Annotated in this window: 57 protein-coding genes and 1 tRNA gene (2 of these 58 running past the window's edge); 27 read left to right on the top strand and 31 right to left on the bottom strand. The window is 60.2% G+C overall.

What is annotated here, in order from left to right; all coding sequences use genetic code 11:
• The 4 genes in view from phaeop14_RS06390 to phaeop14_RS06375 are tightly spaced (at most 28 nt apart) and all read right to left on the bottom strand, a layout consistent with a single transcriptional unit that may run on beyond the window.
• A protein-coding gene (locus phaeop14_RS06390) for an ABC transporter permease (protein WP_040168841.1) crosses the window boundary here: on the bottom strand, positions 1–500 show its 5' portion. It extends 703 nt beyond the left edge of the window; only the first 500 of its 1,203 coding nucleotides appear in the window; the start codon lies at positions 498–500; its stop codon lies beyond the left edge, outside the window.
• 4 nt (positions 501–504) lie between these two features.
• The gene (locus tag phaeop14_RS06385; RefSeq protein WP_040178312.1) at positions 505–1,647 is read right to left on the bottom strand and encodes an ABC transporter permease; all 1,143 of its coding nucleotides are present in this window, start codon (positions 1,645–1,647) and stop codon (positions 505–507) included.
• Positions 1,644–2,351, bottom strand: coding sequence for an ABC transporter ATP-binding protein (locus phaeop14_RS06380; RefSeq protein ID WP_040178310.1), 708 nt, complete (start codon positions 2,349–2,351; stop codon positions 1,644–1,646). The genes phaeop14_RS06385 and phaeop14_RS06380 overlap by 4 nt, the downstream gene beginning before the upstream one ends.
• A 28-nt stretch (positions 2,352–2,379) precedes the next feature.
• Complete coding sequence (locus phaeop14_RS06375; RefSeq protein WP_244905813.1) at positions 2,380–3,360, bottom strand: efflux RND transporter periplasmic adaptor subunit; 981 nt, start codon at positions 3,358–3,360, stop codon at positions 2,380–2,382.
• Positions 3,361–3,939: 579 nt separating this feature from the next.
• Here phaeop14_RS06375 and phaeop14_RS06370 point away from each other — a divergent pair.
• The 3 genes from phaeop14_RS06370 to phaeop14_RS06360 all read left to right on the top strand — a co-directional run bounded on the left by phaeop14_RS06370 (position 3,940) and on the right by phaeop14_RS06360 (position 6,427).
• Positions 3,940–4,380, top strand: a complete 441-nt coding sequence (locus tag phaeop14_RS06370; protein ID WP_040168833.1) for a nuclear transport factor 2 family protein — start codon at positions 3,940–3,942, stop codon at positions 4,378–4,380.
• A 136-nt stretch (positions 4,381–4,516) separates the two neighbouring features.
• Positions 4,517–5,815: a chromate efflux transporter gene (gene chrA, locus phaeop14_RS06365; RefSeq protein WP_096789059.1), complete on the top strand. Its 1,299-nt coding sequence runs from the start codon at positions 4,517–4,519 to the stop codon at positions 5,813–5,815.
• Positions 5,816–5,950: 135 nt separating this feature from the next.
• Positions 5,951–6,427, top strand: coding sequence for an SspB family protein (locus tag phaeop14_RS06360; protein ID WP_024097465.1), 477 nt, complete (start codon positions 5,951–5,953; stop codon positions 6,425–6,427).
• 153 nt (positions 6,428–6,580) lie between these two features.
• Here phaeop14_RS06360 and phaeop14_RS06355 read toward each other — a convergent pair whose 3' ends face one another.
• Positions 6,581–7,222: a hypothetical protein gene (locus tag phaeop14_RS06355; RefSeq protein WP_096789058.1), complete on the bottom strand. Its 642-nt coding sequence runs from the start codon at positions 7,220–7,222 to the stop codon at positions 6,581–6,583.
• Positions 7,223–7,437: 215 nt separating this feature from the next.
• On the opposite strand from phaeop14_RS06355, the gene fumC reads away from it, so the two are divergent.
• The 3 genes from fumC to phaeop14_RS06340 are packed head-to-tail and all read left to right on the top strand — an operon-like array spanning position 7,438 to position 9,249.
• Complete coding sequence (gene fumC / locus phaeop14_RS06350; RefSeq protein WP_040168824.1) at positions 7,438–8,832, top strand: class II fumarate hydratase; 1,395 nt, start codon at positions 7,438–7,440, stop codon at positions 8,830–8,832.
• Entirely contained in the window at positions 8,832–9,038 is a 207-nt protein-coding gene (locus phaeop14_RS06345) for a DUF4169 family protein (protein ID WP_040178306.1), read from the top strand. The genes fumC and phaeop14_RS06345 overlap by 1 nt, the downstream gene beginning before the upstream one ends.
• Positions 9,031–9,249: a ribbon-helix-helix domain-containing protein gene (locus tag phaeop14_RS06340; RefSeq protein WP_029601902.1), complete on the top strand. Its 219-nt coding sequence runs from the start codon at positions 9,031–9,033 to the stop codon at positions 9,247–9,249. The genes phaeop14_RS06345 and phaeop14_RS06340 overlap by 8 nt, the downstream gene beginning before the upstream one ends.
• Positions 9,250–9,391: 142 nt before the next feature.
• Here phaeop14_RS06340 and phaeop14_RS06335 read toward each other — a convergent pair whose 3' ends face one another.
• The 3 genes from phaeop14_RS06335 to phaeop14_RS06325 all read right to left on the bottom strand — a co-directional run bounded on the left by phaeop14_RS06335 (position 9,392) and on the right by phaeop14_RS06325 (position 13,034).
• Positions 9,392–10,822: a cytochrome P450 gene (locus phaeop14_RS06335; RefSeq protein WP_096789057.1), complete on the bottom strand. Its 1,431-nt coding sequence runs from the start codon at positions 10,820–10,822 to the stop codon at positions 9,392–9,394.
• The gene (locus tag phaeop14_RS06330; protein ID WP_416011396.1) at positions 10,822–12,030 is read right to left on the bottom strand and encodes a hypothetical protein; all 1,209 of its coding nucleotides are present in this window, start codon (positions 12,028–12,030) and stop codon (positions 10,822–10,824) included. Before phaeop14_RS06330 ends, phaeop14_RS06335 begins: the two co-directional genes overlap by 1 nt.
• A 251-nt stretch (positions 12,031–12,281) precedes the next feature.
• Positions 12,282–13,034, bottom strand: coding sequence for a cytochrome c biogenesis CcdA family protein (locus tag phaeop14_RS06325; RefSeq protein ID WP_096789055.1), 753 nt, complete (start codon positions 13,032–13,034; stop codon positions 12,282–12,284).
• A gap of 93 nt (positions 13,035–13,127) precedes the next feature.
• Here phaeop14_RS06325 and phaeop14_RS06320 point away from each other — a divergent pair, with 93 nt between their 5' ends.
• The gene (locus phaeop14_RS06320) at positions 13,128–13,361 is read left to right on the top strand and encodes a sulfurtransferase TusA family protein (protein WP_040169560.1); all 234 of its coding nucleotides are present in this window, start codon (positions 13,128–13,130) and stop codon (positions 13,359–13,361) included.
• Between the two features lie 2 nt (positions 13,362–13,363).
• Here phaeop14_RS06320 and phaeop14_RS06315 read toward each other — a convergent pair whose 3' ends face one another.
• The 7 genes from phaeop14_RS06315 to purC form a co-directional block, all read right to left on the bottom strand.
• Positions 13,364–13,789: a nuclear transport factor 2 family protein gene (locus tag phaeop14_RS06315; RefSeq protein WP_096789054.1), complete on the bottom strand. Its 426-nt coding sequence runs from the start codon at positions 13,787–13,789 to the stop codon at positions 13,364–13,366.
• 76 nt (positions 13,790–13,865) lie between these two features.
• Positions 13,866–16,811 carry an Rne/Rng family ribonuclease gene (locus phaeop14_RS06310; protein ID WP_096789053.1) on the bottom strand — a complete coding sequence of 982 codons (2,946 nt, stop codon included), beginning with the start codon at positions 16,809–16,811 and terminating at the stop codon, positions 13,866–13,868.
• 563 nt (positions 16,812–17,374) lie between these two features.
• The gene (locus phaeop14_RS06305; protein WP_014879832.1) at positions 17,375–18,712 is read right to left on the bottom strand and encodes a sigma-54-dependent transcriptional regulator; all 1,338 of its coding nucleotides are present in this window, start codon (positions 18,710–18,712) and stop codon (positions 17,375–17,377) included.
• 29 nt (positions 18,713–18,741) lie between these two features.
• Entirely contained in the window at positions 18,742–20,511 is a 1,770-nt protein-coding gene (locus tag phaeop14_RS06300; protein ID WP_014879831.1) for an ATP-binding protein, read from the bottom strand.
• A gap of 37 nt (positions 20,512–20,548) precedes the next feature.
• Entirely contained in the window at positions 20,549–21,217 is a 669-nt protein-coding gene (gene purQ, locus phaeop14_RS06295; RefSeq protein WP_040168807.1) for a phosphoribosylformylglycinamidine synthase subunit PurQ, read from the bottom strand.
• A complete protein-coding gene (gene purS, locus phaeop14_RS06290; RefSeq protein ID WP_014874461.1) occupies positions 21,214–21,447 on the bottom strand; it encodes a phosphoribosylformylglycinamidine synthase subunit PurS in 234 nt (77 codons plus the stop codon). The genes purQ and purS overlap by 4 nt, the downstream gene beginning before the upstream one ends.
• A gap of 103 nt (positions 21,448–21,550) precedes the next feature.
• Positions 21,551–22,312: a phosphoribosylaminoimidazolesuccinocarboxamide synthase gene (gene purC / locus phaeop14_RS06285; protein ID WP_040168803.1), complete on the bottom strand. Its 762-nt coding sequence runs from the start codon at positions 22,310–22,312 to the stop codon at positions 21,551–21,553.
• A gap of 340 nt (positions 22,313–22,652) precedes the next feature.
• Between purC and phaeop14_RS06280 the strand changes: the two genes are divergently transcribed.
• The 3 genes from phaeop14_RS06280 to bmt all read left to right on the top strand — a co-directional run bounded on the left by phaeop14_RS06280 (position 22,653) and on the right by bmt (position 26,308).
• Positions 22,653–22,970 carry a DUF1476 domain-containing protein gene (locus phaeop14_RS06280; RefSeq protein ID WP_040178300.1) on the top strand — a complete coding sequence of 106 codons (318 nt, stop codon included), beginning with the start codon at positions 22,653–22,655 and terminating at the stop codon, positions 22,968–22,970.
• A gap of 125 nt (positions 22,971–23,095) precedes the next feature.
• Positions 23,096–25,201, top strand: a complete 2,106-nt coding sequence (locus tag phaeop14_RS06275; protein WP_096789052.1) for a phosphatidylglycerol lysyltransferase domain-containing protein — start codon at positions 23,096–23,098, stop codon at positions 25,199–25,201.
• Between the two features lie 90 nt (positions 25,202–25,291).
• On the top strand, positions 25,292–26,308 hold the full coding sequence (gene bmt, locus phaeop14_RS06270) for a betaine--homocysteine S-methyltransferase (protein ID WP_096789051.1): 1,017 nt from the start codon (positions 25,292–25,294) through the stop codon (positions 26,306–26,308).
• A 76-nt stretch (positions 26,309–26,384) separates the two neighbouring features.
• Here bmt and phaeop14_RS06265 read toward each other — a convergent pair whose 3' ends face one another.
• Positions 26,385–27,491, bottom strand: a complete 1,107-nt coding sequence (locus phaeop14_RS06265; protein WP_096789050.1) for a PA0069 family radical SAM protein — start codon at positions 27,489–27,491, stop codon at positions 26,385–26,387.
• A 221-nt stretch (positions 27,492–27,712) separates the two neighbouring features.
• Between phaeop14_RS06265 and phaeop14_RS06260 the strand changes: the two genes are divergently transcribed.
• Together phaeop14_RS06260 and phaeop14_RS06255 are read left to right on the top strand one after the other, a co-directional pair.
• On the top strand, positions 27,713–28,414 hold the full coding sequence (locus phaeop14_RS06260; protein WP_040168794.1) for a corrinoid protein: 702 nt from the start codon (positions 27,713–27,715) through the stop codon (positions 28,412–28,414).
• A gap of 1 nt (position 28,415) precedes the next feature.
• A complete protein-coding gene (locus phaeop14_RS06255) occupies positions 28,416–29,138 on the top strand; it encodes a DUF1638 domain-containing protein (RefSeq protein ID WP_040178294.1) in 723 nt (240 codons plus the stop codon).
• A 30-nt stretch (positions 29,139–29,168) separates the two neighbouring features.
• On the opposite strand, the gene phaeop14_RS20025 is transcribed toward phaeop14_RS06255, so the two are convergent.
• On the bottom strand, positions 29,169–29,582 hold the full coding sequence (locus phaeop14_RS20025) for a glutathione binding-like protein (RefSeq protein ID WP_338090137.1): 414 nt from the start codon (positions 29,580–29,582) through the stop codon (positions 29,169–29,171).
• Positions 29,566–29,814 (bottom strand): glutathione S-transferase N-terminal domain-containing protein, encoded by a 249-nt coding sequence (locus tag phaeop14_RS20020; RefSeq protein WP_338090136.1) that lies wholly within the window; start codon positions 29,812–29,814, stop codon positions 29,566–29,568. Before phaeop14_RS20020 ends, phaeop14_RS20025 begins: the two co-directional genes overlap by 17 nt.
• 95 nt (positions 29,815–29,909) lie before the next feature.
• Here phaeop14_RS20020 and phaeop14_RS06245 point away from each other — a divergent pair, with 95 nt between their 5' ends.
• Entirely contained in the window at positions 29,910–30,620 is a 711-nt protein-coding gene (locus phaeop14_RS06245; protein ID WP_096789049.1) for a helix-turn-helix transcriptional regulator, read from the top strand.
• Between the two features lie 12 nt (positions 30,621–30,632).
• On the opposite strand, the gene phaeop14_RS06240 is transcribed toward phaeop14_RS06245, so the two are convergent.
• Positions 30,633–31,046 carry a SufE family protein gene (locus phaeop14_RS06240; protein ID WP_040168783.1) on the bottom strand — a complete coding sequence of 138 codons (414 nt, stop codon included), beginning with the start codon at positions 31,044–31,046 and terminating at the stop codon, positions 30,633–30,635.
• 136 nt (positions 31,047–31,182) lie between these two features.
• Between phaeop14_RS06240 and phaeop14_RS06235 the strand changes: the two genes are divergently transcribed.
• Positions 31,183–31,707 (top strand): hypothetical protein, encoded by a 525-nt coding sequence (locus phaeop14_RS06235; RefSeq protein WP_096789048.1) that lies wholly within the window; start codon positions 31,183–31,185, stop codon positions 31,705–31,707.
• 94 nt (positions 31,708–31,801) lie between these two features.
• On the opposite strand, the gene rnd is transcribed toward phaeop14_RS06235, so the two are convergent.
• Positions 31,802–32,959 (bottom strand): ribonuclease D, encoded by a 1,158-nt coding sequence (gene rnd / locus phaeop14_RS06230; RefSeq protein WP_040168780.1) that lies wholly within the window; start codon positions 32,957–32,959, stop codon positions 31,802–31,804.
• Between the two features lie 229 nt (positions 32,960–33,188).
• On the opposite strand from rnd, the gene phaeop14_RS06225 reads away from it, so the two are divergent.
• Positions 33,189–33,374, top strand: a complete 186-nt coding sequence (locus phaeop14_RS06225) for a hypothetical protein (RefSeq protein ID WP_096789047.1) — start codon at positions 33,189–33,191, stop codon at positions 33,372–33,374.
• A gap of 69 nt (positions 33,375–33,443) precedes the next feature.
• Here the strand turns inward: phaeop14_RS06225 and purN are convergent, their stop codons facing one another.
• The 3 genes from purN to phaeop14_RS06210 all read right to left on the bottom strand — a co-directional run bounded on the left by purN (position 33,444) and on the right by phaeop14_RS06210 (position 36,207).
• Positions 33,444–34,040 (bottom strand): phosphoribosylglycinamide formyltransferase, encoded by a 597-nt coding sequence (gene purN / locus phaeop14_RS06220; protein WP_096789046.1) that lies wholly within the window; start codon positions 34,038–34,040, stop codon positions 33,444–33,446.
• Positions 34,037–35,083: a phosphoribosylformylglycinamidine cyclo-ligase gene (gene purM / locus phaeop14_RS06215; protein ID WP_096789045.1), complete on the bottom strand. Its 1,047-nt coding sequence runs from the start codon at positions 35,081–35,083 to the stop codon at positions 34,037–34,039. The genes purN and purM overlap by 4 nt, the downstream gene beginning before the upstream one ends.
• A gap of 137 nt (positions 35,084–35,220) precedes the next feature.
• On the bottom strand, positions 35,221–36,207 hold the full coding sequence (locus tag phaeop14_RS06210; RefSeq protein WP_096789044.1) for an MBL fold metallo-hydrolase: 987 nt from the start codon (positions 36,205–36,207) through the stop codon (positions 35,221–35,223).
• 122 nt (positions 36,208–36,329) lie between these two features.
• Here phaeop14_RS06210 and phaeop14_RS06205 point away from each other — a divergent pair, with 122 nt between their 5' ends.
• The 9 genes from phaeop14_RS06205 to phaeop14_RS06165 all read left to right on the top strand — a co-directional run bounded on the left by phaeop14_RS06205 (position 36,330) and on the right by phaeop14_RS06165 (position 45,080).
• Positions 36,330–37,289 (top strand): LysR family transcriptional regulator, encoded by a 960-nt coding sequence (locus tag phaeop14_RS06205; RefSeq protein WP_096789043.1) that lies wholly within the window; start codon positions 36,330–36,332, stop codon positions 37,287–37,289.
• A gap of 12 nt (positions 37,290–37,301) precedes the next feature.
• Positions 37,302–37,377 (top strand) — tRNA-Ile (locus tag phaeop14_RS06200).
• Positions 37,378–37,524: 147 nt separating this feature from the next.
• Positions 37,525–38,556 (top strand): LacI family DNA-binding transcriptional regulator, encoded by a 1,032-nt coding sequence (locus phaeop14_RS06195; protein WP_040168768.1) that lies wholly within the window; start codon positions 37,525–37,527, stop codon positions 38,554–38,556.
• A 114-nt stretch (positions 38,557–38,670) separates the two neighbouring features.
• Positions 38,671–39,972 carry an ABC transporter substrate-binding protein gene (locus tag phaeop14_RS06190; protein WP_040168766.1) on the top strand — a complete coding sequence of 434 codons (1,302 nt, stop codon included), beginning with the start codon at positions 38,671–38,673 and terminating at the stop codon, positions 39,970–39,972.
• Positions 39,973–40,091: 119 nt separating this feature from the next.
• Positions 40,092–40,958, top strand: coding sequence for a carbohydrate ABC transporter permease (locus tag phaeop14_RS06185; RefSeq protein WP_040178281.1), 867 nt, complete (start codon positions 40,092–40,094; stop codon positions 40,956–40,958).
• A 9-nt stretch (positions 40,959–40,967) separates the two neighbouring features.
• Positions 40,968–41,798 carry a carbohydrate ABC transporter permease gene (locus tag phaeop14_RS06180; protein ID WP_040168761.1) on the top strand — a complete coding sequence of 277 codons (831 nt, stop codon included), beginning with the start codon at positions 40,968–40,970 and terminating at the stop codon, positions 41,796–41,798.
• A gap of 11 nt (positions 41,799–41,809) precedes the next feature.
• Complete coding sequence (locus phaeop14_RS06175; RefSeq protein WP_096789042.1) at positions 41,810–42,814, top strand: ABC transporter ATP-binding protein; 1,005 nt, start codon at positions 41,810–41,812, stop codon at positions 42,812–42,814.
• Positions 42,811–43,584, top strand: a complete 774-nt coding sequence (locus phaeop14_RS06170; RefSeq protein ID WP_096789041.1) for an L-iditol 2-dehydrogenase — start codon at positions 42,811–42,813, stop codon at positions 43,582–43,584. The genes phaeop14_RS06175 and phaeop14_RS06170 overlap by 4 nt, the downstream gene beginning before the upstream one ends.
• 29 nt (positions 43,585–43,613) lie before the next feature.
• Positions 43,614–45,080 carry a mannitol dehydrogenase family protein gene (locus tag phaeop14_RS06165; protein ID WP_096790245.1) on the top strand — a complete coding sequence of 489 codons (1,467 nt, stop codon included), beginning with the start codon at positions 43,614–43,616 and terminating at the stop codon, positions 45,078–45,080.
• A 53-nt stretch (positions 45,081–45,133) separates the two neighbouring features.
• Here phaeop14_RS06165 and phaeop14_RS06160 read toward each other — a convergent pair whose 3' ends face one another.
• Positions 45,134–46,375, bottom strand: a complete 1,242-nt coding sequence (locus phaeop14_RS06160; RefSeq protein ID WP_244905812.1) for a cytochrome-c peroxidase — start codon at positions 46,373–46,375, stop codon at positions 45,134–45,136.
• A 141-nt stretch (positions 46,376–46,516) separates the two neighbouring features.
• Between phaeop14_RS06160 and phaeop14_RS06155 the strand changes: the two genes are divergently transcribed.
• Positions 46,517–46,978, top strand: a complete 462-nt coding sequence (locus tag phaeop14_RS06155; RefSeq protein WP_040104133.1) for a tetratricopeptide repeat protein — start codon at positions 46,517–46,519, stop codon at positions 46,976–46,978.
• A gap of 58 nt (positions 46,979–47,036) precedes the next feature.
• Here phaeop14_RS06155 and phaeop14_RS06150 read toward each other — a convergent pair whose 3' ends face one another.
• The 6 genes from phaeop14_RS06150 to phaeop14_RS06125 are packed head-to-tail and all read right to left on the bottom strand — an operon-like array spanning position 47,037 to position 52,831.
• Complete coding sequence (locus tag phaeop14_RS06150; protein ID WP_040168756.1) at positions 47,037–48,095, bottom strand: TRAP transporter substrate-binding protein; 1,059 nt, start codon at positions 48,093–48,095, stop codon at positions 47,037–47,039.
• Positions 48,096–48,141: 46 nt separating this feature from the next.
• Positions 48,142–49,617: a TRAP transporter large permease gene (locus phaeop14_RS06145; RefSeq protein WP_040168754.1), complete on the bottom strand. Its 1,476-nt coding sequence runs from the start codon at positions 49,615–49,617 to the stop codon at positions 48,142–48,144.
• Positions 49,617–50,207, bottom strand: coding sequence for a TRAP transporter small permease (locus phaeop14_RS06140; RefSeq protein ID WP_040178275.1), 591 nt, complete (start codon positions 50,205–50,207; stop codon positions 49,617–49,619). The genes phaeop14_RS06145 and phaeop14_RS06140 overlap by 1 nt, the downstream gene beginning before the upstream one ends.
• 58 nt (positions 50,208–50,265) lie before the next feature.
• Complete coding sequence (locus phaeop14_RS06135; RefSeq protein ID WP_096789040.1) at positions 50,266–50,787, bottom strand: flavin reductase family protein; 522 nt, start codon at positions 50,785–50,787, stop codon at positions 50,266–50,268.
• Positions 50,787–51,677 carry an aldo/keto reductase gene (locus tag phaeop14_RS06130; protein WP_096789039.1) on the bottom strand — a complete coding sequence of 297 codons (891 nt, stop codon included), beginning with the start codon at positions 51,675–51,677 and terminating at the stop codon, positions 50,787–50,789. The genes phaeop14_RS06135 and phaeop14_RS06130 overlap by 1 nt, the downstream gene beginning before the upstream one ends.
• The gene (locus phaeop14_RS06125) at positions 51,677–52,831 is read right to left on the bottom strand and encodes an LLM class flavin-dependent oxidoreductase (protein ID WP_040178270.1); all 1,155 of its coding nucleotides are present in this window, start codon (positions 52,829–52,831) and stop codon (positions 51,677–51,679) included. The genes phaeop14_RS06130 and phaeop14_RS06125 overlap by 1 nt, the downstream gene beginning before the upstream one ends.
• Positions 52,832–52,932: 101 nt before the next feature.
• Between phaeop14_RS06125 and phaeop14_RS06120 the strand changes: the two genes are divergently transcribed.
• Both phaeop14_RS06120 and phaeop14_RS06115 read left to right on the top strand, forming a co-directional pair.
• Positions 52,933–53,643, top strand: coding sequence for a GntR family transcriptional regulator (locus phaeop14_RS06120; protein ID WP_040168747.1), 711 nt, complete (start codon positions 52,933–52,935; stop codon positions 53,641–53,643).
• 8 nt (positions 53,644–53,651) lie between these two features.
• The gene (locus phaeop14_RS06115; protein WP_096789038.1) at positions 53,652–54,758 is read left to right on the top strand and encodes a Gfo/Idh/MocA family protein; all 1,107 of its coding nucleotides are present in this window, start codon (positions 53,652–53,654) and stop codon (positions 54,756–54,758) included.
• Positions 54,759–54,779: 21 nt separating this feature from the next.
• Here the strand turns inward: phaeop14_RS06115 and phaeop14_RS06110 are convergent, their stop codons facing one another.
• Positions 54,780–54,862: the end of an ATP-binding protein gene (locus tag phaeop14_RS06110; RefSeq protein ID WP_096789037.1), read on the bottom strand. 1,237 nt of this gene lie beyond the right edge of the window; only the last 83 of its 1,320 coding nucleotides appear in the window; its start codon lies off the right edge, out of view; it ends in the stop codon at positions 54,780–54,782.

Here is a 54,862-nt window from a genome sequence, read left to right as displayed (position 1 = left end):
GCGCGCGCAGCAAGGTCGCGACCCACCACGATTTCCCGGGTTCCTTGTGAAAAACTGCGCCCGACCGCCACTTCCGCATTCGGTCTTAGCGCGACGCCCGTGGGATCCATACCGCGCAGTGCCAAGGTTTGCAGTGATCCATCCGTGGCTGTCTGAATTTCGACCGGTACGACAATCTCACGGGAGAAGACAACCGCCCCTGTCTCGTCACGTTTCAACCCCAGATCAGCCGATGTGGCCTGAAGGCTGCGGATTACGCCTGATGGCATGTCAGAGCTGGTTTCCTGGTTGGTGCCACCACCCAAAATCACGACAATTCCGGGTGAACCATTTCCAGCCAAAGCCGTCTCGAACCCCTTCGCCATCGCCAGGAACCCGGTCAGAACCGCTACCACCAGTGCAACTGAGAGCACCATGGAGAGCGAAATCCAGAGCCGCTGTGGCAGGCTGCGCAAATTGGCAGAGATCATCACCAAGGTTTGTTTTACTTGCAAAAACATCTGACTACCTCGCCCTGAACGCGTTGGAAACTGTGGTCCGCATTGCTAGACCCGCGGGCAGCAAACCGGTGAAAATCCCCAGGGACACCGTGATGATCGTCGCCTTGCCCACAACAGCCGGGGTCAAGACAAGACCAAGCGCCGGACTGGCAACCTGTGTTGCAAGTTTGGTCAGTGCCACGCCAATAAACCCGCCGAGAACGAAAATAAGCAGCGTTTCACAAAGGATTAGAACAGCGATGAACTGATTGGTGAATCCAAGCGTCTTAAGAACGCCGATTTCAAAGGTCCGTTCGCGCACCGCAAACAGCATCGTATTGATGACAATCATCAGGATGGTCACAAAGGCTGCGCCGACAACGAGCGATACGATCAGTTCAACATCCGCGAACTGGCGCAGAAAGGCCTCCAGAAATTGCTTTTCAGACTGCGTTTTTGTCGGCGCTCCAGTATTAGCAAAGAGCGCGTCAATACGTGCGGCGAGTGCACTGGCCGCGATATCCGGTGCTGGCTGCACCACGAAGCTGTCAACAGTGTCCACATTCCGTGCCCGCAACGCGTTCACGTATTCGTAGTTTGCCAGCATGAAATAAGTGTCGGTACTTGCGGTCGCCCCTTCAAACACGCCGCCGACTTCAAACCCCCAATTGCGACCACCTGCTTTCTGCAAGATATTGAACGAGGTGATGTCAATTCGCTGCCCGGCACGCCAACCTTGCGCATCGGCAAGCGCGCGCCCGACCAGAACACGATCACGGCCCTGTTTCAGCGCGGCCAGGAGATCCGGTGTCAGACCGAGGCTCTCGCTGTTGATCCGCGCAATGTCATCCGCAACTACCGCGTTGGCGACGACGACATTGCGCTCAACCTCGCTGTAGCCGCGCAGGCGGGACATATAGGCCACATCGGCCACGCCCTCCACTGAGGAAATGCGGCGCTGATAGGCGATCGGCAATGTATGACCCCGGCCCGATTTGTTCATGACGCCAAGCACATCATCATTTGCCCCAGCTGTGCCTTGGGTTCCCGACAGAAAACTGGCTGTCAGCCCGTAGATCAGGAACGCGACTGCAATACAGAAGACCAAAAGCAGGGTTCGCATGGGTTTGCGCCAAGCATTGCGTCTGGCCAATGTCAGAAAGGTCATGCGGCGACCTCTTGTGTCTCGATGAATTGCCCCTTGTTTAGGTGCAGTACACGGCTTGCATGGGTTGCAGCCTCAGGATCATGGGTGACCATCACAATAGTCTTCTTCAGTTCGCGATTGAGAAACCCCAGCACCTCCAACACCTCGTCAGCCGAGGCGCGGTCCAGATCACCCGTGGGTTCGTCGCACAGAAGCAGAGGCGGATCGCTGACGATGGCGCGGGCTATGCCCACCCGCTGCTGCTGTCCGCCGGACATGCTGGAGGGGAGTTGTTTGCCACGTCCTGAAAGGCCAACCAAATCAATGATCTTCTCGACCCGTGCACGGCGCTCGGCCCGCCCAATGGGTTTCAGTAGCAGTGGCAATTCGATATTTTCGGCCACATTCAGAGTTGGCAGCAGATTATAGAACTGAAAGACGATGCCCACGTTATGGGCACGCCAATTGGATTTCTTGGCTTCGCCCATCTGTTCAAGTTTTGAATTGCCGATCCTAATGCTGCCCTGGTCAGGTGCATCAATCCCGCTCAGCAGGTTGAGCATCGTCGATTTCCCGGATCCAGATGGCCCCATCACCGCGACAAATTCGCCGGCGCCGATCGAGAGACTGAGGCTCGAGAATATCTGGAGTTTGTCCTTGCCGAAGGTGAAACCCTTTGAGACACTATCAAACTGGATGAAGGGCATGGTCTGAGATGGGGGCATAAAAGCTACTCCTCTAAAGATTGGGCGATCAAGTATCACCCAAGGCGATACGGATGCGGGCCGCCATATTGGGGCGAATGCCATCTGGGGGGCTGTCGAGAGTGAGACGCAGTGTGATCGTGCCCCTTTCGGCTGACACGACTGGCGAAATACCCGCGACGCGAAATCCAAAGGGCTGGTCCGGGTAGCCATCCAAAACAGCCTCCCCAGTCAATCCCACCCGAAGACGCGACACTTTGGTTTCAGCAACCTCGGCATCCAGGTAGACTGACGCTGTGTCAGTGATGACCATGAGGTTGTCCGTGCTCCGGATGGTATCAACGCGCGCAAGGACGCTATTGCCGATACGGGCAGAGAGATCTGTCACCGTTCCAGACACCGGTGCCCTGATGATCAGCTCATCGACATGTTCCTGAGCGATCTGAACCTTCAGATCCGCCATAAGCACTTCTTGCTCCGCCTGCCTCAAAGCGGTTCGTGCCAACTCCAACGCCGTGGCAGCATCCTGTGTCGCGCGTGCCGTGACGGTTTCCTTAGCCAGCAGTGATGACAACCGGACATGGTCACGTATGGATTGCTCAACCTCAATACGTCGGGTATCTCGCTGAAGCACTGCAAGCGCCTGATCGATTTGTGCAGTCTGCAATGCAAATTGGGCGCCGGGATCGCTGACCTCAGCCAGCTTCTGTCCCGCGTGGACCTGATCCCCCAATTCGACAAACAGTTGCGTAATGGTTCCCTCGTACTTTGCAAAGACCGAAGCATAGTTTTGAACGGTAACGTACCCCGACCCCGTGATCTCGCCCGCCGGAGCAAGGATAGGTGCCGATTGGTGGTCGCTGATTGGACCGGAATCTGATGTGTCGACAGCAGCTGGTTCGCGCTGAATCGCCGGATCTCTTGGCTCCAGTTGGATTCCAGCCCACTCGCGCACACCCGCAACGACAGGCAACTCAGCCGACCAAAGGAAAAGCCCACCTACACCAAGAAAAGCTGCGAACAGCAGCATTCGCAGCGCCGCCAACGCACGACGCGGCTGGCCCTTAGAGGTGTGACCATCCGAAGCGGATCCAGCTGGAAGCGGGGTCAAGGCCTCGGCAAGATTTCGGTGGGTATCGGTGTGAATGTTCATGGCCCATGGATCGGCCATTTTCACTTCGGAGCGCGACCTATAAGCCGCGCATGACGTACCAAATCGTCATTTGACACTGTATTTCCCTAATGTTGAACGTCTAGATCCGAGCACGGATCGCTGCTTGCAGGTCACGGAGCACTGCCAGATTGGTCTAGCCGCATCCTCCATGGCTACCCTCTCTGCTGCCAAGACGGTCTCTCCCTTGGTCAATCCAAGTTAGGCTTGTGCACCAATCGCACAGCATGTGATGGCTTTTACGCTCTGTGGCTGATATCGTCGCGGGACGAGGCTGAATTCGATCATTGAGGTCTTGTTAACACCTGTGGTCCAGTCTGATGTGTGATCGCAATAATGGCGCTAGGTCGCGTCAGCAGTGGCACCGACCGCCAATGTCCCACACCAAGAAATTGGTGTGCATCAGTTCGGTCTCTTCCTGTAAACCCTCGAGGAAAAATGAAAAACAGCGAACGGCTCTTTCAGTGGTTTCATGATGTCTGGGTGGATCAGAACCTAGATCTGGTTGAGCCGATGTTTCATCCCGAACTAGAGGTCAATGGCCCACTCCATGGCACTGTTGCTATCGCCGAAGACTATAGAGAGGTGGTTGCGACCCTTAGCAATATCATTCACGATCTCAATCTGACGCTGACCCACGCGCTGGACGACGGCGATCTTGCAGCTATCCGGATTTGGGTGCGCGGTTATGGGCGAAACGCGGAGGAGCCGCTGGATTACTTCGGCCAATTGATTGTCCGGATGCAGGATGACCAGATCAGGGAGTTCCTGTCGAACTTCGACTATATGACCATGTTCGAGCAACTCGGCCAGTTGCCACAGGATTGTCTACCTGTCTGTATGACGGGCGAACGGTTGGCATGGACCGATGAGACATGACTGATCATCCCAGTCGGCCGCCACACCTATTTACGAGTCTGCATAAGTTACGGTTTTTCGCCTCATCAGGGCCGCAGGCTACTGGAACAGTGCACTGTTGATGGTAGAAGGTCGTCGACCAGTCGACGGGGCGCCTATGACCGAGATATTAGCAGATTCCAAAACCTCCCCAAAAGGCGACGCGATCGCTATGGCCGATCTGGTCCGGGTTTTTGGCCGTATCGGGTTGATGTCCTTTGGAGGACCGGCAGCTCAGATTGCGCTGATGCATAAGGAACTGGTCGAGGACCGCCCCTGGCTGAGTGAGGCCGGATTTCTGCGCGCGTTGTCGTTTTGCATGATGTTGCCGGGACCGGAGGCGATGCAATTGGCCACCTATGCGGGCTGGCGGTTGCGCGGCGGCCTTGGTGGTGTTCTGGCTGGGCTGCTGTTTGTGCTGCCGGGGGCATTGGTGATTGCCGCACTGGTTTATCTATACGTGAACTTTGGCACGCAACCGATTGTGCAGGCCGGATTTCTCGGCATCAAAGCCGCAGTTGTTGCTATCGTTTTGCAGGCCCTCCAACGGCTGGGTAAGAAGGCGTTGCATGGGGGGACGGATCTGGCACTGGCCGCGTTTGGATTCTTCGCGTTGTTTCTCTTTGATCTGCCGTTTCCGCTGGTCCTGCTGACCGCCGCGCTCCTCGGCAGTCTGCGTGGGGTTTCGGCGAAGGTTGAGCCTGCGGCGCGGACACCCGCGACCGCGGGGCCGCTCTGGGTAACGCTGTTGCTCTGGGGTGGTTTGTGGCTGCTGCCCCTTGGCGCGCTGAGCCTGTTTGGCCCGCAGCTGCTGGCGGATATTGGCTGGTTTTTTGCCAAGCTGGCCGTGGTCACCTTCGGCGGCGCCTATGCGGTGCTGGCCTATATGTCGCAGACCGTGGTCGCGCAGTACCAGTGGATCGAAACCGGTCAGATGATTGATGCACTGGGGCTGGCGGAGACAACACCGGGACCGCTGATCCTGGTGACGCAATTTGTGGCGATGCTGGCCGGCGCGCTGGCCTCTGGCATGTGGATGGCGCTGGCGGCTGGGTTGGTGGCGCTTTGGGCGACGTTTATGCCTTGTTTCCTCTGGATCTTTCTCGCCGCCCCTCATGTGGAGCGGATTGCCAGCCATCCCCGGCTGGGCGCCGCATTGCGGGCGATTACCGCCGTTGTGGTGGGCGTGATCCTCAACCTTTCGGTCTGGTTTTTGCTGCATGTGCTGTTTCGCGAGACTGTCACGCTGGAGCTGCCTGCGATCTCGCTTATGCTGCCGGTCATGGCCAGCCTTGATGTCTCTGCCGCCCTGCTGGTGCTGGCAGCGCCAGTTGTGGCGCTGGTCTGCGGCGGCCGACTGGCCTTGATTTTGCCCGTCATGGCCGGGCTTGGGATCGCGATATGGCAAGTCACCTAGGCTGGGCAACCGCTGTACAAACAAAGTTCATTGTCCTGCTAGTGTCAGAAATTATTTACGAATCTCTAACGAGCGACCCTTTAGTTTCCGTCAGAAATCCGTATTCTGATCCCAAAGAGATTTAAGGGTATCGGAATGTCCCGCGAAATTGACTATGGAAATCTGATGCATTCGGCCATGCGTGGCCTGATCCGCTCGGTTCTGGATGGGGTGGCGGAGCACGGGCTGCCCGGCAACCACCATTTCTTTATCACCTTTGATACCTCACACCCGGATGCGGAACTGGCGGATTGGCTGTCGGACCGCTACCCCGGCGAGATGACCGTGGTCATGCAGCACTGGTTCGACAATCTGGATGTCGGCGAGGACGGGTTTGCCATCACGCTGAATTTCGGCGATGCACCGGAGCCGCTGTATATTCCTTACGACGCGATCAAGACCTTTGTGGATCCGTCTGTGGAGTTTGGCCTGCGCTTTGAATCCCCGGAGGATGACGACGAGGTTGAGGAAATGGTCGCCGAACTCGACGATGATATCGAGATTGAGGTGGAGGAAGATCCGGCGGACAAGAAACCCGCTGACGTCGTCTCGCTCGACAGTTTCCGCAAGTAACAGAATTTCCAGCTTAGCTGGGCCGCTGCCCACTTAGACAGATGCGCTGCATAACCCATGCGGCGCATTTTTCACATCTGGGGTGATGGTGAGATGAGATTCACCCCTTAATATGCTGTTAATAAATATATTTACAGGCTTCAGACCAAGGCATTAACGGCGCTCAAGAAAGGTCTTCAATTCCTTGCGCGGGAAACCGTTGCGATGCGAGGAATAAACAAGATCCAGTCCGCCCTCCGCCAATGTGCGATCATACTGTTGCATTTCGTAGTCGCCATTGGGGCCAATAAACATCGAAAACACCGTCAGCGTGTCCCCGATAATCCGGCCCCAGACGTAAGGCTCCCCCTTCATCGGGTCGAGCTGCACAGTATGCCCGAAAACATTGCGCTTCATCGCGGCGGCGAAGATATCAGCCCGTTCGGTTGGCTGGAATTCTACATTGTAGGATTTGGTTTTGCGGCGTCCGTCCTTCTTCAGCGAGGTTGTGGTCCATTGAACATAAAACCCGTCGTCACTGTTGGCGAGGGGACCAATCCGGACGGTCGCATCGCGCTGTTCCTTGCTGCCATCGGGGTTGGGCACCTCTAGCGAGCCCTGATAACGCCCGAAGAACGGGCGCACATCGGCCGCAATCACCTGCCCCGCCAGCGCCATGATCATCAACAGCGTCAGAAAACCCGTCTGGACCTGCCACTGTAGCCGCGCCAGAGACAGCGTTTTGCCCCGCGCAGGACGCCGATGCCTGCCCTTGGTCGCGGCCTGCTGTGGCGGTTTGGCTTGATATGTCAGCACGGGCAGATCCTTTGGATTGTTGTCTGTCGCGGGTGTAACTGCGCTTAATCTAGCGGTCTTCTGATCTGGTGCAATAACTCATCCTGCAATGGCCCCTATACCTTGGGTTCGGAATGGCTATGCTGCGCGAAACTGCGCAATTGCCTCGTGGCCCGGACCGGGGTAGACGGCATACCGACGCATACATTTAGTCATCATCAGACGGAGAGAGACTTATGTCCGATACCCGCACCGAAACCGACAGCTTCGGTCCGCTTGAGGTCCCCGCCAACAAATACTGGGGCGCCCAGACCCAGCGGTCGATCATGAACTTCCCCATCGGCTGGGAAAAACAGCCCGTCGCCATCGTGCGTGCGTTGGGGGTGATCAAACAGGCCTGCGCCATGGCCAACAAGGCCTCGGGCAAGCTGGACGCCAAGATCGCCGATGCGGTCATTGAGGCGGCGGGCGAGGTGATCGAGGGCAAGTTTGACGACAACTTCCCACTGGTGGTCTGGCAGACCGGGTCCGGCACCCAGTCCAACATGAACTCCAACGAGGTGATCGCCAACCGCGCGATTGAGATCCTCGGCGGTGTGATCGGCTCCAAGGATCCGGTGCACCCGAATGATCACTGCAACATGGGCCAGTCTTCCAACGACACCTTCCCCACCGCCATGCATATCGCCACCGCGATGTCCGTGCGTGACGTGCTGGTGCCCGGGCTGACCAAACTGGCCGAAGGGCTGGAAACCAAAGCCGAGGCGTTCAAGGACATCATCAAGATCGGCCGTACCCATACCCAGGACGCCACCCCGCTGACGCTGGGGCAGGAATTTGGCGGCTATGCGCATCAGATCCGTCAAGGTCTGGCGCGGGTCGAGGCGGCGATGCCCGGCATCTATGAGCTGGCGCAGGGCGGCACCGCCGTGGGCACTGGCCTCAACACCCAAAAGGGCTGGGGCGAAGAAGTCGCTGCCAATATGGCCGAAATCACCGGCCTGCCCTTTGTCACCGCGCCGAACAAATTCGAGGCGCTGGCCGCCCATGACGCCATGGTGTTCCTGTCGGGCGCTTTGGCCACGATCGCAGGCAGCTGCTACAAGATCGCCAACGACATCCGCTTCCTCGGCTCTGGCCCGCGCTCCGGTCTGGGTGAGCTGATCCTGCCGGAAAACGAGCCGGGGTCCTCGATCATGCCGGGCAAGGTGAACCCGACACAGGCCGAGGCGCTGACGCAGGTCGCAGCCCACGTCATGGGCAATGACGCGGCGATCAAATTTGCAGGCTCGCAAGGGCATTTCGAGTTGAACGTCTACAACCCGATGATGTCCTACAATCTGCTGCAGTCGATCCAGCTCTTGGGTGATGCGGCGGACAGCTTCACCGAGCGGATGCTGAACGGCATTGAGGCCAATGAACCGCGCATCGACAAGCTGATGAAAGAGTCGCTGATGCTGGTCACCGCGCTGGCGCCCACAATCGGTTATGACAATGCCACCAAGGTCGCCAAGACAGCGCATAAGAACGGCACCACGCTGAAAGAAGAGGCGATCGCGCTTGGCTTCGTGGATGAGGCGACGTTTGACGCCGTTGTCCGCCCTGAGCAGATGATCGGCCCGAAAGACTGATGGCTGGTTCCGGTTCAGGCCCGGTTAATCTGAACCGGTATCGCAAGGAAAAGGCGCGGGCTGAGAAAAAGGCCCGCGCTGACCAGAATGCCGTGACCTATGGCCGGACCAAGGCTGAGAAGGATCTGGACAAGGCCCGCAACGCGCAAGACGTCCGGCGACTGGATGGCACGAAGCGCGACGCGCCCGAGACCGACGATGACTAATCGCCCGCGGAAACACTCCCTGACCCTGCGCGGTCATCGGACCTCGGTCTCGCTGGAGGATGAGTTCTGGCAGGCCTTCCGCGAGATTGCGGCTGAAGACGGGCGTGCCATCAACGATCTGGCCGCCGAAATTGACGAGACCAGAGGCGTGGACTGCGGTTTGGCCTCAGCCATTCGCCTGCATGTGCTGCGACGCTTAAGGTCACGTTAACCAAGTTTGGCATCTTAGAGAGATGCCGGTCCCTGCCCACCTTCACCGCTGATGCCTGATTGCTGCAACTATTCCCGTCGCAAGCCGCTGCAAAAGGCGGCGTGGTGCGTCGTGAAAAGCGGGGCACTGAACGGCTGCTGGGCTAGCGCGGAATGAGTCGCAACCAGATCCCGTTTTTCGACCGAACTGTCAGATGCGCGACTGGCACGGGTTCTTGCTCCGCAACAGGTTTCACCCGAAACCGCTGTAGGATCAGCGACAGGATCAACGGTCCTTCAATCATTGCAAAACCGGCACCTGTACAGACACGCGGTCCAGCCGAGAACGGAATATAGGCCTCGCGCTGGCAGGTCTTGCCGTTCTCCGTCTGCCAGCGACCGGGATCAAATCCGTCCGGGTTTTCCCAGAGCCGCTCGTGACGGTGCAGGTGCCAGGGGCTCAGCACCACCTGCGCGCCCTTTGGAACAGTCCGGCCGCGAAACTGCTGCGGGCAGCTGGCCTCGCGTACCATCATCGGCACCGGCGGATAAAGGCGCAGCGCCTCGCGGAAGACATCGCGACTGATCCGCAACTTAGCCGCCGCGGCAAACTGGTCCAGCGACAGCGCCGCCGCCTCCGTTGCGATTTCCTCCTGCCAGTCGGGGGCCAAAGCCACCAGATAAAGTGCCCAGGCCAATGCAGACGCGCTGGTCTCATGCCCGGCCAGAAAAAAGATCGCCACCTGATCAACCATCTCATCCGTCGTGAACAGCTCACCGGTTTCGGGGTCTTGTGTGGTCATGATCTTGGTGGCCAGATCATCCGGTGCCTGGCCCGATGCGATGGCCGTCATGCGCTGGTTTGTGAGATCCCTGATCAGACCCCGGATCCGGGCCGCATTCCGCCGCGTGGCGGGTCGGTGAAATCTGGGCAGCCAGCGTGGCAGCGGCACAAAGGCCGCGAGATTGAGAATAGGCTGGCCCTGCTGATAGGCGCGAAACCGGTGAAACACCTCTTGTGCCAGATGATGCTCGATCGGGATCGAGAACAGCGTGCGGAAGATCACATCCGCTGCCGCGTGGGAGGTTTCCGCCTCGATTTCAATGGGCGCGCCCGGATCCTTGTTCAGTTGGTCACAAAGACGGGTGACAGCAGCCTGCGCAGCGGCGTGAATGGCCGGATAGATCTCTCGCAGCCGGCCGCCCTCGAATGCAGGGTCGATAATCCGGCGCTGCCGTTTCCAGACCTCGCCATTGGTAAGAAAAACCGAATTGCCAAGCAACGGGCGCAGCCCCTCACCAATGCGGTTTGATTTCGGGAATACCTCCGGACGGTCCTTTAGCACCGTGCGCACCAGATCCGGTTGATTGACCAGAAAAGACCGAAAGAAGGGCGTGCGAAACTCTGCCATCCAGGCACGATAAAGCTTGGCCGGCTGCGCCGAGAGAAGATCCGCGCGAAACAGCCGCAGATAGCGCCAAAGCGAGACCTTGGCGGCGCGGGCCGCAGGTTTTGGCGGGATGATCACAGGTCCCTCAGCTGATGCCGCAGCCTCGCTGTCAGGGCGATCATCCAAGTGCGGCAGATCCCCCATCACCCACCAACCGAAGTGTATTTGGACGCGGTCACATCAATACGTGAGCGCGACGGATTGCGGTTGCGATAGCGGCTTTCCAATGTGCGCGGACCTGCCGTGATCTGAAAATAGTCGTAGTCTCCCGGCTGATCAAAGGCGCAAAGATATTGGAAATGCAGCCGGAAGAAGCGCCAGCGCAGCGCCGCCCATCGTGCCGGGCTGAGGGTCTGGGTAAAGGCCGCCGAGATAACCAGCGGCCAGCGTTTCTGCGGTGGGGACACCCCCGTGACCGCGACCGGATCACAGAGCGCAAAGGCGCAGCCATCCCCCGGTGCGGTGACGTCGACCCAGCAAAGATCTCCCCGCCCGGAGAGGTCACGCAGATCACGCCGCAGGCGATGCGCCTCAGGCAGGAAGGAGACCATCGGCACCACCTGCCCAAGGCTCAAAAACCCCAGCACCGCATGACGCCCCGCCAGCCCGCTGCGCTGCACATCAGCCAGCACGCTGACACCGACATGCGCCCCGGACGAATGGCCCACCACCAGCACCTCATCATAGCTGGGATCGCTGAGCGCCACGGCAATCTCACCCGCGAATTGGGCGATACGCTGCTCCAGCTCTGGTGCGTAGGCGCCGCGCAAGGCTGCGGAATGGTCGTAATCATGCATCAGATAATAGGCAAAGAGACGGCCATCCTGCCGCCGGAACCAACGCAACAGCATGGCTGCCGCAACCAGACCGGCGACCCAAAACACCAGTGCAGCCAGCGCCGCACCCCAGGTGGAGGTCAGCCCAAGCCGGGCAACGCCCCCCTGCCCAAGACGCGCGATTACCAGCGCCACGATGAAGGCCAGCGCCGCCTGCAGCACCAGCATCCCCACGGGGTACAGGGCAGCAATGACCGGCCCTTTGCGCAGCCACATCAGCCGTCGCAGCGTTCCGGTGGAAATATAGATCCAGGCAGTACGCACCATCTGCCAATAGGTCTCGGCAATGGATGGATCCATGCTGTCCTGCACGATGTCGGACCAGACCAGCACGTCAACATCGGTGTCGACCTCATGCCCCTCAATCTCTGCGTGGACCTGCCAGCCAAAGCCGCCTGCGCCGTCGGTCGCGGTCGCGCTCTTGGGACGCGGCACCAGAGACAGCTGATAGCCGGAAATCTCGGCCTGCGCTGCGCCCTCACTGCGATAAAGCTCACGGTAGCGGCGCGGCGGCATCGGGTCGTAGCCGGGGATATAGAAGACCTTGCGACGACGTACCGGCGGATCCTGCGGTGCGCCGTCCGGATCCCGGTGCGGCGCACTGGCTGTGGGGGTTTTGGGGTTCTGCTCTTGCACGGATTGCGCGGCCCGATTTGCCTGTTGTTGTCCGCTCAGCTTAGCCGCGCTGCATCAAAAGCGTAAGCCCCGCCGGTGATTTGCCGAGCGGGGCTTTTGATCCGTGCAAAAGCCGCAGTGGGTCGTGCGGATCAGCCGAGTGTTGCCAGCGCCGGGAAGGTCTCCAACAGCCAGAAGGAGAATTCAGAAAACAGACCGGTGACAAGCATCACACCGACAAAGATCAGCAGCCCGCCCATGAACTTCTCAATCACGCCCATGTAGGGCTTGATCCGGTTCATCAGCACCATGGAGCGGGTGAGGAAGATCGCGGCCAAGAGAAACGGCACACCCAGTCCCAATGCGTAGATCCCCAGCAGCAAGGTGCCGCGTGTGACCGAAGCCTCGGTCGCCGCCAGCGACAGGATCGCGCCGAGTTGAGGGCCGATGCAGGGAGTCCAGCCGAAGGCAAAGGCCAGCCCAAGAATATAAGCCCCAACCGCCGAGCCGCCGGATTGATCGGTTTCCATCCGCGCCTCACGATCAAGCAGCGGAATGCGGAACACGGAAAGGAAATGCAGTCCGAAGACAATCACCACAACGCCGGAGACCTGCGCAAAAAGCTCCTGATTCTGCAGCACAAACGCGCCAAAGGCCGAAGCGGTGAAGCCCAGCAGCAGAAACACCGTAGACAGCCCCATGATAAAGAACAGCGCGGCCACAATGGCCTTGCGTCTGGCCTGCGCCGTGCCTTGGATCTCTCCAATGGAGACGCCGCTCATATAGGCCAGATAGGGCGGCACGATGGGCAGGACACAGGGCGACAGAAAACTGACCAATCCAGCCGTCAGCGCCACCAGCATGGCAGGGATCAGCCCTGCGTCGATGATTTCAATTCCAAACATGCCCAACCCTTAGACCAGCCTCTGACAAAGGTCACGGGGGGAGCTGGTCACAACCTTGTGGACAGGATGAAACAACCGGATTATCTGCAAGGGATGACCCACGAAAACGAGATCCTCGACGCCCTCGGGCTGCTCTGCCCTCTGCCCGTGCTAAAGGCACGTAAGCGTCTGAAACCATTGGCCTCTGGCAGGGTATTGGAGGTACATGCCGATGACCCGGCTGCGGTGGTGGACATCCCGCATTTCTGCCATGAGGCAGGCCATGAGCTGTTGGAAATCCGCGACAATCCGCAGCATCAGATCTATCTGATCCGCAAGGGTGGCTGAGATCAGGGGAGCGGGTTTTCCGCCCCCTCTAGCAGGGCTTCGGTGTCCTGACTGAAGATATTGATCCAGCCGCCATCCTGACGCTGCCAAATCGAACTGACATACATCGCAGCGCCTTCAGCCTCCCCCTCTGCCTGCCCCGGACGGGTGTAGCTGGCGCGGTACGCCAGCAGCGCTGTCTCGGGGCCAAGCGGCAAAACGCGCGCATCCTCGATGCTGAACTCTGCCACCGTCGGCCCCTGGGCAAGCTGATCGGTATGATCGTCCCGCCCGGCAAAGCCGCTTGGATAGACGCCGAGAAACTGCGGATGCAATGCGGCCCGGTCAGCGGCGATATCGCCCTGTTGCAATGCGGTCCAGACAGCGGTTTCAGCTGCCAGCAACTCTTGCAACAGCATCTCCGACTGAGAGGTGTTTTCAGTTTGCATCGTTCCTCACATAGCGCCCAGATGGTCCTGACATGAAAAAGGCGGGCCTGATGCCCGCCTTTTCAGTCTTTTGCGATCAGCTGCCAACCGACCACCAGCCGCGCCGTTTCGGCTTCGGCGGGCTTGCCGGTTCGGCATCAGCGGTGGCCAGCTCCGGCTCCGGGGCTGTCTCTACCTCTTCCGTCGAGGCCTCTGCGGTCTGTGGCTCGTCAGCCTCTGGCGCTGTTTCCTCAGCGGCAGGGGTGTCCTGATCTGCGACAACATCCTCAGCGGTGGCCTCATCCGCCACGATCTGGCTCGGTGCGGCCTCCTCAGCTACGGCGGCGGTCTCTGCTTCGGCGGCGGCGGCGGGCACCTCTGCGGCGGCGTCACCGTTCAGCGCTGCGGGTTCCGCAGCAGCCTCAGCGGGCGTCTCAGCGCTCTCAACAACCGGAGCCTCGGCAGGTTTGCTGTCCTCTGCCTTTGCGTCCTCAACCACCTCTTTGACCTCAGCCACAGGCTCTGCCTTGGCGTCCGTCTCCACCGGGACGTCGGACTCAGCTGTGACTGTCTCGTCAGTCTTCTTCTTGCGGCTGCGCGAGCGGGTCCGGGTGCGGGTGCGCTTCTTCACCTCACCGTCACCCTCGCCCTCTTTGGCATCGGTGCTCTCTGCTGGCTCAGCCTTGGCGTCGGCCTCGTCCGCAGCGGCGTCATCCGACGCCGTCTGGTCGTCCGCGTTTGCATCAGCCTGAGCGGCGTTGTTGCTGTCATCACCGTCCCCACCGGAGGATTTCCGGCGACGCCGACGGCGACGCTTGCGCTTGGGTTTATTGTCGCCCTCGCCCTCATCACCTGCGGTCTGTACCTCTGCGACGTCGGCGTCATTGGTTTCAGCCTCGGCCTCATCCGCCTCGTCATGCGCCTCATCCGCATCAACCTGATCCATGATCGAGGTATCGACGGACACCACAGGCGCTGCGGCAACAGGCACCACGCGGGACGCGGTCTTGAACTTCTCAAGCGAGAAATCCGGGCTGACCAGATGCGGGTCCCCTTCGATCCGCACGGACAGACCGTAGCGGGTTTCGATCTGGGCGATATGCTCGCGCTTCTGGTTCATCAGATAGTTGGCAATGCTGACCGGGCAGCGCACCAGCACCTCGCGGGAGCGACGGCGGGTGCCTTCCTCCTCGATCTGGCGCAGGATCGACAATGCCAGCGAGTCATCCGAGCGGATCAGGCCGGTACCATGGCAATGCGGGCAAGGCGCGGTTGTCGCCTCGATCATGCCGGGACGCAGACGCTGACGCGACATTTCCATCAGGCCAAAGCCAGAGATCCGGCCCACCTGAATACGGGCACGGTCGGTCTTCAGCTTGTCCTTCATGCGCTTTTCGACGGCGGCGTTGTTCTTGCGCTCGTCCATGTCGATGAAGTCGATGACAATAAGACCGGCAAGGTCGCGCAAACGCAGCTGGCGGGCCACTTCTTCGGCGGCCTCCAGGTTGGTCTTCAGCGCGGTCTCCTCGATCGAGCCTTCCTTGGTGGCGCGGCCGGAGTTCACGTCGATGGCCACCAGTGCCTCGGTGACGCCAATCACGATATAGCCACCGGATTTCAGCTGCACCGTCGGATTGAACATCGCGCCGAGGTAGCTTTCGACCTGGAAGCGCGCGAACAGCGGCAGCTGGTCCTGATAGTTTTTCACGTTCTTGGCGTGGGACGGCATGATCATCTTCATGAAGTCCTTGGCGATGCGGTAGCCGCGTTCGCCCTCAACCAGAACCTCGTCAATCTCGCGGCTGTAAAGATCGCGGATCGAGCGTTTGATCAGATCGCCTTCTTCGTAGATCTTCGCGGGCGCGATGGATTTCAGCGTCAGCTCGCGGATCTGTTCCCACAGGCGCTGCAGATATTCATAGTCGCGCTTGATCTCGGATTTGGTGCGTTTGGCGCCCGCGGTGCGGACAATAAGCCCGGCGCCGGTCGGCACGTCGAGTTCAACGGCGATGTCCTTCAGCTTTTTGCGGTCGGCGGCATTGGTGATCTTGCGGGAGATGCCACCACCGCGCGCGGTGTTGGGCATCAGCACGCAGTAACGGCCAGCCAGCGACAGATAGGTGGTGAGGGCAGCGCCCTTGTTGCCGCGTTCCTCTTTCACGACCTGAACGAGCAGGACCTGACGAACCTTGATCACTTCCTGAATTTTGTAGCGACGCGGACGCGGTTTGCGTACCGGGCGAATATCTTCGCTGTCATCCTCATCGGCGACGGATTCGATATTCTCATCCTTCGCCGTCGCATCTGCACCAGCGTCCTTATCGGCACTGTCATCAGACTCCGCGTCCTCTGCGGCGTCATCCGCCTCAGGTGTCGCCGTATCTGCCGCGCCCTCGGCCTCACCGGTCTCAGCGGATGCGTCCTGCGCCTCAGGTGTGCCTGAGACCTCTTTGACGGCCTCTTCCACAACCGGCTCAGCGACGGTCGCGTCATCGGCGGCAGCGGCCTCCGTTTGAGCGGCCTCAGGAACCTCCGCCAGCTTGGTCTCGGCGGCTGCGACCTCATCGGTCAGGTCAATGGTTTCCATACCCGCGATATCAGCGCCGTTTTCAGCGGTTTCGGGGCTGACGTCCTTGGTCTCGACCACGTCCGCGGATTTCACCTCCGCAGCTTTGGTCCGGCCACGACGCGACCGCGACTGCCGCTTGGCAGGTTTGGCATCCTCTTCGTCATCACGCGCGCGCTGTGCCTCTGCATAGGCGCGCTCTTCTTCCATCAGCGCCTCACGGTCGGCGACCGGGATCTGATAGTAGTCGGGGTGAATTTCCGAAAACGCGAGGAAGCCATGGCGGTTGCCGCCATAGTCCACAAAAGCCGCCTGCAGCGACGGTTCGACGCGGGTTACTTTTGCGAGGTAGATATTGCCAGCAAGCTGGCGTTTGTTTTCGGATTCAAAGTCAAATTCCTCAACCTTGTTTCCGTCGACCACCACGACGCGGGTCTCTTCCGCGTGGGTGGCATCAATAAGCATCTTCTTTGCCATGTGTCCTTGGTGCACCTGCCGCGCACGCGCGCATCTGGCCCGTTGCCGGGCGGACGTGAACGATCGGGGTGGTGTCTTGTCTGGGCGATGTCTTGTGGCGCGCGATTGGCCCATGCAGTACAGCGGTTAGCCCCGGAACATCTGTCCGGCCCTCCTGCCTGTCTGCTGTTCTCTCTCGCGCGCGTCATCGCGTTTCTTCTCCGACAGGTGGGAATACCCGCGCCCTGCCCTGATTATATCCCTGCTGAGAAACCTCAGTCAGGTGCTAAACTGCCCCGGAATACTGCGGGGCCAATCGGTCTGCCTTTGCTTTCTCGGATCTTGCCGGACAAAAACAAAGGCAGCGAATCTCATCAAGAGGGGCAGGATCACGAGGGTCCCATCCTCATTTGGACAGCATAAGACCTGTGGATAGGTAATGACAATGGTCATTCGTCACAGCCGCAATCTAAATACTATCTACTTGGTTCTTAGGCGAAAATTGGTGAATAATTCGTTAGCAAACAGCAAGGGCCGCACTCCGGAGGATGCGGCCCTGCCTGTGAATGCGTGTGGATCAGCGCTCAGGACAGATAGTCGGAGCGTTGCAGGCCGTATTTGGCCATTTTTTCATTCAGCGTCCGGCGCGGCAGGCACAATTCGTCCATGACACTGGCGATGGAGCCTTTGTGGCGGCGCATGGTGTTGTCGATCAGCATCCGCTCGAAGGCTTCGACATATTCCTTCAGTGGTTTGCCCTCGGTGGTCATCACCGGTTGCATATCCTCATGATCGGACATCAGGAGCGAGGCAATGGTGCCAGAGCCGCGACGCGACTGCAGCACGGCCCGTTCGGCGATATTGATCAACTGGCGTACATTGCCCGGCCAGGGCGCCTGCAACAGCTGGGCCGCCTCCTGCGCGCTGACTTGGGGCGCGTCACAGCCATATTCTTCGGAGAACTGCTCGCTAAGACGGGTGAACAGGGTCAGGATATCCTCGCCGCGCTGGCGCAGCGGTGGCACCGTGATACGCAGCGCCGCCAACCGGTAAAACAGATCCGGGCGCAGCGCGTCCTCGCAAGTCTTGCCTGCCTCCTGCAGGTTCGAAATCGCTACGATGCGGGTCTCGCCAGGGATGCCCTGCTCATTGATCACGCTCAGCAGCTTGGCCTGTAGCGTCTCGCTCAGCGCGTCGATATCTTCCAGCACCAGCGTGCCGCCGCGGGCCTCCTCTATGGCGGGCAGCATGCTGTCTTCGGGCAGCATCGGGCCAAACAGGCGCTTGGACAGCGCCTCTTCCTCCAGTGCCGCACAGGAGACCAGCACGAATTTCTTGCCCGCCCGGCTGCCCACCGCATGCAGCGCGTGCGCCACCAATGTCTTGCCGGTGCCAGTCTCGCCGTCGATCAGAACATGGCCGTCGGCCTGCCCCAGATCGAGGATATCTTCGCGCAGGCGCTCCATCACCGGGCTGGAGCCAATGAGTTTCTTCATGATGGTGCTGCCATCAGACAGCTCGCGGCGCAGCACCCGGTTGTCCAACGTCAGGCGGCGCGCGCCCGTGGCCCGTTTGGCCAGCTCTGACATGCGATCCGGGTTGAAGGGTTTTTCGAGAAAGTCGAAGGCCCCGACCCGCATCGCCTCAACCGCCATCGGCACATCGCCGTGACCGGTGATCATGATCACCGGTAGCGCAGAGTCGCTGCCCATCAGTTTCTTGAGGAACTGCATCCCGTCCATGCCGGGCATTTTGATATCCGAGATGACAATGCCGGGATAATCCGGCCCCAGCACTTTCAGCGCATCTTCGGCGCTGGCAAAGGTCTCGGTGTCATAGCCAGACAGCGCCAGCCATTGGCTGATCGACTGTCGCATATCCTGTTCATCATCGACGATCGCGATTTTCATGGCCTGTGCCATTCGCGTGCCCTCCATCCAGTGATACCGCGCTATTCTGCGGCCTCGATGCCGTCCACAAGGATCGGCAATTGCATTTCAAATACGGCGCCACCGTTCTGTCCGTTGCGGGCAGTCAGCCGACCGCCTAGGTCGTTCACGATACCGGAGGAGATGGCAAGCCCCAACCCAACCCCGTCCCCCGGCTGCTTGGTGGTGTAGAAGGGCTCAAACAGGCTGCCGAAATCCTTGATCCCCATCCCGTTGTCGCGCACCGACAGGGTCGCGGTCTCGCCTGCAGCAAGCAGGATTTCGACCTCAGGATCTGCAACTGACTTTGTAGCATCTAGTGCGTTTCGCAGCAGGTTCACCATAACCTGTTCAATGCGCATCCGATCCCCCATTACATAGACCGGTTGTTCGGGCAGGATGCGGGCGATTTTGACATGCCGCTGACGCAGCTGTGGCTCCATCATCGACAGGGATGAGGCGAGCGCATCGCCCATATTTACCGGGCTAAACGCGTCACCGCCCTTGCGCGCGTAGGATTTCAGCTGGCGGGTGATGGCGCCCATCCGTTCAATCAGGTCATCGATCCGGCCAAAGGAGGCAAGCGCCTCCTCCGGGCGGTTGCGATTGAGCAGCAGACGCGCGCCGGCAAGATAGGTTTTCATCGCCGCCAGCGGCTGGTTCAACTCGTGGCTGACGGCGGCTGACATCTCGCCAAGGGCGGCCAGTTTCGAGCTCTGCGCGAGGCTCTGTTCGGCGACCGCAAGCGTCTCCTGCATGCGTTCCCGTTCGGCAATTTCCCGCTGCAAGCGCGCGTTCAATACGCGAAGCTCTGCCGACTCCCGCTGGAACAGGGCCATGCGCAGCGCGGTGCGGCGGCTCAGCGCATAGAAGGCCAGCGCCAGCAGAATGGCGAATCCCATGATTTCCAACGCCAATACCGTGTTCACCCGCTCTCGGATCGACGCATAGGTGGTGAAGGACGTAAGTCGCCAGCCCTGAAACGGGATCCGCGACTCCAGCCGCATCACCGCCTCACCCTGCAGGTAGGCATCCGCTGGCAGGGCGGTCCAGTCGGTAGTGGCGCGGATTGCCCGCTGGATTGCACCCTCCGGCGTCTGCAGCTGCAGCGCGTCTTCTTCCGACAGGCCGCGCCAGCGCGACTCCGTCGCCAGCAGGATGGTGCCAGTGCTGTCGCTGACCATCACCGCATCGGAAATGCCCGCCCAAGCGCGTTCGAATTTCTGCAGATCGACCTCCACCACAATCACCCCAAGGATGCCGGAGGTGTCCACAATGCGGCGCGAATAGGTGAAGCGATAGCTGCCGACTTCGGTGCGGATGGCGGAGAATACCGTGGTTTTGGACCGCAGGGCGTCGACGAAATAGGCCGCATTGCGGTGGGTTTCCCCCAGCCGGTTACGATCCGTTGCCGCAACAGTGCGCCCATCCTGCGCCATCAGCATTATGGAGGCGGCGCCGATTTCCTCAACAAAGGAGATCAACCGCTGGGTGGAGAGCGAGAAGTCGTTGGACTGCAGCGCAGAAATCAGCGCCTGATCCCGCGCCAGCAGCTGTGGCACGATGGCATGACGCCCCAGCTCACTCACCAGGTTGCCAGAATAGAGCGCCAGACGCAGCTCAGCGCGGTTGCGGGTGCTTTCGGTAAAGCGGTCGGTCAGGGCACGGTTGGTGACCCAAACGGTCACTGCGGCCACCGCCATCAACACCAGCAACGCAAGACGCACCCGCCACGATGTCGTGCGGGAGCGCGGTTTTTCAGAAGATGTTGTTGCGTCACGCGCGGCAGTCATAGGCAAAACCTAACGCAAGCCACCGCGGCTTCACAAGTCACGCCGCAGTGACAAGCCCGGCCAATGCGCGGAACACTGCCGCCCCATCGGTGCCGCCATGACCCGCATCTGCCGCCCGTTCGGGGTGTGGCATCATGCCCAAAACCCGACGATTTTCCGACAGAATGCCTGCGATATCCGCAACCGACCCGTTGGGGTTGTCGACATAGCGGAACGCGACGCGATCCTGATCCTGCAGCGCTGCCACGGTCTCGGCATCAGCGTAGTAGTTGCCGTCGTGATGCGCGATCGGAACACCGATCACATCGCCCGCCGTATAAGCTTCGGTAAAGACGCTATCGGCGGTGGCCACTTGCAGATCCACGGTGCGGCAGATGTATTTAAGACCGGCGTTGCGCAGCAGCGCCCCCGGCAGAACACCGGTTTCGGTCAAGATCTGAAAGCCGTTGCACACACCGATGGCATAGCCGCCACGGTTGGCATGATCGACAACCGCCTGACAGATCGGTGACTGTGCTGCAATGGCCCCGCAGCGCAGGTAATCGCCATAGGAAAACCCACCCGGCACGCCAACGATATCGATGCCCTCAGGCAACGCGCTGTCCTTGTGCCAGACCATGGAAACCTCACAGCCCGCTTGCTCAAACGCCACCGCCAGATCGCGGTCGCAGTTGGAGCCGGGGAAGACTACAACAGCCGCCTTCATCCCTGCATCTCGATGCTGTAGGATTCGATGACAGTGTTGGCCAGCAGCTTCTCGCACATCGCGGTGACATCGGCCTCGGTGGCGTCATCGGCCAGATCGAGGTCGATCACCTTGCCCTGACGCACGCCGTCCACCTTGTCAAAGCCCATGGCGCCAAGCGCGTGGCGCACAGCCTCGCCCTGCGGATCCAGAACCCCGTTTTTCAGCATTACATGCACGCGTGCCTTCATCGCATTTTCCCTCAGGTTTCGATGGCAAAGCCCGGATTAGGGGCCTCTTCGTTAGATAGTCAAAATCCCGCCCCTTTTGTCAGGACGGGATCTGTGGATCGGATCAGTTCACCAGCGTCGGCTTGCCGCCCGCGGGCGGGTTGTTCGGCATCACGCCCAGACGCCGCGCCACCTCGGTGTAGGCGTCGGTCAGGTTGCCAAGGTCGCGGCGGAACACATCCTTGTCGAGTTTTTGACCGGTTTTCAGATCCCAAAGGCGGCAGCTGTCTGGGCTGATCTCATCTGCAACCACCAGACGCTGGAAATCGCCGTCATAGATGCGGCCGATTTCGATCTTGAAGTCCACCAGCTTGATCCCAACCGCCAGCATCACGCCGGACAGGAAATCATTGACCCGCAGTGCGAGACTCAGGATATCGTCCATGTCCTGCTGGCTGGCCCAGCCAAAGGCCGCGATATGCTCTTCGGTGACCAGCGGATCACCGAGGCCATCATCCTTGTAGCAGTATTCCACGATCGGGCGCGGCAGTTGGGTGCCCTCATCAATGCCAAGGCGTTTAGAGATCGACCCGGCAGCATAATTGCGCACAATCACTTCCAGCGGAATGATTTCACAGCTGCGGACCAGCTGCTCGCGCATGTTGAGCCGTTTCAGGAAATGGGTCGGCACGCCGATCTGGCCCAGACCTTGCATGAAAAACTCGCTCAGCAGGTTGTTGAGCACACCCTTGCCTTCGATCACGTCGCGCTTTTCAGCATTGAAAGCGGTGGCGTCGTCCTTGAAGTACTGAACGATGGTGCCCGGTTCGGGCCCTTCATAAAGTGTCTTCGCCTTGCCTTCGTAGATCTTCTTGCGACGTGCCATGCGGAGCCTTTCGGGAAAAAAGCGGGAATCTCATGCCCGGGAACTGCCGCCCTCATAAGGCAAGGGGGGCGCTGCCGCAAGCTTGGTCCCTGCCCGCCGCCCCTTGGCTGGGTCGGCGCCTGTGCTAAGCTGGAAATGCCAAGGTAAAACCAAGGTCAGTGCCCAAGCCGTGTCCAAGGTCGGGCCGATACGCAGCGAATGTCTGTTTCGCGCGGATCCCGACCGCAGCCAAAGCGGTCACAGCGACCAGCCAGCGAACCCGCGCTTGGCACTTGTGGGGGCGGCTTTGCACCCACATATCATATTGAGAAATAACCATTGTCACACCAAAGGAGGCCCCATGACCACATTCGACGACCGCGAACAGGCGTTTGAGGCAAAATATGCCCATGATGAGGAAATGCAATTTAAGGCGCAGGCGCGCTGTAACAAGCTGCTGGGGCTTTGGGCGGCAGGCCTGATGGGAAAAACCGGTGCCGATGCCGAGGCTTATGCGCTGGAGGTCATCAAGTCCGATTTCGAGGAAGCCGGGTTCGAAGATGTGCTGCGCAAGGTCAGCAGCGATCTGCAAGGGCGTGCCAGCGCGGAGGACGTGCGGGAGCAGCGAGCCGCCTTGCTGCCAGAAGCCAAGGCGCAGGTCCTGAACGACAACAGCTGAGTTACGACTGATTTTGCGGCCTCTTCACGGGACGGCTGCTGAGACGTTGCGGCCATTAACCCTGTGACAATGCCTCCAGCGTAGGATCCGCAGACGGCGACACGCTGTTTGCAACAAGGATCCGAATGCTCAGACGCCTGACCAATGCCGCCCGCGCACTGACGCGGACCGCCGTGCGCGGCGCACGTCTGTTGCTGCCAGTTGCGGCGATGATCGGCTGTCTGATGCTGTTGCAGGCCCATGTTGCATTGCCTGATCTGCCACAGCTGCGCAGTATTCTGGGCGACCTAGCTGGCTGGCAATGGGCTGGTGCCCTGCTTGCCACGGGGATCAGTTTTTGGGCGCTGGGGCGCTATGACAGTGTCGCGCATCGCCATCTTGGAACCGGGCTGGACGGGCCTCAGGCGCGCCGCGCTGGCATGATCGCCATCGCAATTTCCCAGACCCTGGGATTTGGACTGGTCACCGGTGCCTTTGCACGCTGGCGCATGCTGAAGGGACTGCGCCCGCTGCGTGCGGCGCAGCTCACCGGTATGGTTGCGATTACGTTTCTCATTGCCCTGGCCGGGATCTGTGGCGCAGCCTTGCTGCTGAGCCCGCCGCCTGTCTCCAGCCTTTGGCTGGGCTTTACCATCCTTCTGGCGACATGTGCGATGATCGCCGCCATGGTGGCTGTGCCGGTGGTGCGTATCGGTCGGATGACCCTGCGCTGGCCCTCGCTGACGGCCATTGCCGCGCTGGGATTCTGGGCGATGATTGATGTGATCGCCGCCGGCAGCGCCCTGTGGCTATTGCTGCCCGCGGGTGTTGACCTGCCGCTTGCGGCGCTGCTGCCTGCCTATTTCCTGGCACTCGGCGTGGCGATACTCTCCTCTGCTCCCGGCGGTGCTGGTGCGTTTGAGCTGGCGCTCTGTGCAATGTTGCCGACACATGCCACGGCGGAAATCATTGCCGCGATCCTTGCCTTTCGGCTGGTTTATTACCTTCTTCCGGCGGTGCTGGCCGGTCTCTGCCTGTGTTGGCCCGCACTGACACTTCTGGCGTCGAACATCGCAGAAACCACCCTGCCCGCGGACGATCCGCAGGCACTGAGTGGCAGTGCCATGCGACCAGCCTCACATCTGCCACCGAACCGGCCCATCGCGGAGGCCGCCGTGATCCGGCAAAACGGTGGACATATCCATGCCTTCGGCCTCAATCAGGTGGCGCTGGTGGACAGTCCGCAGGCTTCAATCGCGCTTTTTGGCGCGGTGAGCGGTCATTTGGCGGAGGTGCTGCCAGGGCTGCGTCAGCATGCCAAGCTCCGCAACGCGGTGGCTTGTCTTTATAAATGCACCGCCCGGGATGCCGCAATATGTCGGCGTGCCCGCTGGCGGGTGCTGCGGATCGCACAGGAGGCGGTGCTACTGCCTGAAAAATTCAGCGAGAGCGGCTCCAGCCGCCGACAGCTGCGCCGCAAACTGCGGCAGGCCGAAAAAGCTGAGGTCCGTGTCCTGCCCGCAGCGCCGGAACTGCCAATTGAACAGATGGCTCAGATTGATGCGGCCTGGCAGGCCGCGCATGGCGGTGCCAACGGCACCACGATGGGCCGGTTTCAGGCGGAATATCTGGCGCAGCAGCAGGTGTTCATCGCCTGGCATCGGGAGCGCATGGTCGGATTTGTCAGCTTCCATGCCATCGCCCATGAATGGTGCCTGGATCTGGTGCGCTTGCTGCCGGACGCCCCGGATGGCACTGGCCATGCTCTGATCCGCGTCGCGATCGCCGAAGCCGCCGAACTTCAGATCCCGCGCCTGTCGCTGGCGGCGGTGCCCGATCATCGCCTCGCCCAACGCCTGGACCCTGGCCTGCGCCGCTTCAAGACATGCTTTGCACCACGGTGGGAGGACCGGTATGTCGCCGCGCCCTCCGTGCTGCATTTGGCCATCGCCTTGGGCGAGCTGTTGCGGCTGGTGCATCACCCGGTACCGTTACCTCGTTGGTCAGAACCAGCCGACGAAGGCACCACCAGCCCCAGCAGCCTATCCGAAACGCTCGCCGATCCGGCAATCGCCACCGAAGAGAGCCTGTGGTGGACATTTGAACGGCGCGCTGCAGCGACACGTAACCGGCGCAGGTCCGCAGCAAATCAGGGCCTGCAAAGCTACGATGACAACGGATCCCAGCACCACAGTGATCCGCCTCATAATGAAGATGAAGAAAATGAAATTGCCCTCACCCGCCGTGCATGACAGACCGGGCTATTACTGATCGCTGATCCGGCCCGCCACAACAGGCAGGTCTCAGCGCAAACAGCGACATCACCCCCACAGGAACATCCCATGACCAATACATTCACCACCCTGCTGGAGACCAAGGACGCCCTGCTTGCAGATGGGGCCACCGGCACTAACCTATTCAACATGGGCCTGCAGTCCGGTGATGCGCCGGAACTTTGGAATGTGGATGAACCAAAGAAAATTACCGCGCTCTACCAGGGGTCGGTTGATGCGGGCAGTGATCTGTTCCTGACCAATACTTTTGGCGGGACGGCTGCGCGGCTGAAACTGCACGATGCCCACCGCCGGGTGCGCGAGTTGAACGTCGCAGGGGCTGAGTTGGGCCGCAATGTCGCGGATCGCTCTGAGCGCAAGATCGCAGTGGCTGGCTCCGTTGGCCCGACCGGTGAAATCATGCAGCCCGTGGGGGAGCTGAGCCACGCGCTGGCGGTCGAGATGTTCCATGAGCAGGCCGAAGCGCTAAAAGAGGGCGGCGTTGATGTTTTGTGGCTAGAGACGATCTCTGCCCCGGAAGAATACCGCGCCGCCGCCGAAGCGTTCAAACTGGCAGATATGCCCTGGTGTGGCACCATGAGTTTTGACACTGCCGGGCGCACCATGATGGGGGTCACCTCTGCCGATATGGCCCAGCTGGTTGAGGAGTTTGACCCCGCGCCCCTGGCCTTTGGCGCCAATTGCGGCACCGGGGCGTCCGACATTCTGCGCACTGTCCTTGGGTTCGCGGCACAGGGGACAACCCGCCCGATCATTTCCAAAGGCAATGCCGGGATCCCGAAATATGTCGATGGCCATATCCACTATGACGGCACGCCAGCCCTGATGGGGGAATATGCAGCCATGGCACGGGATTGCGGCGCCAAGATCATTGGCGGCTGCTGTGGCACCATGCCGGATCACCTGCGCGCCATGCGCGAGGCGCTGGACACCCGGCCCCGTGGCGAACAGCCAACACTGGAGCGGATTGTTGAGGTTCTCGGCCCGTTCACCTCAGACAGTGACGGCACCGGTGAGGACACCGCCCCTGAACGCCGCAGCCGTCGCGGTCGCCGTCGCGGCTGATTGGGCATGCATAACAGGACCGAAGCGATGTGATCGTCGCTTCGGCCATCGTTTCGCGGGATGCCAGTATTGCGTCTTAGAACAGCGCCAGCTGGTCGCCGGCCTGAGCAGGTTTTGCGAAGAGATCACGACGCAAATCAGGTGATTTCTGAAGCAACTCCAGCCGCTTGCACGCTGTCTTGAACCGATTGGCGATAACCTCGGCATAGGGTCCCTCACCGCGCATACGGTGCCCCCAGCGTGGATCGTAATCCCGCCCACCGTGCATTTCGCGCAGCCGGGCCATCACCTTCTCGGCGCGCAGCGGCACATGTTCGGCAAGCCATTCCTGCCACAGCTCCGACACCTCACGTGGCAGTCGCAACATGATCCAGCTGGCGGCATCCGCGCCCGCCTCTGCTCCCGCGGCCAGCAGCGCCTCCAGCTCATGATCTGTCAATCCAGGCACAATGGGCGATGTCATGATCCGCACCGGGACACCCGCATCAGACAGGCGGCGAATGGTAGCAAGCCGTCGCGCGGGCGACGGCGCGCGCGGCTCCATCCGGCGTGACAGATTCGCATCCAGCGTGGTGACTGAGATCCCGACCCGCACCAGCCCCCGCGTCGCCATGGCCGACAGGATATCCAGATCCCGCTCAATCAGGGTGCCCTTGGTGACGATGGCGACCGGGTGCGAGAAAGCCTCCAGCACCTCAAGACAGGCGCGCGTCAGCCCCAGATCCCGTTCGCAAGGCTGATAGGGGTCAGTATTGGTGCCAATGGCGATCGGTGCCACCCGGTAGCGCGGCTGCGACAGCTCACGGCGCAGCACCTCAGCAGCATTGGGGCGCGCGATCAGCCGGGTTTCAAAATCCAGCCCCGGTGACAGACCCAGATAGGCATGGCTGGGCCGGGCGAAACAATAAATGCAGCCATGTTCGCAGCCACGATAGGTATTGATGGAACGATCGAACGGCAGATCAGGCGATTTATTGTAGGCGATCAGTGACCGGGCCACCTCGTGGCGAATGTCGGTTTCTATCCGGGGGAGGCCTACGTCCTCGTGATCCGGTACCGAATCCCGCAGGTCGCCCCAGCCGTCGTCGATGGCATCGCGTGTCATATCAAACCGCCCTGCCGCATTGCTGAGGCTGGCGCGGGCTTTGCGACGTTGTGGCGGGGGCGTCAAAATCTCAGTCATGGCTCATTCTGCCGCAAGCGCAGGAACAAATAAAGAACAAACGCAAGAAACCGAAGATTTCCATGCGAAATCTTCATTATTATTCCGCTATTTTTGCCCCTATAGGTCGGTTCGGACCAAGGCAATGTCGCAAACATTGCAGTCTCGTAGGGGCAATCTGGACCAATACGAATAAAACAAGGCCAAACCGGGGTCACCCCGCCCAGTCAAGGAATACACCCATGTCGGAAGACGCAGATGACATCATCCTGGCAGACCTCAATGACGAGGATCTCGTACAGCAGATGTTCGATGACCTCTATGACGGCCTCAAGGAAGAGATCGAAGAGAGCGTAAACATCCTGCTGGAACGTGGTTGGGCGCCTTACAAGATCCTGACCGAGGCACTGGTGGGCGGCATGACCATCGTGGGTGCGGATTTCCGCGACGGCATCCTGTTTGTCCCTGAGGTCCTGCTGGCGGCCAACGCGATGAAGGGTGGCATGTCCATCCTGAAGCCGCTGCTGGCTGAAACCGGCGCACCGCGCATGGGCTCCATGGTCATCGGCACCGTAAAAGGTGACATCCACGACATCGGCAAGAACCTTGTCTCCATGATGATGGAAGGCGCTGGTTTTGAGGTTGTCGACATTGGCATCAACAACCCCGTGGAGAACTATCTGGAAGCTCTGGAAGAGCATCAGCCGGATATCCTCGGCATGTCAGCGCTGCTGACAACCACGATGCCCTATATGAAGGTCGTGATCGACACGATGGTCGAGCAGGGCAAACGCGATGATTACATCGTTCTGGTTGGCGGCGCGCCGCTGAACGAGGAATTTGGCAAGGCAATCGGTGCCGACGGCTATTGCCGTGACGCCGCTGTTGCGGTGGAAATGGCCAAGGACTTCGTTGCGCGCAAGCACAACCAGATGAGCGCCTGATTTGGCACGCAAAGGACGCGCCGCCCGCCTGACTGAGCGGGCGGCGTTCCAACCGCCCACGGGGCGCACGCTTGAGGAAACGTCCCTCACCGAACGGGGTCTGGCTGCCCCGGAGAAAAAGACCGGCCGTATCCTGTTGATTGCCTGTGGCGCTTTGGCCCGTGAGATCCTGGCGATCAAGGACATCAATGGACTGGATCATATTGATCTGACCTGCCTGCCCGCCAAGCTGCATCTCTACCCTGAACAGATCACCGAAGCGGTTGAAGGTGCCGTGGCCAAACATTCGGCAACCTATGACACCATCCATGTGGTTTATGCGGACTGCGGGACCGGTGGCATCTTGGAGCGCAAATGCGCCGAACTGGGGGTTGAGATGATCGCAGGGCCGCATTGTTATTCGTTTTTTGAAGGCAACGAAACCTTCGCCCGCCATGCGGACGAGGGTGAAATCACCGCCTTCTATCTGACGGATTTCTTGGTGAAACAGTTCGATGCCTTTGTCTGGCGTCCGATGGGGCTGGATAAGCACCCGGAGCTGCGCGACATGGTGTTCGGGAACTACACCAAACTGGTCTACCAGTCCCAGATCGACGACCCTGCCCTGCTGGCCAAGGCACGAGACTGCGCCGACCGAATGGGTCTGGCGTTTGAGCATCGCCACACTGGCTATGGCGATCTGCAGAGCGCCATGATGCGCTGGGGCGGCGGCGCAGGGGACTGATCCCCGCGCGCGACCTGTCATTCATCGAGCTCAGGCGTCTTCCAACGCCTTCAGCGTGCTGAGCGCCTGTGCTTCAAACGCGGCTATCGCTTCCCCATCCAGACGGTGGCCCACACGGTCCACCCAGGATTTGATGATCGCACGGTCGGGCATCAGATGCGGCGCCCATTGGAAGGGTGATGCCAACAGGACATCCGCGACGCTGAGCGATGCGCCGAGCAGAAAATCCCCCTCACTCAGCGCGGTTTCTAGCGCTGCGCAGAGCTCGCTCATCCCACGGTATGCCACGGCAAGGGCCGGATGCTCCAATCCTGAAAACGCGGCCACCAGAACCGGATCCAAAACCCCACCTGAATAGGCCATCCAGCTGAGGTAGGCACCGCGGTGCGGGGCCCCAATCGCAGGGCTCAGCGGTTGGCCGAACAGCTCATCCAGATACATCATGATCGCGGCACTTTATGATCGCGGCACTTTCGCGGATGCCCTGCCCCTCATCGGTGACCAGATATGGCACCTTCCCCTCGGGGTGGGGGTTGCGTGGATCGGCACCGCCGCTGCCATCATGGCGCTGCACGTCGACGATCACGATATCAACATCGTCCAGTTTGCCCATCAGCATCAGCTGGGCAATGACGCGAGAGGAGCGGCTATTGGGAGAGTGATAAAGGGTTGGCATAACAATGACCTTTTTGCTTTTGGAGTTGCTGATGAGGAGGATATGCCGCTACCCTCCTGCCAATTCCTGTCAGGATGTTGCGGGTATAAATCCTCATGCCAAAAACAGATCGTCTTTTCCGCCTGCTCCACCTCATTCGAGGATTGCGCCCGCCTGTGACCGCCGCGCGGCTTGCCACGGCGATGGAGGTTTCAGAGCGGACTATCTACCGCGACATTGACAGTCTGCGTGCTGCCGGTGCGCGGATCGAGGGGGAGGCAGGTCTGGGCTATACAATGATCGAAGACCCGGCCCTGCCACCGCAGACCTTCACCCAGATTGAGCTGGAAGCCCTGACGCTAGGGCTGGCGGATGTGAACCAGCGCGGCGATGCCGATCTGGCGCAGGCCGCCAATGATGCGCTGGTGAAGATCCTCGCCACGCTACCGGAACGTCAGCAAAGGCAGGCCATGCATGCTGTCAATCTGGTCCATCGCTTCTACACGCCTGCCACACCCACCATCGACATGACCCTGCTGCGCGAGGCGATGTGGGCAGAGGAGGCTCTGGACATCGGCTACCGTGACCTGAAGGACTCCCGGACGGAGCGCCGTATATTCCCGCTGGCGCTGTCATACCACGACCGCAGCGTGATGCTGCTGGCCTGGTGCTGTAAACGGGAAGATTTCCGCAGTTTTCATGTCACGCGGATCGACGGGTACCGCAACACCGGCGAGAGTTTTCGCCCGCGCCGCGTGGCCCTGCTGCGCGCCTTCATCAGGCACCTGCATTCCAGAGACCGGGCCGCCGAGGTGGCGTCGGTCTGAGATCACATCAGGTCACGCAGCCGCCGCTGCTGCAGTCTCACGAATGCGTTGTACCATCGCGGTCAACCCGTTGGAGCGCTGCGCAGACAGGTGATCATTGAGGCCCAGCCGCGCCAGCTCTCCCCGCGCGTCCACCGCCAGCACCTCAGCCACAGTCAGACCATTGTAAAGGGCGCGCAGAACCGCGATCAGCCCCCGCACGATCATCGCGTCACTCTCCCCGTCGAAGTGGAAGACGCCATTCTCGATGGTGGGATGTAGCCAGACCTGACTGGCGCAGCCATCCACCTTCGTGGCAGGCACCTTTAGGGCGTCCTCCAGCGGGTCCATCGCCTTGCCCTGCTCGATGACATGGCGGTAGCGATCTTCCCAATCTTCGAGAAACTCGAAATCCTCGACGATCTCTTCAAAGGCGGCACTGGCCATGACGGTTTTTCCTCATTTGGTTTCTGCCCGGCGTCACAGCTGGACCTAAGCCGCAAACAATGGCTTTTCAACTGCTTTTCAAGTGGCTTGCAATCGGGTAACCACATGCGAGGACTTATCGAACGGGTGGACCATCATGCAAAGATCTCTCGCACTCCTTCTGGTGGGGGCCGTGGCGCTGTCTGGCTGCGGGTTTCGCGACTCGCGGGTGAACCCGTTGAACTGGTTTGGCGGCTCCGATGAGGTTGAGGTGGTCGAGACCAGCGGCGAGCCGGTCAACCCGCTGATCCCGGTTCAGAACCGGGTCAGCGTCTTTGCCCGCCCCGATGCGGTCGACGAAACCGTGCTGGTACAGAGCGTCACCGACATGCGAGTCGAGCGTACGCCAACGGGCGCCATTGTCTACGCCACCGGCATTGCCGCACGTCAGGGCGCCTATGGGGTCGAGCTGCGTCTGGATGAGGCCGACCGCGACGCCCGCACCCGTGATGCAACGCTCGATTTCACCTTCCGCGCCATTTACCCTGACACCGGCACCGCCCTCGGCAGTGAGCGGACCCGGACGCTGCGCGCAGCCGTGAGCCTCAGCCAGCAGCAGCTGGCCAGCGTGCGCAGCATTCGCGTTGTTGCCGCCCAAAACGCCCGCGAAAGCCGCCGCTGATCGGCGCCGGACAATGCCGCTGGTAGAATAGAAAAAGGCGCCGGATCTGGCGCCTTTTGTCATTTGTGCAGCATTTATGCAGACCCGCAATCGGTCAGAGCGTGACGACCTTCACGTCCTGCCCCTTTGCCGCCAGGGCGATTTCACCATTGCACAGACGCAGCGCATCGGCGCCGAAGACCTCAAGACGCCAGCCTTTGAGGGCGGGAACATTCCGCTGACCGGCAGCAATCGCGTCCAGATCCGAACTGGGCGCGATCAGTTTCGCAGCGACGCCGGAGGCTTCGGTCTTGGCCTTCAACAGCACCCGCAGCAAATCGGCCAGCGCCGGGTTCACCTGCAGTTTTTCACGGCTGCGATCAGGTTGCGGCTGCGATCCTGCCGGGCACTCCACACCCTTGGCCACGGCCTGAAGGATCCCTTCGGCGATGGCCCCTTTGCGCGCTTCGCGCAGCAGCAGCCGCGAATTTCCAAGATCCGAGGCGTTCTTGGGCTTGGTCGAGGCCAGTTCAACCAGCGCGTCATCCTTGAACACCCGGTTGCGTGGCACATTGTTGGTCTTGGCGTAGGTTTCGCGGAACGCCGCCAATTCGCGCACAACGGCCAGAAACTTGCCGGAGTTGGTGCGGGTTTTCACCCGCCGCCAGGCCTCCTGAGGGTCGACATCATAGGTTGCCGGATCGGTGAGCACCTGCAGTTCTTCCTCGACCCAACGGGCGCGACCGGTGCGTTTCAGCTCAGCGGCAAGATATTCATAGATCTGGCGCAGATGGGTCACATCCGCCAGCGCATAGGTTTTCTGCGCGTCGCTCAGCGGCCTACGGGACCAGTCGGTGAAGCGCGACGTCTTGTCCAACCCCTGTTTGACGATTTTGCGCACCAAGGTTTCATAGCCGACCTGCTCACCAAAGCCGCAGACCATGGCCGCAACCTGTGTGTCAAACAGCGGTTTTGGAAAGACCTGTGCATCAACCCAGAAAATCTCCAGGTCCTGACGCGCGGCGTGAAAGACCTTCACTACGGATTCATTACGAAACAGCTCATACAGCGGCTCCAGCGACAGCCCGTCCGCAAGCGGATCCACCAGCACCGCATTTTCATTCCCGGCGCCGGGATAGGCCAGCTGCACCAGACATAGCTTGGAATAATATGTCCGCTCTCGCAGAAACTCGGTATCCACCGTGACATAATCATGCTGCGCTGCAGCTTCGCAAAAGGCCTGCAGGTCTTCGGTAGAGGTCAGAGTTTTCATCAATTACGGCTTTTTGGTTATCTGAATTGTTGCGCTGTGATACGCGCTTGTCCCACTTATTGCAAACATGTGCGGGCAGTGTCAGAGGAAATCAGCTGCGGCGTGATCCTCAGGGCGCAATGCCGTCGCGAATAATCAACATTTGTGATTTATATTAGATCAAACATTCATTTTGGGAATACTTAAAGCCAGCCTAGGTTGGTGTCATATCTTGATAGGAGACATTGACATGACCATGCTCGATCTCAGCCCGACATTCTGCACGTCCGCCGCAGGACGCGGCGCACCGGCATCCATTCTGGCCGCCGCCGCCCTGATCGTTGTTCTCGGCGTGCCTGCCCTGATGGCCCCCGGAGCACAGGCGCCGCTGACGGAGTGGCATGGCAATAGTGCCAGTTCACGCAGCATCCGTTAGAGACCACAACCTCTGGCCGGTTTCTTTGGGGGGTAGGCAGAAAAGCCGCAGCGACGTCCGAGGCCGCCCTTAGGACAGATAGACCGGAGTCTTATCACCCGCCGCATAGCGGCGCAGCACTGCGGGATAGAGTTTATGCTCCTCCACCAACACCTTAGCTGCGAGCGTCTCGGGTGTATCTGCGGCATCGACGTCGACCCGCGCCTGCCCGAGAATTGGCCCGTCATCAAGCACGGCCGTCACCTCGTGCACGGTGCAGCCATGCTGGCGGTCGCCGGCCTCCAATGCCCGCGCGTGCGTGTTGAGACCGGTATATTTCGGCAGCAATGAGGGGTGGATGTTCAGCATCCGCCCCTGAAACTGCGACACAAACCCATCCGTCAGAACCCGCATGAATCCGGCGAGGCAGACGATATCTGCGCCCGACTCAAGGATCGGCTTGACCAGTTCAGCCTCAAAAGCCGCGCGATCCTTGCCATAGGGTTTGTGGTCCACCACGGCGGTCGGAATGCCTGCGGCGGCGGCCTTTGTCAGGCCACCTGCACTGGCAATGTTAGACAACACCAGACAGGGTCGCGCCGGATGATCGCCCGTCATGCTGTCAACCAGCGACACCATATTGGAACCGCCGCCCGATATCAGGATCGCGACGCGCTTGTGGCTCACAGCAGCTTGCCCGCGTAGCGCATCCCCGCACCCGCAGTCACAGTGCCCAGACGGGAGACTGTTTCGCCTTCCTCTTCCAGCACCTTGACCAGGTCCTCCGCGCGGTCCGCAGAGACGGATAGGATCATGCCGATGCCGCAGTTGAAGGTCTTGAGCATTTCCGCCTCAGCGATACCGCCGGTTTCTGCCATCCATTTGAAGACGGGCGGCAGCTCCCATGCGCTCAGGTCAATATCTGCGCCAAGATCCTCGGGCAGAACCCGCGGCAGGTTCTCGGTCAGTCCGCCGCCAGTGATATGGGCCAGCGCATGCACGCCCCCAGCCCGCACGGCTGCAAGACATTGTTTGACATAAAGACGGGTTGGCGTAAGCAGCGCCTCTCCCAGGGTGCCCGCGCCGAACGGGCAATCTGCGTCCCAACCAAGGCCGGAGACCTCTACCAGTTTGCGCACCAGGGAATAGCCGTTGGAGTGCACGCCATCAGAGGCGAGGCCCAGCAGCACGTCCCCTTCCTGCACATCTGCAGGCAGCGCGGTGCCACGCTCCATGGCGCCCACAGCAAAGCCTGCGAGGTCGAAATCCCCCTTGGGGTACATTCCCGGCATCTCAGCCGTCTCGCCGCCGATGAGGGCGCAGCCAGAGCGCACACAGCCCTCGGCAATGCCTTCGATGATACGGGCGGCGGTTTCGGTTTCCAGTTTGCCAGTGGCGAAATAGTCGAGGAAGAACAGCGGCTCGGCCCCCTGACAGACCAGATCGTTGACGCACATCGCAACCAGATCGATGCCCACGCCGTCCACGACGCCGGTGTCGATGGCAATGCGCAGCTTGGTGCCAACGCCATCGGTGGCCCCCACCAGGATGGGATCGTTGTAGCCTGCGTCCTTCAGATCGAACAGCGCACCGAAGCCTCCAAGGCCACTCATCACACCAGAACGGTTGGTCCGTTTCGCGGCGGGTTTGATGCGGTCCACCAAAGCGTTGCCTGCATCAATATCCACCCCCGCATCCGCGTAGGTCAAACCGTTCTTGCCGCTGGTCATCTCAGTGCTCCTTCAAAGACGTTGCGCAGCCTTTAGCGCAAGGCACGACAGAAAGAAACAAAGGAATCTGCCGCACCCCGGAGACCGGGGTGCGACCGCTGGATCCGGGCGTGTTCAGAGCCCGGAATGCGATGCCTTCAAAGCGAGAACTGCCAGGGGGCCTGATCAAAGCCATAGGCATCGCCATCCCGCTCCACCCGGCCGAGACCGGGAAAATCAAGATGCATGCCGGTGACCAACAGCCCTTCACTGGCAGCACGGTCCAGCATCATGGTGCGGCTCTTCACGGTCTGCTCCGGATCCATGTCAAAGGCCAGTGTCCAGTCGGGGCGGGCAAATTGCAGCGCTGTGCTGTGGATCAGGTCGCCCCAGATCAGCAGCGGAGCCGCGCCGGTCTCAAGCAGGAAACCGCAGTGGCCCGGCGTATGGCCTGGCAGCGGAACCGAGCGCAGCCCGTGCATGACATCTGCCTCGCCCTCGAACATTTTCAGGCGATCCTGATAGGGCGCAACGGCCGCCCGTGCGATATCAAAGAAGCCGCGCGCATCCTGCGGGACCCCCGCATAGACCGCGTCATCATGCCAGAAGTCATACTCGCCCTGCCCCACGACGATCTCAGCATTGGGGAAACGTGCGGTGCCGTCGCCCTTCAGCAGGCCGCCGATGTGATCCGGGTGCAGGTGAGTGACGACAACGCTGGTGATCTCTTCCGGTGTGCGGCCAGCCGCACGCAGGGCGGCATCCAGCCCGCCCAGAAACGGCCCGAAGAGATCGGCGGTGCCTGCATCAATCAGGGTCACGGCCTCCCCCTGCTCCACCAGATAGCCATTCACCGGCAGTGACATCTGATTGTCCTTGATGCGATAGAATGTGCCGTCCAGAACTGCGTCAGCCTCGGCCTGATCAAACCCGTTGATCTGGTCGGTGTTCAGCAGGAAATGCCCGTCTAGCAGCGCGGTCACCCGGGCCGAGCCGATCTGAAAACTGTGATAGGCCACCGGCAGGTCCGGCGTCGCACTTTCAGCCGCGCTGTGGCTCGCGGCGCGCAGCAGCGAAGGACTGGCGAGGGTCGCCACCGGGGCAGCGGCAAGGCCACCAAGAAGATGTCTGCGAGAAAGGGTCATAAGAAACTCCGGTATCTAGGTCAGCAAATCTAACGTGATACAGAACCTAGCGCGCGAAAGCCTCTGGCAACAGGCGCCCGCGCGCGATATGAGGTATCAGCCGTGCTTATAAGGATCTCGACATGGACCGTCTGACGCTTCTGGAGACCTTTGCCGTTGCGCTGGACGAAGGCAGCATCAACCGCGCCGCACAGCGCCGGGGTCTGACCCAATCCGCCGCCAGCCAGCAGATCAAATCGCTTGAAACGCTGCTGGGGCACGCGCTGATGCTGCGCACGCCGCGCGGCGTGCGGGCCACCCGCGCCGGGGAACTGGTCTATGCCCATGCGCAAAACCTGCTGGGCGGCTATGACCGCCTAACGGCTGAGCTGGACGCCCAGAGCGATCAGGTCTCGGGACGGTTCAAGGTCAGCACAAGCCGCTTTATGGCGCAGGCTGTGCTGGGGCCGATGCTGATGGATCTCGACACGCCCTATCCTGATCTCAATATCGTGATGCGGATTGAGGACCGTCTGGTCGATGTGGTGCGCGAGAACTACGATCTTGCCATCCGCACCGGATCGCTTGGCGATACGGATGGTGTTGGGCGCAAGATCGCGGAGCTGGAAACGGTGCTGTTTGCGACACCGGCTTATCTTGATCGTGTCGGTCGCCCCAGCTGCCCGCAGGACATGCAGCGGCTGAAGTATATTCAGCACCACGAGGACCACACGATGGGTTATTTTCCCCTCACCCGTGACGGTGCCGTGCATCAGGCCCCAATCCGGGTTGGTTTCACCGCCGATGATACGGATCTGATCATGCGCGCGGTCGGCAAGGGCTCCGGCTATACCCGCGCGCCCCGACTGCTGGTCGAAGAGGCGCTGAGCACAGGCGAGTTTGAACAAATCCTGCCCGGCTATACCGCGCCGAACAAGGACATCTTTGCTGTCTACCCCTCGCGCCACGCAATGGATCGGCGGCATGAGGTGGTGATTGACGGCTTTCTCGACCATCTGCGCTGCCGCACTTGTGCACGGACCGGTTCGAACGCGCCTGATCCGACGCGATCACCGCTTGACCTCCTGCCCGCGATTTCCTAACCAACCTGTGGCGGGCCTGTAGCTCAACGGTTAGAGCAGAGCGCTCATAACGCTTTGGTTGCAGGTTCGAATCCTGCCGGGCCTACCATTTTCCGCCATCTTTACCAGACTCTGCGTGTTGCCTATTGCGGCCGTCAAATTTGACGCGCGTCAACTAACGTGACACAGTCCGCCTCCCATCTCCCCGCTCAAGGGACCGGTTTTCAGGCCGCCCGGACGACAAGGACAGCCCGCGATGAGTGATCCCAAAATCAGGAACATGGATGAATTTGCCTCGGTGAGCGGTATTTCACGACCAACGCTGTCCAAGTTCTTCAATGACCCGGACAGCGTGCGCAAATCGACCCGGGAGCGGATTGAGGAGGCGTTGGAGAAATTTGACTACCGGCCAAATCTCTATGCGATGAATCAAAACCGGCGACTGACCAAGACCATCGGCATCGTGGTCCCGAACCTCACCGACCCGTTTTTTGCAAAGATTGCGCGCCACATCGAAGATCACGTCATCGCGGCCGGCTACCGGCCGGTGTTACTGGGATCCAATGGCACCCCGGCGCAGGAGCTGGAGAACCTCAACAACCTGCGTCTGCTGAAACCGGCCGGCACGTTGCTGGCCCCATTGGGTCGGGTCTCAGAAACGCCACAGATCCGGGAATTCTGCAACGAGGTGCCAACGGTGCTGTTTGATGCCAATCTGGACGACACCGGCGAGGCCTTCATCGGCTCCAACAATCAGCAAAGCGTCACCACGATCGTCGATTATCTGTGTCGCACCGGTGACGCCCCGGCTTTCTTTGAGATGAGGACACCAACCAACCCGAATGCCGTCAAACGGCGCAATGCCTATATCTCATCAATGGCCGCGCTCGGACACCAGCCCGAACTGATCCAGGTCGACGGAGATGGCTGGGATTTCGAGGAAATCGGGTTTCGCGAAGGTACCCGGTTGCTGTCGGGGCCCCGCCCCGCGACCGATACGATCCTGTGCAGCAACGACCGCCTGGCAATCGGGCTGCTGTCGGCGGCCTATCAGCTTGGCCTGCGGGTCGGCCTTGGGGATGGCTGCGCCTTGCGGGTGGCGGGACACGATGACCACCCGTTTTCCCGCTACACCTGCCCGACCCTGACCACAGTCTCGCAGGATTACACCGCAATTGCCCGCACCAGTGCCGAAACACTTGTGGCCCGAATCGAAGGCAACGCACTGGCTGATTCCCGCCGCGAGATCCTGTTTGACGGGCGGCTGGTGATGCGGGGCTCCGCTTAAATCGCTCGGATCATACGATTTTCCGCAAACTTTACGCGCGTAAATTTTAAATTGACGCGCGACGCCATGCTCCGCTATCCTCTCTTGGCAACATCCAATCATGGGAGGATAAGGATGTACCTTAAGAGCGCATTGCATGCGGCAACGGCATTGACCGTATTTGCCAGCACCGCCGCCTTTGCCGAAACGATCACCATCGCCACCGTGAACAACGGCGATATGATCCGGATGCAGGGGCTGACTGACGATTTCACGGCCAAAACCGGGCATGAGGTGGAATGGGTCACCCTGGAGGAGAACGTGCTGCGGCAGCGGGTGACCACCGATATCTCTGCCAAAGGTGGCCAGTTCGACATCATGACCATCGGCATGTATGAAACGCCGATCTGGGGCAAGAACGGCTGGCTGGTGCCGCTGAATGATCTGCCTGCCGACTATGATGTAGACGATATTCTGCCCGCCATGCGGGGCGGCCTGTCGCATGATGGCACGCTTTTTGCGGCGCCATTCTATGGCGAAAGCTCGATGATCATGTATCGCACCGACCTGATGGAAAAGGCCGGTCTGGAGATGCCCAGCGCCCCGACTTGGGATTTTGTTGCAGATGCTGCGCGCCAGATGACCGACAAGGACAATGAAGTCTATGGGATCTGCCTGCGCGGCAAGGCCGGTTGGGGGGAAAACGCAGCCTTCATCACGGCGATGTCCAATTCTTTTGGTGCGCGCTGGTTTGATGAGAACTGGACGCCTCAATTTGACAGTGAAGCCTGGTCGAACACGCTCAACTTCTACATTGATCTGCTGAACGACGCGGGCCCTCCGGGTGCTTCCAACAACGGGTTCAACGAAAACCTGTCGCTGTTCCAGCAGGGCAAATGCGGCATGTGGATCGACGCCACCGTTGCGGCATCGTTCGTGACCAACCCCAATGACTCCACGGTTGCCGATAAGGTCGGCTTCGCACTGGCGCCGGACACCGGATTGGGCAAGCGCAGCAACTGGCTCTGGGCCTGGGCTCTCGCGATCCCTGCCGGCACCCAGAAAGAAGCCGCCGCAAAGGAGTTTATCCAGTGGGCCACATCGAAGGACTATATTGAGCTGGTTGCCGAGAACGAAGGCTGGGCGAATGTGCCTCCAGGTGCGCGGACATCGCTTTATGAGAATGCGAACTACAAGGATATCCCCTTCGCCAAGATGACGCTGGAGAGCATTCTGTCGGCAGATCCGAACAACCCGACGGTTGATCCGGTGCCGTATGTTGGCATCCAGTTTGCGGCGATCCCGGAGTTTGCAGGCATTGCCACCCAGGTTGGGCAGGAATTCTCTGCAGCACTCGCAGGCCAGCAGACCGCTGAAGAGGCCCTCGCCAAGGCGCAGGCTCTGGCAGCTGACGAAATGGAAGCGGCAGGTTACTGACGCCTTCCTCCCTCCCAGAGGGCGGTCACCAGTACTGACTGCCCTCTGGCTCCATCTCCCCGAACAAGCCACTATTCTGTCACGACGGCATTCGAACCCGGCGACAATGGAGATTTGCCATGGCGACCCAACATTCCCGGTCGGCAGCACGCATCATGATGGCCCCCGCAGTGATCCTGCTTCTGGGCTGGATGCTGGTTCCGCTGACGATGACGCTTTACTTTTCCTTCAAGAAATACCTACCCCTGCGCGGTGGTGATCTGGGTTGGGTGGGCTTTGACAATTACGCCCGCTTCCTGTCCTCCAGCGCCTTCTGGCCCAGCGTTCAGGCGACACTGACCATCGTGGGCGGCGTCCTGCTCATCACCGTGATCCTCGGTGTGTTTCTTGCCCTGCTGCTCAATCAGCCGATGTGGGGACAGGGGATTGTCCGCATTCTGGTGATCGCGCCATTCTTCGTGATGCCGACGGTCTCAGCGCTGGTCTGGAAGAATATGTTCATGGATCCGGTGAATGGCCTCTTTGCCCACTTGTGGAAGGCCTTTGGCGCGACCCCTGTGTCCTGGCTGTCTGAGGCGTCACTGCAATCCATCATCCTGATTGTCAGCTGGCAGTGGCTGCCCTTTGCGACGCTGATCCTGCTGACGGCGATTCAGTCGCTGGACAGTGAGCAGTTGGAAGCCGCTGAGATGGACGGCGCTCCGCCGGTGGCTCGCTTTGGCTATATCACCCTGCCCCATCTTAGCCGTGCCATCACCGTGGTGGTTCTGATCCAGACCATTTTCCTGCTGTCGATCTTTGCCGAGATCTTCGTCACCACCCAGGGCTCCTTTGGCACCAAGACGCTCACCTATCTGATCTATCAACGCGTTCTGGAGAGCCAGAACGTCGGGTTGGGATCCGCCGGTGGTGTCTACGCCATCATCCTCGCCAATATCGTTGCCATCTTCCTGATGCGCATCGTTGGCAAGAACCTGGACGCATAGGAGGCCACCATGGCACGAGCCGTTACACCAAGACGCAAAGCCATCAATACGGCGCTGGCCTGGGCTGTTGGGTTGCTGATCTTCTTTCCCATCCTCTGGACCATTCTCACCAGTTTCAAGACCGAGGCACAGGCCATCAGCGACCCACCCGTCTTCCTGTTCTTTGACTGGACATTGGAAAACTACAGCGTTGTGCAAGAACGCTCCGACTATATGCGGTTCTTGTGGAACTCAGTGATCATCGCCGGTGGTTCAACCATTCTGGGCATTGTCATCGCTGTGCCTGCTGCCTGGTCGATGGCCTTTGTGCCGTCGAAACGCACCAAAGATATCCTGCTGTGGATGCTGTCGACCAAAATGCTGCCCGCGGTCGGCGTCCTCTACCCGATCTACATCCTGTTCATCAAAATGGGGCTACTCGACAATCGCTTTGGTTTGGTCGTGGTGTTGATGCTGATCAACCTGCCGATCATCGTCTGGATGCTTTACACCTACTTCAAGGAAATCCCCGGTGAGATCCTTGAGGCGGCGCGCATGGATGGTGCCACGCTGAAGGAAGAAATCCTCTATGTGCTGACACCGATGGCCATCCCCGGAATCGCCTCCACCCTCCTGTTGAACATCATTCTGGCCTGGAACGAAGCCTTCTGGACGCTGAACCTGACCGCCGCCAAGGCCGCACCGCTGACCGCATTCATCGCCAGCTATTCCAGCCCCGAAGGCCTGTTCTACGCCAAGCTGTCGGCAGCTTCGACAATGGCCATCGCGCCGATCCTCATCCTTGGCTGGTTCAGCCAGAAACAACTTGTCAGCGGCCTGACCTTCGGCGCCGTGAAATAAGGAAGACATCCATGGGACAGATCAAACTTGAAAGCGTGACCAAGAATTTTGGCCCCGTTGAGGTCATCCCGCCGCTGGACCTGACCATTGAAGACGGCGAATTCACCGTCTTTGTCGGCCCGTCCGGTTGTGGCAAATCAACACTGCTGCGGCTGATTGCGGGTCTGGAAGATATCACCTCCGGCACCATCCGCATCGACGGTGAGGATGCAACCGACATCCCCCCGGCGAAACGCGGACTGGCGATGGTGTTTCAGTCCTATGCGCTTTATCCGCATATGTCGGTGCGCAAGAACATCGCCTTTCCGATGAAGATGGCGGGCATCCCCGCGGATGAGCAAAAACGCCGGATTGATAACGCCGCTGCAGCGCTGAACCTCACCGACTACCTTGATCGCCGCCCGGGCCAGCTGTCGGGCGGTCAGCGTCAGCGGGTCGCCATCGGCCGGGCGATTGTGCGTGAGCCAGCGGCGTTCCTGTTTGATGAGCCGCTTTCCAATCTGGATGCCGCCCTGCGCGTCGGAATGCGGCTGGAAATCTCAGAACTGCACAAACGCCTTGCCACCACTATGATCTATGTGACCCATGATCAGGTTGAGGCGATGACCATGGCGGACAAGATCGTCGTCCTGCAGGCTGGCGTGATCGAACAGGTCGGCAGCCCGATGGAGCTGTATCGCGCGCCGCGCAATGTATTTGTCGCGGGTTTCATCGGATCGCCGAAGATGAACCTTCTGACCGGTCCGCAGGCTGCGCAGCACGACGCAGCCACCATCGGCATCCGGCCCGAACATCTGAGCATCTCAGAAACGGAGGGGATCTGGGCGGGAACCATTGGTGTCTCCGAGCATCTGGGATCAGATACATTTTTCCACGTGCAATGTGACGCCTTTGAGGACCCACTCACCGTGCGGGCCAGCGGAGAGCTTGATCTGGGCTACGGCGCGCGGGTGTTTCTGACACCGGACATGACGCATCTGCACCGCTTTGGCCCTGATGGGTTGCGGCTCGAATGAAACGTCTCAGCGGAAAACGCGCCCTGATCACGGGTGCTGCCCGTGGCATCGGGGCGGCCTTTGCCGAAGCTTATGTGAATGAGGGCGCGCGCGTGATCATCGCCGATATTGATATTGCGCGCGCAGAGGCAACTGCGGCGCAAATCGGCGCGGCGGCGATGGCCATAGAGCTGGATGTCACGGATCAGACCAGCATTGACCGCGCCCTTTCCCGCACTGTTAAGTGCTTCGGCGGCCTCGACATTCTGATCAACAACGCCGCCGTGTTCACGGCAGCACCGTTGGTTGAGGTCACCCGAGAGGCCTATCGGCGCACCTTTGACATCAATGTTTCCGGCACGCTGTTCATGATGCAGGCAGCGGCGCAACAGATGATCGCCCAAGGCACCGGTGGCAAGATTATCAACATGGCCAGTCAAGCCGGGCGCCGGGGAGAGCCTTTGGTATCCGTCTACTGCGCAACGAAGGCGGCGGTGATCAGCCTCACGCAGTCTGCCGGGCTGAACCTGATCCCACATGGCATCAATGTGAACGCCATCGCCCCCGGTGTCGTCGACGGTGAACATTGGGACGGTGTTGATGCCTTCTTTGCCAAATATGAGGGCAAGCCCCCGGGCCAGAAAAAAGCCGAGGTGGCGCAATCTGTTCCCTACGGGCGGATGGGCACCGCAGCAGATCTGACCGGAATGGCCGTCTTTCTGGCCAGCGACGACGCCAATTACATCGTGGCGCAGACTTACAACGTCGATGGCGGCCAATGGATGAGCTGATGCAAGAACACAGGTGGGAGGCAGCAGCCATGAAACTCTCGAATGATACATTGAGCCAACTGCCGCAAACGATTGGTCGCCCCAGTTATGACCGCGCCGAAATCAGCCCTGGCATCGTCCATATCGGACTTGGCAATTTCCACCGCGCGCATCAGGCCTGGTATCTGCATGCCTTGATGCAGCGGGGCTTGGCGATGGATTGGGGCATCATCGGGGCCGGCGTCCGTGCGGCCGATGCAGGAATGCGGGACCGCTTGCTGGCGCAGGATTGTCTGACAACACTGATCGAACTGGATCCGACCGGCCGGTCCGCCGAGGTGATCGGACCGATGATCGATTTCCTGCCGGTGGAGGATGACAATGCCAGCCTGATCCGCTGCATGGCGGGCGCCGCCATCCGTATCGTTGCGCTGACGGTGACCGAGGGGGGCTATTATCGGGACGCACAGCGCGAGGGGTTGGACCTGAGCCATGATGATATCCAGCATGACATTGCCCGACCTGATCGTCCGCGCACCGTGTTCGGTGCCATTGTGGAGGCGCTCCGCCTGCGCCGGGATCGGGGCCTGCCTGCCTTCACCGTGCAAAGCTGCGACAACCTGCAAGGCAATGGTCAGATCACCCGCGCTGCAGTGGTGACACTGGCGCAGCAGACCGATCCAGAACTTGCTGCATGGATTGATAAAACCGGGGCCTTTCCGAATTCCATGGTGGATTGCATCGTACCCGCCACCGGTCCTGCTGAGATTGCTCTGGCCCGAAGCTACGGGATTGAGGACAGCGCCCCCGTGACGCATGAGAACTATCGGCATTGGGTCATTGAGGATGAATTCTGCGCCGGGCGCCCTCCTTGGGATCTGGCGGGGGCCATCTTCACCGGCGATGTTCACGGCTACGAAAGCATGAAAATCCGCGTGCTGAATGCGGGCCATCAGGTGCTGGCCAACGCTGGTGAACTGCTGTCGATCGCAACCATCGCTGACTGTATGAAAGATCCCTTGCTGGCGGCCTTCTTTCGCAAGGTTCAGACGGCGGAAATTCTACCGCATGTGACGGAAGTACCCGAGATGGCACCGGAGGATTACCTGACCCTGATTGAGGCGCGTTTCTCCAATCCGGAAATCCGCGACACCACTCGGCGTGTCGCCTATGACGGCACATCGCGCCATCCGGGGTTCGTACTGCCAAACCTGCGCGATGCTGTGCGAAGCAAGGGTGCAATTGACGGGCTTTGCCTGGTGGAGGCGCTCTGGGCGCAGATGTGTACCGGGCAGCGGGAGGATGGCAGCGAGATCGCGCCCAACGATCCCGATTGGGAGGCCCGCAATTCCGCAGCGGAGCACGCGCAGCAAACCCCTGAGGCTTGGTTGCAGCAAAGCCAGATCTACGGCGATCTATCAGAGCAGCAAGACGTGGTTGCGCGGTTTTCTTACTGGCTGTCGATGATCCGGGCGCAGGGTTGCCGCGCGGCGCTTCGTGAATATCTAGGGCACTGACAGTCCTTTTTCGCCGACGGGCGGCGCGCGGGGAGTCGCGGCTCATCCAATGTTCAGCGCTTTGCCCCGTCGACCGGAAGGCCACTGGGAACTGTGGGAGGAACGAACGAGGCCTGTGCGCGTGCTTTTTCGCCGGTCAGCGCCGTAAGAAAAGCGACCAGCGCCGCGATGTCCTGATCGCTCAGGTCCTGACGCAGATAGATGTCGCGGGCCAGCGCCTGACGCGCCATCTCGAAGCGGTCTTGCTGCACCACAAAATCGGTGGCGGCCAGCCACGGCACCTCCGGCAGTTTCAGATCTTCCGGCGACCACGCCGCACGGCTTGCAGCAGGATCAAGATGGTGCCGGATCATCTGTTCCAGCGTCGAAAATGCCCCGTTGTGGCCATATGGGCCGGTCAGTTCCACATTCCGCAACATAGGCGTGCGGAACCGGTAGGCGTCTGCCAGATCATCGCTTTCTCCCATACGTCCGACATCGCGTGCGTAAGGATCAAACCGGCGGGCACGTCCGGGGCCGAACGACGGTAAGCCAAGCGCGTGGAACCCCTGATCCGAAAACAGCGCGCCTGCATGGCAGCCGCTGCATCCAGCAGAGCCAAAGAACAGATCCGCTCCGGCTTTCTGCTGCGAAGTCAGGGCTGCATCATCCCCCGCCAGATAGGCATCAAACAGGCTGTCAATTGAGGTGAAATCCTGCACCATGAACTGGGCCAGCGCCTCTGCAATGTCGGTGACCTTCACATCCTCGGGCGCGGCAATATGGTCGAAGGCAGCAACGAACCCCTCCCCATAAGTCGGCAAGCTACGGACACGCTTGGCAATGATCGGCCAAGCCAGATCAATCCGGTCGCGGGTGGCGCCTATCACCTCATTCTCGCCGACATTTCCAGCCATTTCGACGCTGGAGGTCATGGGGAACAAGGCCTGCGCAGCTAGGAGTGATTGCAGCCCTTTCGGCAACCATTCCTCCGCCGGGGTATTGAAACCATTGCCATAGATGGGATCCGCGCTGATCCGCCCATCATGCATCAACACGCGGATGGATGTCGCGCCAAGGTTCCACAGGCCCGGGGCATTGCGCGGTACACGTTTCTGCACCCGGTTTGCGCCGCTACCGGAGAGACGCGCAGGTCCCAGCCCCTCCGCCCCCTCGCCCAACCCCAGCGACAACCCATCGGAGGTGCCATGACGCGGATGATGACAGGTGCCGCAGCTGATATTTCTGTTCCCCGACAGGATCTTGTCATAAAATAGCAATCGCCCCAGTTCCGCCTGCGCCGGATCTACGGGCAAAAAATCACCCGGTCCAAGAGATGGCGGCAGCTGCAGTTCCTCTGCCAGGGCCGCCCCCGTACAAGGGCCAAGCGTCAGCACGACACAGGAGAGCACATGCGCAAGAGATGGAAACCGGTTCTGGTCGCGGTGGCGCTGTCCATGACCAGCCTGACGATGACTGCGCCTCTGCCAGCCTGGGCCGAAATCGAGCAGGCCCGCGATCTGATGGAGGCCGGGCAGTTTGCGGCGGCGCATGATGCGCTTTGGCCAGCGGCGCGATCCGGCAATGCCGATGCGGAAGAGTTGATCGGCGTGATGTACGCCATGGGGCTGGGCGTTGAGCAAGACGATGTCCGGGCCTTTGAATGGTACCTGCGCAGTGCCATGAAGGGGCATCCGGGCGCCCAATCCGGAATTGGCTGGTACTATGAAATCGGCCGTGGGATGCCCGCCCCGGATCTGGTGCGCGCCTATATGTGGTACACGCTGTCGGCCATCGGTGGCGACCCCGATGCGGCCATCAGCCTGGAAGAAGTGGTCAAGAAGATGACCCCGGCAGAGATCGATAAGGCGCATGTTCTGGTCGAGGATTACAAGGTCTGGATGTACCCGTTTCGCTAACCAACGGGGCGGCGGCGCGAGGGGATCCCGCGCCGCGCTTTGATATCTCAGGATGAGGTCAGTTCAGATCTGCTGCGCGCGCCGCATTGACGTCGGCTTCTGCCTCGGCCACGGCCTCCGTCAATGCAGTGAAGATTTCATCACCACGGGTCACATTGGATTTGAACCAGTCGTAAACCGGCTCGGCGGCGGATTTGAACGCCGCCTTCTGATCCGGTGTGGGCACATAGAGATCGCCGCCACCCGCGACAAAATCCTCGTAGGCCTGGATCGACTTGCGTTTGGGCGAAGCAAACGTCGCCTGCTGCAGCGCATAGAACCCATCCACGACGACCTGACGCATGTCCTCCGGCATATCCATAAAGGTCTTGTTCGACATCCACCACAGCGCGCCCATGTAGGCGTGACCATCCAGCGTCACATATTGCAGGCCTGCATCCGGGAACTTCATGCCCATGATATCGGTGATGCCGTTTTTGGAGCCTTCCACCACCCCGGTCTGGAACGAGGTGAACAGCTCAGGCCATGGGATCGGTGTCGGCGCGGCCCCCAGCGCTTTCACCAGTTCCTGCGGCAGATCTGCAACCACAGTACGGATCTTCAGGCCTTCCATGTCGGCGGGTTCCGCCACCCGGCGCTTGGTATTGGCAAAGTTCCGCCAACCGCCGGTGTTGCCAATGGTCATAAGACGGATCGCATCGCCGGAATCCTCCAGCGCCATCTGGCGCATGGCACGGGTAAAATCACCCGAAAGCACATGTTCGGCGATCCGGTCGTCGGCCATCAGATAGGGCAGATCAAGCACCTGCACATAGGGAAACAGCCCCGACGCGCCACCGGAGGTGGAGATATAGACGTCAATCGAGCCGTCGGCGACGCCCTGCAGGCATTCTGCTCCATTGGAGCAAAGCTGGGTGCCGATGAACAGCTCAACCTCAATGGCGCCGTTGGACGCCGCCTCAACGTAGTTCTTGAACACCACCAAACCGTCGTAGTCTTCATCGTTCTCGTTGGAATTCGCTGTCGCGCGGATCTTGTAATCCGCGGCATAGGCCGACAGGGCTGTGCCAGCCATCAGAGCCGACAGGGCCACTGTTTTCACCATTGTCCTGAGCATTCGTTTCTCCTCCTGTTGCTCTTTTATTCTGGGTATTTGGTTGTCCTCAGTTCAGAAACCCGGTCAGACGCGGAATGGTCAGCGAAATGGCCGGAACAAAAGTGATCAGAAAGATCACCGCTATTTCAATCGCCAGGAATGGCAGGATCGCCTTGGCAATGGTGGTGACACGCTCCTGCGAGACGGCAGCGGCCACAAACAGCACCAGCCCCATCGGCGGGGTTGCAAGGCCGACCGTCAGGTTCACACACATGATGATGGCGAAATGCACGGATTCAACACCAAGATCGGTGAACACCGGCCCCAATATCGGGCCAAGGATGATGATCGCCGGTCCCGCATCCAGAAACATGCCAACGACAAACAGCAGCAGATTGATCAGGAACAGCAGGATCAGCGGGTTTTCCGACAGCGTCAGAATGAAATCGGCCAGTTGCTCCGGCGCGTGGCTAAGGCTGACGACGGTCTTGAACGACATCGCGGCGCCCACCAGCAGCAGCACCACAGCCGAGGTGATCCCTGCGCGTGAAAACACTTGCGGCAAGTCTGCCAGCCGCATCGATCCAAGCACCAGAAAACTGATCAGCAGCGCATAGGCGACCGCCACGGCGGCGGCCTCGGTCGGGGTGAAAACACCTGCCAGAATGCCGCCAAGGATCAAAACAGGCGTTTGTAATGGCACCACAGCCCGTTTGCAGATGGTGCGAAACGCCGGGCTGACAACGCGGCGCAGCCCCAACATCAACCCATGGGCAAACAGCACCGCCCCAAGGAAGGCAAGCCATTTCATCTGCGCCCCTGCCCCCTCGGCCAAGGGCACAAACTGCGCCAGTAGCAGACCAAGGTTCAGCCGCACCAGCCCGAAGGAAAACCACCGCTCCATCGCGCCGATCTCAACACTGTCGAAGACCACGCGCCGCGCGGCTGGCAGCTCGTACCGGTCAGCCATGGCGCGGACCATGATCATCAGGCCGACGCCCACCAGGACGCCCGGCACGATCCCAGCGAGGAACAATGCGGCGACGCTTTCACCCATCACATAGGCATAGATGATCATAATGCCCGAGGGTGGAATGATCGGCCCAATCACGGAGCTGGCAGCGGTCACGGCCGCCGCAAATTTCCGACTGTACCCCTCGCGCTCCATCGCCGGGATCAGCATGGAGCCAAGCGCCGAGGTATCGGCAACTGCCGACCCCGAAAGCCCGGCAAACAGGATCGACGACAGAATATTCACCTGCGCCAGCCCGCCGCGCAGATGCCCCATCAGGGCCTGCGAAAACTCGACCAGCCGAACGGTGATGCCGCCCCGGTTCATCAGCTCCCCCGCGAGCATGAAGAACGGAATTGCCATCAGGGGAAAGCTGTCCATCCCGTTATAAAGATTGCGATACAGCAGCGTCAGATCGCGCTCTTGTCCGTTCAGCCACAACAGCGCGCCCGGTGCTGCCAACAGGCAGAAAAACACTGGCAAGCCAATCAGAAGAAGGAACAGGAACAGCGGCAGGAACCAGATCAACATCACTCCGCCCCTCCGATGCTCAGCCCCGGACGCTCCGGCAGGCGATCTCCCTGGCCAAACAATCGCACGATGCGTTCGAGGATCAGCTCGATATTGACCAGGATCAGCAGTCCGATCCCCACCAGCAATGACAGCATCATCCAGCTGCGCGGCACCCGGAACCAACTGTCAAACCCCAGCGATGTCGGCAGGTAGAGAGAGGCTGTGGCAAAGCGCCCGCCAAGCCCTGTGACCTCCTTGTAGCCGATCTGGAGTCCCACGATCAGCACGGTCAGGCCAATCATCAGAAGCAGCAGTTGCAAGAGATGAAACAGCCAGCCGCGCAGCAAGGAGTCGACAACATCAATCGCGACAAAACCGCCACTGCGCAGCGCCGTGGGGGCCATCAGGCCTGTCATCCACAACATGCAGAACCGCGCCGCTTCGTCCGGCCAGGGCAAGGCGCTGCCCAGAACATAGCGAAAGAACACTTGGATAAGGATCGCCAGAACCATCAGGCCAATGGCAAAAACGCCCACCCAACGACCGACTGCAAGCAGGCCGGTGTTGAGCGGGCGCAGTATATTCAGGACAGATAAAACTGCCGTCATCGCGTCTCTCTCCTCCCCTTGTGCCGCGCCGACCTCCCTCGGTGCGAACAACCGGCCGCTAACTTGACGCGGCGATCTGGCCCATCTGGCCCTTGTAGAACGTCAGCGCATCCCCTTCTTCGCGCATGGTCGCGCGGTCTACATGTCCCAACACGATGGCGTGGTCTCCCCCGTCATGGATGGCTGAGCGGCTGCATTCAAAGCGCGCCAGACAGTTCTCCAAGAGCGGCACATCATTTTCATTCCGCGCAAGCGGCAAATGGTTCAGCCCAAAAGCATCTTTTGCGACCAGCCAACACAGATCATCCTGATCCGCTGCCAGTACATGGATGGCGTAGTGGCGGGCCTCCTCAAAATAGGGAAAGCGACGCGAATTGCGGTCTGGCGACCACAGAACCAACGGCGGCGTCAGCGAAATCGAAGTAAAACTGTTGGCGGTGATCGCCACCACCCCCTGCTCGGAGGCTGCCGTGACGATGGTCACGCCCGTCGCAAAGCGGCCAAAGGCATCGCGCAGCAGCCGGGTATTGTCAGCCGCCGGGACAAAACTGTGTTTGCCCTGCCCTGCATGCGCGGACATCATGCGACCTCCCGGCCCAATGCCGCCTCATACAATTTAAACCACGTCGGGCGATCCAGCTCGACTTTCAGTGCGTCGGAGGCCTGCTTGATACGCTCCAGATTATTCGTCCCCAGCACCGGCAGGATTTGCGCCGGGTGCCGTAGCAGGAAGGCTATGGCAACCGCGGCGCGGTCAACACCCTGCGCCTGCGCAATCTCATCCAGCCGTTCGGCCAATTGACCGCTGCCGGTCATCAAGCCTCCGCCGCCAAGCGGCGACCAGGCCATCAACGGATGGCCCTGACGTTGATGAAATGCCAGATCTCCGTTGGTGAAAGGAGTGACCTCAGAAAGCGAAATCTCAATCTGATTGGTGGCCAGCGGCGTCTTCATAGCAGATTGCAGCAGCTCCCAATCCCAGGGGCGAAAATTCGACACACCCACGGCGCGCAGCTTCCCTGCGGTGACCAGCTCATCCAGTACCGCGCCGGTTTCGACATGATCCATCAGCGGATCCGGGCGGTGGATCAACAGCAGGTCGATGTGGTCGATGCCCATCTCCGACAGCGAGGTATCCACCGACCGGGTGATATGCGCGGCCGAGGTGTCGTAGTGTTTGACCGTCGCGTCGGCATAGCGACCGACCGGGGCCACAATATCGCATTTGGTCACGATCTCCATCTGATCCCGCAGTGCCGGATTGCCCTTCAGCGCCTGCCCCAAAATCCCCTCAGCGGTGTACCCGCCATAGATATCCGCCTGATCAAAGGTGGTGATGCCCTGCGCCAGACAGGCCTCAATCTTGGCCTCGACATGGATGGATGAGGTGTCGCTGTCATCGCCCAGGCGCCACATGCCATAGACCAGACGGCTGAAATCCAGCCCTTCTGCGATCTTGATACGTTCCATCAACGACGTTCTCCATTCCCTAAGGGTGTTGCCGGGGTCGATTGCGGCACCCGGCCGTATTCATGCGGCAACGAGCAGGTTTTCAGATGTGGCATCACCCGCGCCCCGAAATGCCGCGCTTCCTCCAGATGTGGGTAGCCCGACAGAACAAAGGCGCGGATACCCATTTTCTGATAGGCTTCCAGCTTGGACATCACCTGGTCGGTCGATCCGACCAGCGCCGCCCCACAACCAGACCGCGCACGTCCCACTCCTGTCCAGAGGTTTGGCTCGATAAAGCCGAATTCATCTGCGATATCCCGGTTCTTTGCCTGATGCGCGACACCGAGCGAGGTGGCATCCAGCGCCCGGTCTCGGATGGCCTTACCCTGCGCATCATCCAGTTTTGAGACAATATGATCAGCGTATTCATAGGCTTCGGCCTCGGTGTCGCGCACGATGACATGCACCCGCAGCCCGTAATCCAGCGTGCGGCCATAGGTTTCCGCTACACTATGCACGGCCTTCATACGACCCGCGAGCTCTTCCATCTTTTCCGGCCACATCAGATAAACGTCGCAATGTTCACCGCACAGCTCCAGCGCCGACGGAGAGTAACCACCGAAATACAACAGCGGCCCGCCGGTCTGATAGGGCTTGGCCGGATCGGTTGTGAGTCCCTCGAACTGATAAACCTCGCCGGTGTGATTGATCTCATCGCGGGTCCAGGCTTGCTTCAGGATCTCCACCACCTCGCGCGATCTCTGATATCGGAACGCGCTGTCCGCTTTTTCGCCTGGAAAATCGGAAGAGATGATATTGACCGTCAGCCGCCCCTCCAGCATGTGGTCCAGCGTCGCAAGAGTGCGCGCCAGCATGATCGGCTGCATCTCACCGCAGCGCACCGCTGCCAGCATATTGATCCTGTCGGTAATCGGCGCGCAGCCCGCCACAAAGCTGAGAGTGTCCTGCCCCACCTGATAGGACGACGGGCACAGGATGTTGCGAAACCCCTGCGCCTCGGCCTCTTTTACGATGTCCGAGCAATGCGCCCAGGATGACCGCAGATCCCCGTCTGGCACACCAAGGAACTGGTAGTCGTCGGAACAGAGCGCGGCGAACCAGGACACTTCAACCGCATCAAGATCCGCAGATGTTACTGGAACAACGCTCATCACCCTCTCCCTCGCGCTTTGCAACTTAACTCTTGCATAACCCGCGCCTTGATGTAGATCAATGGTGTATCAATTTTTTCCGCATCGTGACGATTGGCCCCATGTCCAGCTCCCGCACCTCCGGCACCGCCCTGCCACTTTATCTGCAGATCAGCGAAGCGCTGACGCGCGAAATCGCGGCCGGACGGCTGGCGGATGGCGAACGTCTGGCACCGGAACGCCAACTGGCACAGACCTATGGAACCACCGTAAGAACGCTGCGCAAAGCGCTGTCAGAACTGGAAAAACAGGGTATGCTGGAGCGCATCCAAGGCTCAGGCAACTATATCCGCACAACGCAAACCCTGCCGAGCGTCTATTCAATGTTTCGGCTGGAACTGCCCGGTGGCGGCGGCCTGCCGACAGCAGATATCCTGTCGGTTACAGCATGCGAAAAACCTGCAGATCTGCCAGAGTTCGGGTCCAGCCCAAGGGGCACACGCATCCGCAGACTGCGCTATCTGGACAGCACGATCATCGCCGTTGAGGAGATCTGGCTGGATGCTTCAGCGGGTCATGTGGATCCCGCGCAACTGTCTGATTCCCTTTACCGCTACTACCGCCTTCAGCTGGGATTCTGGATCAGTCGCGCCGAGGATCGCGTTTCGCTTGGGACGGTCCCCGACTGGGCGCCAGCGCAATTCACCAAGCCCCCCGGCACCACGGTTGGCTTTATCGAACGGCTCAGTTGGGCGCAGGAGCTGGCCCCGGTTGAGTTTTCACGCACCTGGTTTGACACGGAAAGGGCGCTCTACGTTCAGCGCCTCACTTAGGAGGAAACATGTCCGGACCCACCACCTACGGGATCATCGGCTGCGGCATGATGGGCCAGGAACATCTGCGCAATATCGCGTTGCTGGACAACACGGCAGTTGGCGCGATCTATGAACCAAACGCCGCCATGCGTGAGATTTCGGCTGAACTGGCGCCAGAGGCCGTGTTCATGGACAGCCTTGAGGCATTGCTCAGCCACCCCGACCTTGACTGCCTGCTGATTGCCAGCCCCAACTTCTGCCATCTGGAACAGCTCGAAGCGCTGGCCGAACATCGCCCACTGCCGGTGCTGGTGGAAAAGCCGCTGTTCACCAGTCTCGACGATCTTGGGCGGCTGGATGCCTTTGCCGCGCGCTATGATGCACAGGTCTGGGTGGCAATGGAATATCGCTACATGCCGCCAGTTGCCGCTTTCCTGCGTGATGTCGAAGCAGCCACCGGCGGAGTAAAAATGCTAAGCATCCGCGAGCATCGGTTTCCGTTTCTGGAGAAGATTGATGACTGGAATCGGTTCGACGCCAAATCCGGCGGCACCTTTGTTGAGAAATGCTGCCATTTCTTCGATCTGATGCGGCTCACGCTTGGCTCGGAACCGGTGCGGGTGATGGCCAGTGGTGGGCAGAATGTGAACCATCTGGATGAGCGCTATAGCGATGGCACTCCCGACATCCTCGACAATGGTTATGTGATCGTGGACTTCAGCTGTGGCGCGCGCGCCATGCTGGAACTCTGCATGTTTGCCGAAGGGGCGGAGTATCAGGAAGAGGTCGCAGCCATTGGCCCAAACGGCAAGGTCGAAGCCTTCGTACCCGGTCCGGGCCGGTTCTGGCCCGCCCATCTGGGCGCCCCTCCGCTACCGAAGCTGGTGACCTCACCGCGCGTGCCCAAAGGCCCCGTAACACGGGAGGTTCCGGTTGATCCCGATCTGCTGGAGGCGGGTGATCACAATGGGTCCACCTTTTATCAGCACCAGAAGTTTCTGGAGTTGGTGCGCGGTGCCCGCGCGGCACCTGAGGTCAGCCTTCATGACGGGCGAATGGCAGTGCTGATGGGAATGGCGGCACAGATCTCCATCGCTGAGCGACGCAGCGTAGAGATATCAGAGCTGATCTGAGCGCGCACCGGTGACAGGGTGTTACAGGCCGATCACGATGTCGGCTTGCAGCCCCCCGAGGGCAGCACTTTGTTCCAACCGCAGCGTGCCGCCATGGGCGCGGG

Source organism: Phaeobacter piscinae (genome assembly GCF_002407245.1).
Lineage (GTDB): Bacteria > Pseudomonadota > Alphaproteobacteria > Rhodobacterales > Rhodobacteraceae > Phaeobacter > Phaeobacter piscinae.
This window is presented reverse-complemented; position numbering and strand designations above follow the sequence as displayed.

What these genes read in the sequence shown, in the direction of transcription:
- phaeop14_RS06385 (WP_040178312.1), bottom strand. Translation starts at nt 1,647, where the DNA reads ATGACCTTTCTGACATTGGCCAGACGCAATGCTTGGCGCAAACCCATG.
- phaeop14_RS06380 (WP_040178310.1), bottom strand. Translation starts at nt 2,351, where the DNA reads ATGCCCCCATCTCAGACCATGCCCTTCATCCAGTTTGATAGTGTCTCA.
- phaeop14_RS06375 (WP_244905813.1), bottom strand. Translation starts at nt 3,360, where the DNA reads ATGCTGCTGTTCGCAGCTTTTCTTGGTGTAGGTGGGCTTTTCCTTTGG.
- phaeop14_RS06370 (WP_040168833.1), top strand. Translation starts at nt 3,940, where the DNA reads ATGAAAAACAGCGAACGGCTCTTTCAGTGGTTTCATGATGTCTGGGTG.
- chrA (WP_096789059.1), top strand. Translation starts at nt 4,517, where the DNA reads ATGACCGAGATATTAGCAGATTCCAAAACCTCCCCAAAAGGCGACGCG.
- phaeop14_RS06360 (WP_024097465.1), top strand. Translation starts at nt 5,951, where the DNA reads ATGTCCCGCGAAATTGACTATGGAAATCTGATGCATTCGGCCATGCGT.
- fumC (WP_040168824.1), top strand. Translation starts at nt 7,438, where the DNA reads ATGTCCGATACCCGCACCGAAACCGACAGCTTCGGTCCGCTTGAGGTC.
- phaeop14_RS06345 (WP_040178306.1), top strand. Translation starts at nt 8,832, where the DNA reads ATGGCTGGTTCCGGTTCAGGCCCGGTTAATCTGAACCGGTATCGCAAG.
- phaeop14_RS06340 (WP_029601902.1), top strand. Translation starts at nt 9,031, where the DNA reads ATGACTAATCGCCCGCGGAAACACTCCCTGACCCTGCGCGGTCATCGG.
- phaeop14_RS06335 (WP_096789057.1), bottom strand. Translation starts at nt 10,822, where the DNA reads ATGGGGGATCTGCCGCACTTGGATGATCGCCCTGACAGCGAGGCTGCG.
- phaeop14_RS06330 (WP_416011396.1), bottom strand. Translation starts at nt 12,030, where the DNA reads ATGCCGCCGCGCCGCTACCGTGAGCTTTATCGCAGTGAGGGCGCAGCG.
- phaeop14_RS06325 (WP_096789055.1), bottom strand. Translation starts at nt 13,034, where the DNA reads ATGTTTGGAATTGAAATCATCGACGCAGGGCTGATCCCTGCCATGCTG.
- phaeop14_RS06320 (WP_040169560.1), top strand. Translation starts at nt 13,128, where the DNA reads ATGACCCACGAAAACGAGATCCTCGACGCCCTCGGGCTGCTCTGCCCT.
- phaeop14_RS06315 (WP_096789054.1), bottom strand. Translation starts at nt 13,789, where the DNA reads ATGCAAACTGAAAACACCTCTCAGTCGGAGATGCTGTTGCAAGAGTTG.
- phaeop14_RS06310 (WP_096789053.1), bottom strand. Translation starts at nt 16,811, where the DNA reads ATGGCAAAGAAGATGCTTATTGATGCCACCCACGCGGAAGAGACCCGC.
- phaeop14_RS06305 (WP_014879832.1), bottom strand. Translation starts at nt 18,712, where the DNA reads ATGGCACAGGCCATGAAAATCGCGATCGTCGATGATGAACAGGATATG.
- phaeop14_RS06300 (WP_014879831.1), bottom strand. Translation starts at nt 20,511, where the DNA reads ATGACTGCCGCGCGTGACGCAACAACATCTTCTGAAAAACCGCGCTCC.
- purQ (WP_040168807.1), bottom strand. Translation starts at nt 21,217, where the DNA reads ATGAAGGCGGCTGTTGTAGTCTTCCCCGGCTCCAACTGCGACCGCGAT.
- purS (WP_014874461.1), bottom strand. Translation starts at nt 21,447, where the DNA reads ATGAAGGCACGCGTGCATGTAATGCTGAAAAACGGGGTTCTGGATCCG.
- purC (WP_040168803.1), bottom strand. Translation starts at nt 22,312, where the DNA reads ATGGCACGTCGCAAGAAGATCTACGAAGGCAAGGCGAAGACACTTTAT.
- phaeop14_RS06280 (WP_040178300.1), top strand. Translation starts at nt 22,653, where the DNA reads ATGACCACATTCGACGACCGCGAACAGGCGTTTGAGGCAAAATATGCC.
- phaeop14_RS06275 (WP_096789052.1), top strand. Translation starts at nt 23,096, where the DNA reads ATGCTCAGACGCCTGACCAATGCCGCCCGCGCACTGACGCGGACCGCC.
- bmt (WP_096789051.1), top strand. Translation starts at nt 25,292, where the DNA reads ATGACCAATACATTCACCACCCTGCTGGAGACCAAGGACGCCCTGCTT.
- phaeop14_RS06265 (WP_096789050.1), bottom strand. Translation starts at nt 27,491, where the DNA reads ATGACTGAGATTTTGACGCCCCCGCCACAACGTCGCAAAGCCCGCGCC.
- phaeop14_RS06260 (WP_040168794.1), top strand. Translation starts at nt 27,713, where the DNA reads ATGTCGGAAGACGCAGATGACATCATCCTGGCAGACCTCAATGACGAG.
- phaeop14_RS20025 (WP_338090137.1), bottom strand. Translation starts at nt 29,582, where the DNA reads ATGATGTATCTGGATGAGCTGTTCGGCCAACCGCTGAGCCCTGCGATT.
- phaeop14_RS20020 (WP_338090136.1), bottom strand. Translation starts at nt 29,814, where the DNA reads ATGCCAACCCTTTATCACTCTCCCAATAGCCGCTCCTCTCGCGTCATT.
- phaeop14_RS06245 (WP_096789049.1), top strand. Translation starts at nt 29,910, where the DNA reads ATGCCAAAAACAGATCGTCTTTTCCGCCTGCTCCACCTCATTCGAGGA.
- phaeop14_RS06240 (WP_040168783.1), bottom strand. Translation starts at nt 31,046, where the DNA reads ATGGCCAGTGCCGCCTTTGAAGAGATCGTCGAGGATTTCGAGTTTCTC.
- phaeop14_RS06235 (WP_096789048.1), top strand. Translation starts at nt 31,183, where the DNA reads ATGCAAAGATCTCTCGCACTCCTTCTGGTGGGGGCCGTGGCGCTGTCT.
- rnd (WP_040168780.1), bottom strand. Translation starts at nt 32,959, where the DNA reads ATGAAAACTCTGACCTCTACCGAAGACCTGCAGGCCTTTTGCGAAGCT.
- phaeop14_RS06225 (WP_096789047.1), top strand. Translation starts at nt 33,189, where the DNA reads ATGACCATGCTCGATCTCAGCCCGACATTCTGCACGTCCGCCGCAGGA.
- purM (WP_096789045.1), bottom strand. Translation starts at nt 35,083, where the DNA reads ATGACCAGCGGCAAGAACGGTTTGACCTACGCGGATGCGGGGGTGGAT.
- phaeop14_RS06210 (WP_096789044.1), bottom strand. Translation starts at nt 36,207, where the DNA reads ATGACCCTTTCTCGCAGACATCTTCTTGGTGGCCTTGCCGCTGCCCCG.
- phaeop14_RS06205 (WP_096789043.1), top strand. Translation starts at nt 36,330, where the DNA reads ATGGACCGTCTGACGCTTCTGGAGACCTTTGCCGTTGCGCTGGACGAA.
- phaeop14_RS06195 (WP_040168768.1), top strand. Translation starts at nt 37,525, where the DNA reads ATGAGTGATCCCAAAATCAGGAACATGGATGAATTTGCCTCGGTGAGC.
- phaeop14_RS06190 (WP_040168766.1), top strand. Translation starts at nt 38,671, where the DNA reads ATGTACCTTAAGAGCGCATTGCATGCGGCAACGGCATTGACCGTATTT.
- phaeop14_RS06185 (WP_040178281.1), top strand. Translation starts at nt 40,092, where the DNA reads ATGGCGACCCAACATTCCCGGTCGGCAGCACGCATCATGATGGCCCCC.
- phaeop14_RS06180 (WP_040168761.1), top strand. Translation starts at nt 40,968, where the DNA reads ATGGCACGAGCCGTTACACCAAGACGCAAAGCCATCAATACGGCGCTG.
- phaeop14_RS06175 (WP_096789042.1), top strand. Translation starts at nt 41,810, where the DNA reads ATGGGACAGATCAAACTTGAAAGCGTGACCAAGAATTTTGGCCCCGTT.
- phaeop14_RS06170 (WP_096789041.1), top strand. Translation starts at nt 42,811, where the DNA reads ATGAAACGTCTCAGCGGAAAACGCGCCCTGATCACGGGTGCTGCCCGT.
- phaeop14_RS06165 (WP_096790245.1), top strand. Translation starts at nt 43,614, where the DNA reads ATGAAACTCTCGAATGATACATTGAGCCAACTGCCGCAAACGATTGGT.
- phaeop14_RS06155 (WP_040104133.1), top strand. Translation starts at nt 46,517, where the DNA reads ATGACCAGCCTGACGATGACTGCGCCTCTGCCAGCCTGGGCCGAAATC.
- phaeop14_RS06150 (WP_040168756.1), bottom strand. Translation starts at nt 48,095, where the DNA reads ATGCTCAGGACAATGGTGAAAACAGTGGCCCTGTCGGCTCTGATGGCT.
- phaeop14_RS06145 (WP_040168754.1), bottom strand. Translation starts at nt 49,617, where the DNA reads ATGTTGATCTGGTTCCTGCCGCTGTTCCTGTTCCTTCTTCTGATTGGC.
- phaeop14_RS06140 (WP_040178275.1), bottom strand. Translation starts at nt 50,207, where the DNA reads ATGACGGCAGTTTTATCTGTCCTGAATATACTGCGCCCGCTCAACACC.
- phaeop14_RS06135 (WP_096789040.1), bottom strand. Translation starts at nt 50,787, where the DNA reads ATGTCCGCGCATGCAGGGCAGGGCAAACACAGTTTTGTCCCGGCGGCT.
- phaeop14_RS06130 (WP_096789039.1), bottom strand. Translation starts at nt 51,677, where the DNA reads ATGGAACGTATCAAGATCGCAGAAGGGCTGGATTTCAGCCGTCTGGTC.
- phaeop14_RS06125 (WP_040178270.1), bottom strand. Translation starts at nt 52,831, where the DNA reads ATGAGCGTTGTTCCAGTAACATCTGCGGATCTTGATGCGGTTGAAGTG.
- phaeop14_RS06120 (WP_040168747.1), top strand. Translation starts at nt 52,933, where the DNA reads ATGTCCAGCTCCCGCACCTCCGGCACCGCCCTGCCACTTTATCTGCAG.
- phaeop14_RS06115 (WP_096789038.1), top strand. Translation starts at nt 53,652, where the DNA reads ATGTCCGGACCCACCACCTACGGGATCATCGGCTGCGGCATGATGGGC.